This is a genomic window from Microbispora sp. NPDC046933, assembly GCF_040644635.1.
Classification (GTDB): domain Bacteria; phylum Actinomycetota; class Actinomycetes; order Streptosporangiales; family Streptosporangiaceae; genus Microbispora.
In genome coordinates this window covers 228,866-274,112 of the sequence record NZ_JBEYWW010000010.1, presented here as the reverse complement: position 1 = coordinate 274,112, position 45,247 = coordinate 228,866, and the positions used below count along the sequence as shown (strand labels likewise).

Here is a 45,247-nt window from a genome sequence, read left to right as displayed (position 1 = left end):
TCGAGCGTCAGATGATCGAGAAGAGGCAATCGTCAACGGCCCTGCTGAGGGCCGCTGTGGCATAGGACCGTCTCCACGCTTTCAGGGGATTGACAGCGGATCACAGTCACCTGTGTATCCAGGTCCGGATCACCCTGTTGCCAAACGATCTACTTCCCAGGTGGCCCTCTGTGCAGCTACTCTCGACCCAGGAACTTGAGCAAGTCATGGGAGAAGCGATGGGCCGACAGACGCACCGCAGGGACGACCTTGTGGTCTCCTCCAACTTCGTACGCGCAATCCGAGAGTCGGGCTACGTCAGCCTCTCGACCGCCCTCGCTGAACTCATAGACAACTCGCTCCAGGCATCCGCAACGCAGGTCGAGGTCACTATCAAGCGTCCCACCACAGGCAGCCTTCCGGAGATTCGTGTAGAGGACAACGGGGAAGGCATGTCGCGCCCCCAACTGGAGGCATGCCTCCGATTTGGTGGCTCGTCACGCTTTGACGAGCGGCAGTCGTTCGGTCGGTTTGGCATGGGCCTGCCTGCTGCATCCCTCAGTCAGGCTCGGCGTGTCGAGGTAACCTCCTGGCAGGACGGACAGACGGCAAACCAGGTCTTCTTAGACGTCGACGCCATAGCCGTCGGCACCTCGGTTGATCTTCGTGCGCGGCCACAATCTGGCAACACCACAGGGTCAGGCTGCCTGGTGGTCTGGCGAAACTGCGACCGCATAGAGTACCGGCGTCTCGCGTGGCTCGAACGCGCCCTGCGCCGCGATCTCGGACGCATGTACCGGCGCTTCCTGAGCAACGGTGACCTCGCCCTGACCATCAATGGCAGGCAGGTCGATCCGATTGATCCCCTGCTGCTTTCAGCGGAGGTTGAGGGGCACAGCGCACGCCTCGCCTTCGAGCCGCTCCGCTACGAACTCGCAGCGTCCTCGGGTGAGACGGCCTTCGTCACAGTTCGGTTTGCGATGCTGCCGGTTCAGAAGTGGCATCATCTGGATAACATGACCAAGCGACGCTTCGGCATCGTAGGCGGGGCAGGTGTCTCCATCCTCCGTGCCGGCCGAGAGATCGCAACCGGTTGGCACCTGATGGGCGCGAAGCGAAAAGAGAACTATGACGACTGGTGGCGCTGCGAGATTGAGTTCGATCCGACTCTCGATGAGCATTTCGGCATTACCATCAACAAGCAGGGCATCCGACCTTCTGAGGTGCTCCAGGAGGCCCTCGGTCCGGAATTGGAGTCCATTGCCCGGCTGTTGAACTCGCGCGTGCGCCACGCATTCGAGGAGGTCAAGTTTCAAGCGGCGACAGAAACGTCCTGTCGGATAGCGGAGGCCGCGGATGTTGACTTGCCCATCATCCGTACGGCTGGAAAAGGCTCGGGTGCCCTGAGCTATCGAATCGAATCCAAGCAACTTCCGGTAGAGACGATGTTCATCTCGGCCCTGAATCGGCGCACGCTCGACGTAACGCTGAACGTGGACCACCCCGCCTTTGCAGCGTTGTATCGCCCCCTCCAGACGCTTAGTGACGAGGCAGCCAGAGAACTGCGCATTGCACTCGAGCTTTTCCTCCTGTCCCTAGCCCGAACCACAACGCTCCTGGATCGCGACGGCCATAACTGTGCCGCTCTCCTGCAACTGTGGAGCAAGACCTATGGACGGATGCTCCAGAAGTCATGAATCAAGACGCCATACTGCTGCCTCTCAACCTTCCGGCCGGCGCCTCTCGTCAGGAACGGCAAGGCTTTGCCCGGCTCTGCGCCCTACTTGCGAACGCTCCGGAGGGAGCCGCGCAAGACCACGACCACTGGATTAAAAGCGCCAAAATCAAGAATCTGTACGACCAACCTCTGCTCGCAGCAGCAGCTCATGTCGCTATCGATCTGGTGCTTCAAGGCTGGACAGTTAGCATCAGCAGGTACAAGGCATTCTTCGCTCCTCCCTCGGTACACAGTAACCGCGCGGCCGAGAAGGCCCGGATCCGACGCCAGGAGCTCCTCCGTCGCGATGAGCAGCTTAGGAAGGGCAGCGTTCGGAAATTTGTCGAGAGCATGGAACGCACGCATCAGCATGGCGACCAGTTAGTTTCCGTCTTTAATCTGATGCGCGACGGCCGAGAGTTGGTGGAAGCGCTTCAGCGCGCCGGTGCATCCGCGGAGGTCATCAAGCCCTACGTTCAAATTGTCGACTCCTCGATCTGCGAACTGACCGGTTTCAAGCTCCACGACATCTGGCGATACTTTCGCCACACGTGGTCCAATGCCTATGCGACCGTGCCCGGCCGGTCGATGCCGATCCTAATCCGGGACGCAGCCACCGAGTTTCACGCCGTGATCGGACTTGCGGCGATCTCCAGCCCGGTCGTCCAGATCGCTGAGCGCGACCAATGGATAGGCTGGGAGACCGATCAATTCCTCGAGCAGGTGCGTGCTAAGCCCACCGACGATATCGCCTGTTGGTTAGCGCAGCGGATCAATGCTCAGCAGAGCGAGATATATGTCGACGATCTTCTTCGGGAAGGCATTCTCCAACCGACCGACCTAACGACGCCCACCTCGGAGGTGCTTGCCCGGCTGCGGGCGGACGCTGAGCGACACCGTCAGAGGCACCACCAGACCAGCACGATCCGCGAGGTCCGCAACCTCAAGCACGATGCGTGGGCGGATCGCGCTATGACAGACCTGTTTCGAAGCAAGCGTTCGTCGGCGCTTGCTGAGGCCCTGGAGATCGGTATCTTGCTCGGCGCATATCTCTCCCCGCCTACGGCCGAAGCACTCACCAAGGCCTTTTCGGATCCTAAGGCTCGTGTGCAGATGCGTCGAGTGGTGCGTCGCGCACGAGGAGAGCGAGTCGGCACCGTCATTGCCGACCTCACCGTCTGCGGCGCGGTGGCGCCCTACAACGCGCTTGCGGCGGGGAAGCTGGTGGGGGCGCTGGCCGTCTCGCCCCGGGTACTGGCCGCTTACCGTGAGAAGTACGCGCGCCCAAGTGAGATCGCGTCGGCAATGGCCGGTCGTCCAATCCTGCGGGAGACTCGCCTCTCCTTCGTCGGAACCACGTCGCTCTACGGCACCGGTTCAAGCCAGTACAACCGGCTGTTCTGGCCCGCCGAGGTCATGGGGGGCAAAAGCACCACTCGTATGGGCTTTCATGAACTCGGACGATCACGCTCGTTCGGAACCTCTCACTTCTCCGAAGAGACCGTCGACGCGCTCGTCCGACTTTCGGCGCTGAGCGGGTCGGTCGTTCGGGTCAACGGCCTGTTCGGCGAGGGTGTCAGTCCTCGGCTGCGCAAGGTGCGGCTAGGGCTCGCTGCACTCGGATGGCCAGCCGACGAACTACTCAGGCACGGACGCGAACGCATCCTCTACGGCGTTCCACTGGTCGAAAACCTGCGGGACTACTCTCTCGGCATCGCTCCGGAACCGAAGTACCTGCTGAATCCCGAACTACCCGAAGCGGACGCCAAGGTCGCCGAGTGGTGGCTCCAGCGCTGGTGCCGGCAGAGGGCGATGCGCCAGGACGTTCTTGAGTCCATGCGTTCCCACCGGTTGGTCCGCCCGGTGCGGCACGGCGCCCGCGTGCCGCTGCCCGCCGGAGACGAAATGCTCGAAATGCTTCCTATCGTGACCTAACAATCGAGCTCGCGCCGAACACCCACTAACCCTCGCTGTTGGTCAGGACGAACACCTCGGATGCTGCGGTTAGCGTCGCCACGGGTGCCCTCACCTCGGGATCGTCGTCGAGTCGCAGATTCAGCAGGCGAATGCGACGACCAGGCGGGAGTACGCGCATGGTCGCCGCTGCCCGCAGCAATAGCGTCCTCTGGCCGGTGCGTTCGCTGAGAAGCCACCAACTATGCGCACCGTTCTGGGGGCCGACAACACCCTGGTAGTCGAACCAGGTTCCAAGAGAAAGCGGCTCGGCTTCCGGCGTCTGCTCCCAGTAGGCGTTGCAGAGTTGCCGTACCTGGCAGAGTGCACACTTCTGCTTGCTTGGAAGGGCCCTCGGCACGGACGCGACCAACTCGGCCTCTGCAGCGGCGATCCGCCGCCTCACGGTTTCCTCCAGATCCCGCAGTTGGGTATCTCCCGGCGCAGTTACCCTGATCTCGCGACTTGGATAGGCAGCGGTCAACTCGGTCGCGGGCCTCCGCTCGGGGTTAGCGATCCGGTCGAGGTCCCACAACAGCGCGTAAAGCCGAAGTTGGTCGAGGTGACTCGGATCCTCGACGCCGGTCTTGTAATCGGTGATGCCCACACGGTCCTGGGTAACTGTGAGCAAATCGACGCGGCCCATTAGCCGTAGCGTCTCCGCAACCAACGGGATCTCAGGATGCGCACCCAGTCCCGCAGGCCTTCGACCCGGTCCCGCCGACGTGCGGGGATCAGCCTGAGGGCCGGTGGCGCGCGGAGTCGCAGGAAGGACGGTCCGGCTCAAATATGCCTGCACTTGGGCGCGTGCGTGAGGCACGCGGTCCCGGAGTTCGACACTGAGGCGCTTCATTCGATCACCGTCCAGGCGAGGATTTCCCTCCAGCAAGGCCAGCCGATCGCGCATCGCCGTCTCCACAACAGCTGTGATGCCGCCGAGGCTGCGGAGGACCTGGACTGCCTCAGCGGTCCGAAGCGACGTGCATTGAGCTGCCACCAGCTTCTTGACGATGGTCTCGAGCGCCGCATGTACGACATCTCCGAAGAGCGCCGCGGCGGCAGGAAGTCGGGGGTAGCCGCGCTGCCCCCAAAGCTCTGGATACTCCGCCCGCGACAACATCCACCGTCGCGGACAAGCTTCCATCTCCTGCAATGAGGAGTAGCTCCAATATGCGGGTCTTGTTGGCAAGACCGCCTCGGACGCCTTGATGCCGGTGGTGAACGTGTTCTTGCTCACGTCAGCGCCTGTTGAACTAGTTGGCTAGCGAACGGCAGATTGCGAGAGATCACCATGTCGTCGATCAGCCTCACCGGGACGCTGCCGTACTCATTGGCATCGCGTAATTGATCGGTCGGTGCCACGTCAGGGGTCAAGGGACCATGCACGCCGAAAATCCACTGCTGGCTGCCACGCGTCGCGAGAATGGGCGCGATGACCGACCCGATCCCTTCGATTTCAACCGTGGCGCTTCGCTCGAACAAGGTGCCATTGATCCTTCGGCCCTTGAGGTCCTCGAAGAGCCTGTTCGCCGACCGCTCAAGCCGCTTCTCGTCCAAGGCTGGTAAGGTCCCGTGGATCAGGTAGCGCAGGAGACTGGCGCCAACGTGCCGGTCGAGCAGGTTGTGCTCGAATCGGTTGCGGAAACTGCGCAGACAGCGGTAGCAGGACTCATCGCAGTTGGCCGGGCAGTCCTCGAGGCGTTCCAGCGTCCGCTCGAAAATCTCCATTCCATAGTCGTTGACCCGGCGGGTGAACCCGGCGCCGCCAGCGAGCGTGTCGTACACGTAAATTTCGGCCTCGAGACCGTCGCCGCCCAGCGGAGTTAGCGCAGGTCGGTACTCTGCTTGCAATTCGGTCGCCTCGATGTCCAGCTTCCGGGTCGCGGCAATCGTGAGTGCCTCAGCTATTGAGCGCAGCGCGATATGCGTTGAGAGAAACGCCGGCCTGAGCGTGATAGGCGCCGCCACCTTCAGACGAACCAGGAGCACGTCGGAGATGAAGTCGGTGCCTAGCACCAGGCCCCGTGTCGAGGCCGAGCCGGGGCAATCCGGCTCCTTCTCGTCGGGGTACGGCTTCTTGTGCGTTCCGATCACCACGCTCGACGCAGTGGCGGTCGGTTCGATCAGCCCGCAGCGAATGCAGTAGGTGTATCCCTCGCTGCGCGGGCCGGTATTGGTAACGAGCAGGGTCTCGCGGCGGTACGTCTGCTCCAGGCGATCGGTGACACGCTGCCAGGCACTCTCCTCGGTCGGCCCAGGCGCCATGAGCTTCGCACGCGTGGCGTAACTGACCGCGGGCGCGTCGTCGGGGCTTGTGCCTGGGTCCTTATTGGCTGGGTGCGCAAATCCTGACGGGCGCATCCAGTTCTTAGCCTTGCCGAACCTGCCCTCAGCGGCGCAAGCCGGACAGTCGCGCTCCTCCCCGCGTTCGGCCTGGTCGTAGGGGAAGTGCTTGGCGTAGTGGCAGATCTGGCACTCGAAGTAGAGCAGTTTGTCCCGCCAGGCTTGAAAGCGCTCCTTCTGGACCTGCGCGTAGATTGCCCCTGAGGTCCACTCCTTGTTGTCGATCCACACCACTTTGCCTGGCGCGTACTGGCTGAGCGCCACGGGGAGGCCCTGACTCGGCGCATAGCGGAATTCGGGCTTGTATGGCGTCGATCGATCGAGATCGAAGACGTGGAAAGCAACGACATCCGTGGGAAACGCGTAGCGCGGCAGTACACCCTTGTACAGCAGTCGGTCGAGCAGGTTCTTTTGACTGCGCCGGACACTCGGCTCCTCGGCGCCGTCCTCGGCCGGACCCTCTGCTTCCACCTCATTGGGCTCAGGAGGAGCATCAACCTCGGAGGTAGCCGGGAGGTCACCATTGAGATCTAGGTCAAGGGCCTTGTCGATCTCTTGGAGTGTCCTCGTGACGACGCCTTCAAGAACGGATTCGCGATCGGCCTGGCTTAGTTCATCGGGGAGCCACGACGCAACCTCCTTACGGAGCACACTCTCCCTGGCTTTCAGCCACTCTTCCAGGTCCGTCCGGTTCAGCGGTGAGGTCGTCCTCACGAATGCCTGGACAGTTCCGAGGACCTCGAAAAGCTGCGGCTGTTTGTCCGGGTCGATCGCCGGCAGCCGATCCTGGTGATAGCGCTGCAGCAGGTACGCGATGACGTGGCGCCGAGCGATCTCCTCATTGTCCATCGTCAGCACTGGGTCTTCCACTTTCCCTCGGATCATGAGCTCCGGCTGACGGAAGTAGTGGTCATCGTGCGTGTCAGCGCTTCCAAAGGCCAGCACGGTCGCGACTGCATTGCCCCGACGACCCGCCCGACCTGCACGCTGCTGATAGTTGGCGCGGGATGGTGGCATGTTGCGAAGAGCGACGCCGGCCAGGCTGCCGATGTCGATGCCTACTTCCATTGTTGTCGTGCAGGACAGAACGTCAATGGCGGCGCGTGTCTGCTCTCCCGTGCGAGGCAAGGCGAGGTCGACATCCTGGAACAGCAATTCATGCTCTTCTGCCTTAGAGAACACGGCACCGGACTGGGCAGCATTGAGCTGCGCCGTGTGCTCGGCAGCGATAATGCTCATCGGCGGCTCAGGCGAATCGCTTAGAGCCCGAACCGCACTGGCCCGGTAGTAGCCCTTGCGGGCTTGGAAGACCGCGTCGGTGTCGGGATTGAGCGTGCGGACCCGTTCGGCACCGCAATTGACGCAGTGGGTTGTGCCAGGAAACGGTCGCTGCGTAAAGCGGCATCGCATGCAATAGCCCCACGGACCCTCGATTTCGAGGGCAATATTCGCGGCTAAGAGCCGGAATTTACTAGCGACTGGTTCGCAAAACGTTCTCAGTAACGTCGGAAGCCAGCTATTCCTGAACATCTTTTTAGCCGGGCTCGAACTAAGCCAACGCTCAATCGATTGAAACTTACCCGTATGCGGTTTGACACCGCCTTTCGTCTTCCACCAGTCCCCGTCAGTCATCGTCGGGAACCAGATTCCACGGCTGGGAGTGCTCCACTGTGCCAGCCACAATCGCACGAGAGCGAGTTTGGCCTCGGCGCTGGTTGCGATACCTTCGATGTCCGGCAACTCTCGCAGCAGCACGCTGGTCAGATTGTCCCGTTCGCGGAGGGAGGCGAGGCCCAGGGACGACAACCCGTAGTACTTATCTGTCAGCGTTGTGTACATTGCCCGCAGCAGCGACTGCGGCGGCGGGGCTGTAGTCAGGAGCGGCACCAGCTCAGCCACGTTGCCGTCGAGCGCGCCCTTGTCGATCGCCTGCGCGACCTCTTCCAAGGCATGGAGCGTTTCTGTCGGGCGCAGTTCCGGGCGAAGTCTCACGGAGAGCAGCCGCGCTCCGACCATGACGGCCAGGTACAACCGCTCCAAACTGAGGGAGGGCCTAAGTAGCGGTTGCTTCTCCAGGTCCCGCCACCCGCGCAGGATCAGGGGCCGAATAACGTCCCGCATCGAGTAACTCTGCAGATTGGGGGCCAGCCGTGCGGCGACCTGCCTGGAGTCGGAGAAAACCAGCACCTTCCGACCACGCAACGGCGCGAAATCAGTGTAGGGCTGTGCGCCTGGTGGCTGGACCTCGATCTGACGTGTCACCAGGGCTTGGAACGGCTGGTCACCCTTCGTCTGGTGATCCTGCACTGATGACCGGCCAAAGCCAGCGAGTTGCCCGCAGACACCGCAGGGTTTGAATTCACCGTTCGCCTCGGCCTCTTCCTCCTCATCGTCGTCGTCACCCTTGACGGACTGTCCTCCCCGAAGCCGAGGAATGAAGAGGCTGCGGGTGCGAGGGCCTAGTTCTTCCGGGTTGAGCCGGCCGGTGACCAGATCGAGGTCGGCAGGCTCGACATTAACCGCCAACGGCTCCTCGAGCAGTAGGTCGAGGGGCTCGAGTTCCGGGATGAAGCCCGACGCGGACTGGAACGCTCCCCCCGGCTCGTGCCACAGATCTGATGGCTCGAGGACATTATCCGTATAGGCCCGCGCGTAGGCAGAGCCACAGTGTCGGCATGTGTACAACTCGAAAACCCTGGCGCCACAGCTACAGGTTGCCTGCGGTTGTGCGTAGAGCTTTCCAACCGGCCCCGGCAGCGGGTGCGCCTGCCGGTCGACTTCTGAACAGTGGGGGTCGAGGCACGCCCAGAGGCCCGGCAGACCGCGAAAGAACGCATGCACGCGACATGGAAGCAGACCTGCGTCATCTGTCGACTGGCGCGCTGCGCTGCCCAGCGCCACGAGTGTAGAAATGGCCCTATCGGCAAGCTCCGTCTCTACCGTTGGGAAGATGAGCGCACCCAACTCGTTGACTGGCTGTGCTTGCTTCATCGTCTCGTTAACCAGCAGGTTCATTGGGCCGAAGGCCCTTAGCGCGTCGTGCAGGAGTTCGCCGACCGTAGCGCCCTCCATGACGGTCACCTGGCGGTAGTCCAAAAGCTTTTGAACGGCAGCGATGCGAGCCTCGTCACCCTCACCGTCGTAGAAGGAGTGCATCGGTACCGAAGCGAGAGCCTGTGCGTCCTCGCGGCTGCCCGTGTCGGCCAGTTCCCGTAGCGCGGGGCGACCCTCCACGGCCTTGAAGTCGGCCTCGGACTTGCCGCTCAACTGCGCGGCGAACTTACGCGCATATTCAGCACTGGCGAAACTCGCACTTGTGCAGATGACCTGCAGCCGGTCTGGGCTAATCCCAAGTCGTGCGCGAAGGCGGCGCAGCAGGAGTGCGACCTCCGCGCCGGCCGCACCCCGGTAAAGATGCGCCTCATCGACGATCAAGAGGAACTTCTCGTCGGGGTTGGTTTCCAGCCAGGTCCGCGTTGCATCGAACACCGGCCGCTCGAGGGGGCGCATCAGCATGTATTCGAGCATCGAGTAGTTTGTGATCAGGACGTCTGGAGGTGCCTCCAGCACCTCGTGACGCGTCAGCAGTTCAGGGTCATCGGGCTTAAGGACAGCTCGGACAAACTCGCCAACCTTGTTCTTCCAGCGGGAACCTTTCTCGCCATACCAGGCCTTCAGATCCGCCTTAGCCGGCCACTTTCCACGGGACCGCAGCTTAGCTATGAGAGCTGCCGCATCGTCGTGATGCGGCGACGAAGGGTTGGCCGCCTCGTCAATCAGTAGGATGTAGAAGTCCTCAATCGAGCGCAGCCGCTCCTGGTCCTTTTCGACCTTGCGCACGCCCGGGTACAACGTTCGGCTGGTGTAGCGGGCGAAGCGGGCTGGCCGACCGGCCCATGCGCTGAACTGGGCGGTGACACGTGGATCACCCAGCAGGAGTCGAAGACGACCCAATTGGTCGTTCACCAGCGCGTTCATCGGATAGAGAATCAAGGACCGGACGGCCGGGGCCGCAAATGACTTGGGCTTGTGCGCAGCCTCTGTCGCAAGCTTTGCCAGCATCGGCAGGAGGAACGACTCCGTCTTTCCTGAGCCAGTGCCAGTGGTGACCACAAGGCTGAGGCCATCACGGCCAGTCCACTCAAGCGCCTCGGCTTGGTGGGTGTAGGGCGGGTCATACAGCAGCGGGCTCAGCCTGCCTACACATGTCGTCAGGCTGTCGAAGAGCGTCTGGACGGCAGCGTCGATCTCTAGATCGGCAAAACGCCGGTTCGTCTGGTAGCGGGGAGTGCTCTCGATGAAAGGCGCGCGAAACAGCACCCCCTCCTGCTCGAGCAGCGCACGACGCTGCTCGATCAAGGTGGGATGGCCCACGTGATAGGTGGCCTCGATGTAGTCCCGAAGGGCAGCCTGGATCTTGATGACCGTCTCCGCGATCGTAGGCGCTTCCGCTCTCACGCTGCCTCTCCCTCTTGCCTGATACGCATCCACAGCATGTCAGCGAAGAACGCCAACAACTCGACGATTGCCGACATTGGTACCCGATAGGAAATCAAGGCTCCTCTCGCCCGTGAGACAGGGGCCCCCGCGAGTTCGAGGTAGCGCTGTGCCCAACCCGGCACGGGCCCGAACAGGTCCAGAACGCGGCTCCCGTCCCCTTCTGCATCGGACCTGAGGCGCAGCAACTGCGGCCGACCAGCGACGGCATCAATGGCCGCCTGCAGTCGCCATGCCTCGTCGCATCCGGGGGCAGCAGGGTCATCGACCGGCAGATCGACAAGCGCGCTAGGCACGCCGTTTTTGACACGTACCAGGCACCATAGGTCGGCACCGTAGGCCTGCGGTCGACGCGCGACGAAATCCCCAGAGTCGCCCTCTGCAGGTAGCCGCCAGCGGGCGCGGTAATAGCGAACAGACGTCTCCGGGTCGATAATTTTTAAGCCAGCGATATGACCAGACTCCGCTGCCCGGTCCAACCGCTGATGCATCACGTCAACAACAGCGGGCGCGCTCTCCAGGCGGGGATGCTTGAGCCAGTGGGAGCGGTGGATCTCATGCAGGCCAACTGCACGCAGTCGGGCAGCCGCCACCTCCATGTCGATTTCGAGTAAGCGCGCGTGGCTCTCGTAGTGCATCTTTGCACCCACCGACTCGTCAACAAGCGACGCGCCGTTAGGGCGTACGCCAAGCAGAAGGTACTGCCCGGGCGCCTTCTCGACGTATGAGGGTGGCCCCAGGTAGAGCTGTCGTCCTCCACGTTTCCCCTGGTGAGGAAGTTCAACCAGGTCACCAATCGACACCAAGAGATCCAACTGCTCCGCTACCAAGTCACGGCTGACCATGGACGACTCGTCGAGCGTAGTGACGGCCTCAAGCACGGCTTCCACAAGTTGACGAGGCGCCGCTGGACATAAGAACGAAGCCGCACGGCGAAGGGAGGCGCAGATCGCCTCTGTCGAAAACAGGTCTGTTGTCGTTTCACCCAGCCCCAAGGCATGGACTGCGCGTTCGGCGGCCTCTCTGCCACTGAGCGGGGTTATGCTCATCGGTGGTCACCGGCATTCGACTCGTCCGACGTGTCTCGTAGATCCTCCGCCCCAAGCACCGCGAATCGAGCCGCGCGAATGAGGACGGGAGAGCGGAGCACACAGTTCAAGAGCTCGTCTCGTTCGGTTTTGTCCCAACGCGCAAGAGTCCCTGGCCTGCTCGCAAGACGCAGCAAGAAATCTGCTGCGGTATGCAGGTTATCGATCCCGTTGGCTGCCGCGATGGGGGCTATCGCATTGGAGAATCCCTCTCTCATCGCGGCAGGCGAGTCTAACCACTGCCATAGATGCCCAGCAATCTGCTGGGCCACAGCACGCTGCGCTGGAGCCTCACCCACGAGTTTTTGCATCTCGTCCAACACGTCCGGCGCTTTGCGATCACCACCGGGGACGCGTTTGCGCTCGAGGCGAGCCCACCTGTTCCCGGCGATAAGGGACACAAGGGCGGATGTGATCGCGCTGAGAGCCTGCTCTTGCTGATGGCAGGCGAAGGGATCGGCCGGCAGGTTGGCTTCTAGCCATCGACGATGACCTTGAATCAGTCGCTCTACCTCGGACAGCGACAAGTTTGCGCACTGGACGACGGGACGGTCATTCGGTCTTTGACGCAGTTGGTTGGGGTCGGGTGGAAGAACGATGGCCGCGGTCGAGTTTCCGGACGTCGCTTGCAGCATACCGCCACTCTCTGGAATGGCAATCGGACCACGGGAAACGCGCTCCTCCCCCGTTAGAGGTGCCGCCACCCGAAATAGGTGAACCTGGGTGCCGTCCCTGTCTGTACGATCAATTAGGCGCGCCTCGTGTCTGCCGTCGCGCCGCTTCATGAGTATCCAGCGGAGCGGATCGAAGCCCCGTTCGCAGATCAGTGATGCGAAGCCCACTCCCTCCCTTGACACCGATACTTCGCAAGACTCGGCCTCGTCGTAGGAGCCGAGCAACTTCCCCTTGCGCAGTTGCTGATCGGCGAACTTTTTCCAAGCTCCGTCGCTAAAGGGAAGGGAGACGACCTGACGATGCTGCGCCAGTTCTTCTCCGACATCGCCACGCAGCACAATCATCAGTTCCGCCGTCAGACCTTGAGGTCCAGCGATTGAGAGTCTGGACAGACCGTCCCAGAGTTCGGTCAGTTTCGGACGAGCTGGGGTCGCAAACAGCCGGATTCCTGCCCCCTTCGATGATTCTTCGAGGGACATTTGCGGGTCACGGATCGTCACCACGAGCAAACCACTTACAAGGGAGGCGCCTGTATCTGGTATCAGCAGCGAAACGTCAACCTGGTGCGTACCTACAGCAAGGTTTTCAAGCGCGAAGATCAGCTCCGGCTTACCGGCAGGCCACTCGATCACAATGGGCGCGCTGTGGTCGATGGTCACCGCCAACTTATCCACGGCCCTAGTAGCCCGCACCGCCAGCATCACCGGCTCCCCTGCTAGCCACTCGACAGCCCCCTCCCCGTCCCAGGAGCCGGGAACGAGCCCGACCGGTCGAATGGAGACATCCGACACTATCGAGAGCCCTGCCGCCGCAAGCTGGACTATGTCTCTTTCGTCAATTATTTGTGGCATCTTCAAATCGAAGGCGCGCACTCCATCAGCCAGGACCGTCGCTTCAGAAGCCCATGGCAGCGCGGGAAGGACACTCTCGGCTCGGCCGACCAGGCAATACTCCTGACCGGGCCGCAAGAACTTGCCCTTTACCTCGAGGGCCGGCCCACCTGCTTGCTTCCGGAATAGCCACCACGGGCCCTGGCTGATGGAGCAATTTTCGGCGATCAGTCTGTTCACGGCCGAGGAACCGTGCTCCAGTTGGATCAGCGGTACTTCGGGCCGAGGCCACGCGGACAGGGGCACTTCATCCGGATACACCAGCTTCCCGCGAGGAAGGGGGCGGCCGCGGTAGCCTTCTACACGCGGACGCAGGCTCCGGAGTTCCTGATCAACCTGCTTCTGGCGAACCTGCAGCGGCGTGAGATCGGGCAACTCAATGTACGGGCGCCAGCCCCCGTCCTCGCTCCGTAGCAGAAATCTTGGGTCAGTGAGGGCCGGGAGATGCTTAGCCCCCTTAGTGGCCTTAGGGCCCGAGTTGTTCGGACGGAATCCGCTGGAGCGTGCCAAGTCGGCTGAGTGCTTAGCCCGGGTCAGCCAAGTACGTGACTGTCGCTCTTCGGACAGGTCGCCGACCAGACGATCGAGTGTCGATCGCACCAGATAAGGGGACTCCTCGTCGTCACCCGAGAGCAGCGCCGCAGCGACCTGGCCGAGGAGGCTCTGGTTTGCACAAAAGATCCGGAAGCGCTCGCTGTATCCGGCTGTACGCGATGCCAGGCATGCACCCAACGCGCGTGGATCAGTTAGCAACTCCGTTGTCAGGACTGCACGCGACTCGAACAGAAGCTTGGCCAACTGCCGCTGTAGATATGCCGGCATAACGGCGTGCGTGATCGGCCAGGCAATGATGTTGAAGTTCTCGGCGAAGCTCCCCTTCGGCTCGGCCCCGCCGTAGTCGACTGAAAACTTTTTGAACCAGCGCTTGATGCGGTCCCGGTTGCTGGAGACGTTCCAGCCCGGGCTGCTCTCCCAGCCGGGTGTCTTCTGGGCGAAAAGTGGCCAATACTCGCCGCCAGCATAGTCGTAACCAATCTCTGCGGCATGAACCACGAAGGGTAACCACCAGACGTGGCAATGAGCAGGAAGTCCCTGCGTGATAGCCCCGCGCACACCAGCCAGGAGCAACTCGAAGTCAGAGCTGCCGAGATCATGCTCCAGCGCGAAGACAGGAGCCGCCACCTGCAGCAGCTTGCGACGTTCGTGAAGCAGTCGGAAGTGGTGGTCGAGATGCTTGTGCAGATATTCGAGGATGTCCGCTGAACCGCTATGTGTCATCCTCTCCACGCTCGATGCCACCTCCCTTGGGTCTCGTCTGGCTAGAAGACAGTCTGGGACAGGGCACCGACATTTGGGAGCATCGTCACACAATCGTCACCCTCGGTTACCTCTTGCAGTCCCCGCTGCTGACAGCCCAAGACATCCGAGTCATCATGGTCTATAGCGAAAAAGCTTCGCCGCGCTGATACCGCCCTCGGGGGAAACGATGGTTGGAGCACTGCGGACCGGGGATCGAATTCTGGCCTGGATTCGCCTTCCGGACGAAGCCCTGGGCGGCTCATCTCCTCGTCGGGCAGGCGTAGCCATGCCGGGCCGGACGCCTGGGGTCAAGGCGTCGTTCGCGTGTACATCGTTCCCGGTGACCTTCCGCGCCCGCTGGTTGTCCTGCCCGAACTCGACGGCTTGACCTTGGGCGCCCGGTCTGGCATCCCTTCGGGATGACCGGCGAGGAGATGACCCCCCTACCTGCGCCGTCCCCAGCTCATCTCCGAGGAGGGCCGGGGGTGCAGGGGGCGGAGCCCCTTGCGGCTCTTCCCTCCGAGTGAGGTCGGCAGTTGGATCACATCGCCCTGGTCGTCCTGGCCGCGGTGGTCTTCGATCATCTGGCGTTCGCCATGCGGCTGCGAGCGCGCGGGCGGCGCCGGCCGGGACCGGCCGAAGAGCCGCAGCCCGGCCGGCTGGCCGACCAGCGAGCGACGCGGGCCGCCGTAGGCGGGCCGCTTTAATAGCGAGAAGAAAAGTTGCTTCCGGCAGAGAGACGGATGGTGTCCTACCTCGGCTGATGGTTGACACGGCGACTTCGGTTGATGCTTTACACCACGTCGGCTGACCTGGCTTTTATGTGATCGACGGCGATCACATGGGGGGCCGGGTTGGCGCTGGTGGAGCTGAGCGTCTTGGAGCAGCGGTATCGCGCTGTGCTGGAAGTAGAGGCAGGATCTCCGGTGACCGAGGTCGCCGAGCGGTATGGGGTGTCGCGGCAGTCGGTGCACGCGTGGGTGCGGCGGTATCGCGACGGCGGGTTAGCCGCGTTGGCTGATCGCACGCACCGGCCGGACACCTGCCCGCATCAGACGTCGGATGTGGTGGAGGCGCTGGTATGCGAGTTGCGCCGCCAGCATCCGCGCTGGGGGCCGCAGCGTCTGGCCTATGAGCTGGATCAACGAGGTGCCGGCCCGGTGCCGTCGCTGGCCACGTTGTATCGGATCCTGGTCCGCAACATGCTCATCACGCCCGGGCAGCGGCGCCGTCCCCGCTCGTCGTATGTCCGCTGGGAGCGGGACGCCCCGATGGAGTTGTGGCAGTTGGACGTCATGGGCGGGGTGTTCTTGTCCGACGGGCGGGAGCTGAAGCTCATCAGCGGGATCGACGACCATTCCCGGTTCATCGTCATCGCGCACCTGGTGGTCCGCGCGTCCGGGCGGGCGGTCTGCCGGGCCTTCGCCGAGGCGATGCGCACCTTCGGTGTGCCGGAGGAGGTCTTGACGGACAATGGCAAGCAGTTCACCGGCCGGTTCACCAAGCCGCGCCCGACTGAGGTGTTGTTCGAGCGGATCTGCCGGGAGAACGGCATCACTGTCCGCAACACCAAGCCCCGTTCCCCGACGACGACCGGGAAGATCGAGCGCTGGCACAAGACCGTGCGGACGGAGTTCCTGTCCGTCCACGGCGCCTTCGCCAGCCTCCAGGCCGCGCAGGACGCGCTGGATGCCTGGGTGAGCAGCTATAACACCGTCCGCCCGCACCAGGCTCTGGACATGGCCACCCCGGCCAGCCGCTTCGCAGGCGGATCGGCGTCGGCTGCTGCGACCGACGCGGATGTGCCGCTGCGGTTGCCCGCCGACCTCGCCGCGGTGCCTGCCTCGTCTGCGCCGATCGGCCACCCACTCAAGGCCCGGCAGGTGGACTCGGAGCCGATGCCTGCTGCCGGTGGTCTCCCCGCCACCGTGGCCCCTGGGGGTGGTGCCCCGGCCGCGGTGGAATTCGACCGCCTCGTGCCGGCCAGCGGGAACATGACCGCCTGCGGGCGGCAGATCTGGCTGGGCCGCCAGCGGGCCGGGCAGCAGGTGACAGTCTGGGTCTCGGCCACCACCATGCACGTCTTCTCCGGACAGGAGCTGCTCAAGACCCATCCGGTGCTCCTCACCGAGGGCGATCTGGCTCAGCTGATCGGCCAGGGCGGACGCTTCGGCCGGCCATCACCGGCCACCGCCCTGCCGCCGGGACCGTTGCCCGCCGATGCCGTCGTGGAGATCGATCGGCAGGTCACCGGTTCTGGATGCGTCAACGTCGCGGGCAAGCTGATCGGCGTCGGCCTGCCACTGGCCGGCAAACGCGCCACCCTGCGCATCGATGCGTCGCTGATGCAGGTCATCATCGACGGCACGCTGGTCAAAACACTGCCCAGCCCGATCACCGGGCCCCAGCGCCGACGCCTGCGAGGCGCTCGTCTGGCCGGGCTGGCTCCCGCCGCACCGCCGGACGCGGTGCAGGTCGAGCGGGTGGTCTCCCACACCGGCTCGGTGAAAGTCGCCGGCTGCAAGCTGCAGATCGGCAGCATCCACCGCGGCAAGGTCGTCACCATCGTACTTGAAGAGACCCAGTTCCGGATCCTCTACCAGGGCCAGGAGCTGTCGGCCCATCCCCGCGTGGTCGTCAAGGAGGTGAAACGGCTACGAGCAAGCGGCAACATCGACTACGGAATCTAGGCCCGGTGTAAAGCATCAGCCGAGACCAATCCGTCAAGCATCACCTGAAGTTCGACACAGAGAGACGGATGGTGTCGGGCCTCGGTTGATGCTTGACGCTTCGGCCACACCTGATGCTTCACATGATCACGGCGAGGCTGGCGACGCCTCCTCTTCTGTCGAGGAGAGCGCGCTCCTGCGTATCGAAAATTCTGCGATCACGGGGAGTTAGGATGACGCGAAACCGCCGAGGGGGTAATGATCACGGCTCGGTGCCATACGCCGCCCCTGAATGATTCTGTGCAGCGATACGAGCACGCCAGAAGCTCACGGCATCCTGGCCACGCTGCATTGCGACGAACTCGTCCGTTCTAATCGCCAGAGCTGCGGCGGGTGGTGTGCCTTCGACGAAAGACTCGAGACCAAGGTTAAGGGCGCTGCCGCCGAGGAAGTCGGCATACTCGCGGACGGACTGCACCACCGCGAAGCTAGCGGGGTTTCCGTGGACCAATGCGTTGCGAACGCGGCGCCGGCGCGCTTCGAGCACTTCGCCCTCGGCCGTGTACTCATGGATGAGGGTGCTGTAGGTGGTGTGATCGCCAACGCTCGTGAACATTCGCGCGATCCAGGCGCGCTCATGTTCAAGGCGGCACAGCGACAGGAAGTCATCGGCTCGATCGGCAAGAAGCAGGATCCATGGCTGCTTCGGTCGGCTGGACAACCATTCACGCGTGAGCTCGGTGAGCAGCTCATCGTGCCGACCACCGCCGAGCAGGCACATCCCCGCTGCGCGCCGAAGATCCGTGAGCCATCGGGCATGCGGCCAGCGCTCTCCGAGCAGTGCAAAGAGAGCGTTCGGGTCCATGGCCGCGTGTGCAGCGATGTGCTGCACCACTCGGTCCGAGAGCGGGATCACACTGCTGATGTCGGCTTCCGACGGCTTCCGCAGCGCCATATCGCGGCTGAAAGGGTGATCGGCTGTCGTCTGCACTTCGATGGCCGCAGCCAGGAACCTGGGGAGTTCTGCTCGGGCAAGTGCCTCGGCGATCCGCGGTCCATGCTGTTCGACCGCCTCAGCGGTGATCCTAGCTCCGTAGTAGTCGTCGGGAAAACCGGTCTCACGCCAAACGGCCAAGAAGCCGGCTGAGCCGGGCTTTCCCGAGCGAATGACGGCGTGCTGAGCTAGCCGCGGACGGATGCCGCCAGCGTTGTGGATCGACACATTCATGATGGTGTCGACGATGTCGACGGCGCGCGAGACCGCACCAGCAGCCGTCGTGTTGCCGAGGTCGACGCGCACAAGGATGTCGACGTCGGATTCCTCGTTGACCATCTTCGCAACCTTGAATATAAGGCCGTCCCGGACCAGCTCCCAGAGCTCCGCCTTGTGGGCGAAGTCCTGCCCGCCAGGCTCAGCGTTCGGAACGGCCCAGTGCGCGTTGAGGAAGGACACACGCCCGGCAGAGAGATGAAGATGAACGCGTCCTTGGTAGCCTAACCAGACGACGATCGGTTCGACCTGGGCGGGTGTGCCGACGAAGGTGCGCGCGTTCGTCAGCCGCTGATCGAGGGGCACGTCCTTCTCGCGGATGGGGATTTCGTTAGGGTCGCGGCCGAAAGCCACGATCGACACGAGATCGCGGAAGGCCCTCTCCGCGCTGAGACCCCGCCGCTGCAGCTGCTCGAACAGAAGCTCAGCGATAGGGCGATACTCTCGCCGCGCCAGGGTCCGATCCTGCGCGGTCGCGACCAGATCGTCCCAGCTGGCGCGTGCCGCATCGTCCGAGCCGAGCTCTTCGAGAAGCTCGCGCGCGGTGGAGAGCAGGTTTGTCCAGGCCGCGTCAGTACGAGTGCCAGGTGGCTGGGCGAGCACCGCCGAGGGGCTCGTGGAGAGCTGCAATAGGGCTGCTCGAAATGCGGCCAGCTTCCCTGCGATGCGATTGCTGAGGGTTGCGCCAACCGCGCCTACAGACTCGTCGAGGTCTGATAGGAGAGAGGAGCGGTTAGCGAGCTTCTTCCACGCGTCGGTACCGCTGGCAAGCTCGACCCACTCGGCGATCTCCTCGACGATGACCGTGAGCGGCAGAATACTGCTAAGGCCGTGACGGCGGTCGAGCGAGGAGACCAGGGACTTCAGCCAATCGGGATCGTCATTGGACCAGTGGTCGCTGACGTTGTAGTCGGTCATCATGGGCGTTCCGATCACACGGGTGTTGCCACAACGATGACACGGCTGTCGTATCTGTCGTCACCGAGTAATTGTCAAATCCTGTGGATTGCGGGTGATTCACAGGGCTCGAAGCCATTGATCGAGGGCTGCGAAGTCGTCATCGGCGAGTCCCCGGTATGACTCCACGTGGTGGAGGAGAGCCTGGCCGCCATGGTGCGCGGAGACCCACTCCCTGTCGGCGTCGGTGATCTCGTCGTCGACCCAGGCGAACGGGCGCCCACCCGCCCAGTTCACCAGGGTCCGAGTCTTCCAGCAGAGCCCGAACCATTGGTCCTCGCGTTCATGCCCGTCGGATGGGTCCGGCCAGCTCACAACGGGCAGCCGCGGTAGCCCGATCCGGGGTGCTATCTCGACGTTCGCCTCGTCTTCCCAAGTTGTCGCCCAGACGAGTTCGCAGGGTAGCGCTGCCAGCCGACGCCCCACCTCGGCGGTGAGCCGCGCCAAGCGCGAGTCCGGTGCAGTAACCCCCGGTGCGCGTTGCGGGTCCTCGCCGAACGGGAGAAGCGGCCCGTCGACATCGAGGAAGAGCAACGGGCGTTCGGCATGTCCGGTCATGCTGCGGTGACCTCGTCACGCTCGGTGAGTATGCCGCGTTCGAAGCGGGCTCCGGCACGCACCAGAGCGACCAGGTGGGGCGCGTTGACCGAGCGCCAGCGTTGTTGGGCGGACTCAATGAGCTTGAATGTCATCGCCAGGGCCGCCGCGCGGGAACCGGCACCGCGGGTGACCTTGGTGCGCAGCCGAACAGTGGAAAATGTCGACTCGATCGGGTTCGTGGTACGCAGGTGGATCCAATGTTCGGCCGGGTAGTCGTAGAACGCCAGCAGCACGTCCGCGTCGTCGACGATCTTCTTGACGGCCTTGGGGAACTTCGCCCCGTACTGCCGCTCGAATGTCCTGATGGCCTTGGTGGCCTGGTCTTTGTCCTCGGCGTTGTAGATGTCTGCGATCGCGGCCTTGGCCGCCGGTTGAGCCGACTTCGGCAGGCAGTCCAACACATTCGCAGTTTTGTGCACCCAGCAGCGCTGTTCCTTGGCCTCGGGGAACACCTCGCGCAGCGCCTTCCAGAAGCCCAAGGCCCCGTCGCCGACCGCGAGATGCGGGGCGCGCATTCCGCGCCGTGCGCAGTCGCGCAGCAGGTTCGCCCACGATTCCGCCGACTCCCGATAGCCCTCGTCCAGGGCTATCAGCTCTTTGCTGCCGTCGGCTCGGACGCCCACCAGGACCAGCACGCACGCCTTGGCCTGGTCCAGCCTGACCTTCAGATGCACACCGTCGGCCCAGATGTAGACGAAGTCGGTCGCCGACAAGTCACGCTTTTGGAACGCCTGATGTTCCTCGGTCCACTGAGACGTCAGCCTCGACACCGTCGCCGACGACAGCCCAGCCGACGACCCGAGGAACTGCTCCAGGGCCGGAACGAAGTCGCCGGTGGACAGGCCGTGCAGATAGAGCAGCGGAAGCACCTCGGAGATCTTCGGGGTCTTGCGGGCCCACGGTGGCAGGATCGCTGAAGAAAAGCGCTTACGCTCGCCGGTCTCGGCATCTACCCGCTTGTCGTTCACCCGCGGCGCCTTGACCTGCACAGGCCCAGCTGAAGTTGCTATCGTCCGCTCGGCGTGGAACCCGTTGCGCACCACCAGACGGCGGCCGTCGGCGTCGCGAGCGTCGGCCAGTTCCGCCAAGTAGGAGTTAACCTCGGCCTCCAGCGCAGCGGCCAGCATCCGCCGCGCTCCCTCCCGAACGATCTCATCGATCAACGATCCGCTCGACGCCGCGCCGCCGGCATTGACTACGGTAAGCATGGGCGTGCCCTCCCAGCCGACGCGCCAACCTCGGCCTACTCAGTGACCTTCGAATCGATCACTCGGGAGGGTACGCCCCCGAGCCGATCCACAGGTTCTGAGCATTGCTCGTCGTCACCACATGGGCTCGATCCTGACAGGTCGCCAGCTCCAGTTTGTCGCGCACTAATCTGCCGCGAGTCGCACTCCCGGCCCCACTTTCTGATTGATCATGTCAACCATCAACCGAGGCCGCAGCGTCAAGCATCAGCCGAGGTAGGAAACAGCGATACGGATGGTCAGTAGAGTGGTTCTGCGATGGCCCAGATACGTTCGAGGCTGGTGAGGTAGACGGCTGTGCTGTCTTCGTCCTTGGTGGCCGTGAGGTACAGCACGGGGGCTTGAGCTGCCGGTGTGCCGTAGGCGTGGACGTTCACGAGAAGCTCGCTGTCGGCCCGGTAGATGGAGTTGTAGAGCGTCGTGCGGTGGCGGCGGATCTCCACCCCCTCGACCTTTCGGAGCGGCCGGTACAGCATGAGGGCGTTGCGTACTCGGGCTGCCATGACGTCGGCTCCGATGCCTTCTTCGGCTCCTCGGGCGGCTACCTCGGGACTGTCCGGGTCGCCGAGAAGGATGCGGATCTTCACGCCTACCTCGGCTCTGCTGGCGAGCAGGCGGATCATGCCGGTGTCCTCGGCGAGGAACAGGCTGCTGTAGGTCAGGATGTCGATCTCGCGACTTGCGCCCTGGAAGAGCCGCCGCCAGATGTTCTGCGGTACGGCCCAGCGGTGGGGATAGACGGCCTTCACTTCGTGGGAGATGGTTCGCCGCGGTTGGGCGACGTCGGGCCACAGGTCACTCTCGTCCAGTTGCAGCATGTCGGCCAGTGCCCAGCGGTGGCGGGGGTAGGGGATGCGGCCTTTGAGCCAGCGGTCGACCGTCTTGGGGTCCACTTCGAGGGCGGCGGCGACGTCGACGGTTCCGAGTCTGGCCCGGGCAAGGGCGTGGCGCAGGGTGTCGCTCACGGGGGTGTACCTCCTGGGGCGGCGGCTCTGCCTGGGACGCTAACACGAGACGTCCCTAGACGTCCCTTAGTTGCGGTGTGCAGGTTCCCCCGCCTCGGCGGAAGCTCGTTCGGCGTGGGCGCGATGAACGCGCCCACCCCGAGCCGAAAGGAGCGTGTCAGGCATGGAACAACTGCGGCCGATCCAGAAGCGGCAGCGCGAGTATCAGGAACAGCTCTTGACGGAGCTGCGGGATGAGCTGGCACAGCGCGGGATCACGGCGGTCCTGATCGTGGATGAGAAGAACCGGCCAGCACTGGACGTGACCGACAGCCGGCTACGGCCCCGCCGGGTCTACGTCCACCTGGCGTTCTTGTGGTTCTACTGGGGCGACCAGCACGACGAGCGGGTCTCGTGCCTGCGCCTGCTGCCGGCGGCCGACCGAATCAGCGCGTGAGGGCTGGCGCGAGGGCGAACAGGGAGAGCTCGGTATCGACCTGACGAAGATTCTCGATGCGCACCGCTCCTGAACGGCGCAAGGCATGGCTGACGGGGCAAAGAGTCTCCGGCAAGCTGGCTGAGCGGCTGCGCGAACGGATCATGACGGGCGTCTATCCGGTAGGGCGGGCGCTGCCCTCGGAGACCGCTCTGACGGCGGAGTTCCGCGTTGCCCGCAATACCGTACGCCGAGCGTTACGGACGCTGGAGTCGGAGGGGTTGATCGTGACCGTCCCCTCCAAGGGGCGGCTGGTGCAAGGCGCTGACGCGCCCGTCGATGCCTCGTACCGTTACCAGCTCATCGCCTGTGAGCTGCGGCGGCGAATCGAGCGGGGCGACCTCGGCCCCGGAGACCTGCTAGCCAGCGAAGCGGAACTTCGCTGGCTGTACGAGGCGTCGCGCAACACGGTACGGCAGGCGTTCGCGGAGCTGGAGCGCGATGGGTTGATCGTGTCCCGGCAGGGCAAGGGCCGGTTCGTCCGCTCCGATGAGTAGGACGTCCTAGTACTCCAGTGACACTTCGCGATCTTCGCCGGTTGAGGTGGCATGAGAACGGCCACCACGTGATCATTCGGAGTTTGTGAAGACATCTGAAGATCGCGTGATGGCCGTGGCCGACAGCGTAGACCCTGACCACTGGATCGTCACCCTTAATGAGCTGATGACGCGGATCGCGCACCGGTTCAGCCGCATCGAGCCGCGTCGCGCGGCGAACGCCTATGTGCGGGGCCTGCTGTCGGACGTCGAGCGGAAGAACTGCTGGAACCTGGCCGAGCACGCCGGGCTGAACGGCCCGCAGACCATGCAGCGCCTGCTGCGCACCGCGCGCTGGGACGCCGAGGCCGTACGGGACGACGTGCGCGGCTACGTGAGCGAACACCTCGGCGCGGGCGGTGTCCTGATCGTCGACGAGACCGGCTTCCTCAAGAAGGGCCTTCGATCGGCCGGGGTGCAACGCCAGTACACCGGTACGGCCGGCCGGATCGAAAACAGCCAGGTCGGCGTGTTCTTGGCCTATGCCACCACGCGCGGCCGGGCCTTGATTGATCGCCGCCTGTACCTGCCCGAGCACTCCTGGCGGGCCGACCAGAGCCGGTGCCGTTCGGCGGGTGTCCCGGACGAGATCGCCTTCGCCACCAAACCCGCCCTGGCCGCACAGATGATCGCCGCCGCCCTGGACGCCGGGATGGATGCGCCCTGGGTGACCGGCGATGAGGTCTACGGCCAGGACCCGCGCCTGCGCACCCTGCTGGAGACACGGCAGGCCGGGTATGTGCTGGTGATCGCGGGCACGGCCCGGGTGCGGTGCGAGAGCGTCGACTGGCAGGCCGCCCAGATCGCCGCGCACGTCCCCGACGACCACTGGCGCCACTACAGCGCGGGGCGCGGCGCCAAGGGGCACCGCTGGTACGCCTGGGCCTGGACACGCATCGACACCCACCGGAGCGGTCACCGGTGGCTGCTGATCCGCCGCAATGTGGCCACCGGGGAACTGGCCTTCTACCGCTGCTATGCACCCACCCCGGTGCCGCTGGTCGCCCTGGTGCGCATCGCCGGCATCCGCTGGACGGTAGAGGAGTCCTTCCAGGCCGCCAAAGGCCAGGTCGGGCTGGACCACTACCAGGTCCGCAGCTGGGACGCCTGGCACCGCCACATCACCCTGGCGATGCTCGCCCTGGCCTTCCTCGCGGCCCTGGCCGCATCCCAACCCGACAGCGACGAAGAGCACCTGCCCTTGACCATGCCCGAGATCCGCCGCCTACTGGCCGCCCTCACCCTCACCCGACACCGCCGGACCGAGGAAATCCTGCACTGGTCACACTGGCGACGCCGCCATCAAGCCACCGCCCGCCGATGCCACTACCAGCGCAGATCCCGGCCATGATCTCAATGTGTCACTGGAGTACTAGGACGTCTGGGTTGGTGCCCTAGGTCGTGCAGGGGCGGGTGCGCCTATCGTCTGTCTCGTGGAGCAAGCTGCGTGGGCGCGTGATCTGGCCGAACAACTCCTAGCCGAGCCGCTGCCCCGGCGCTGGGCACACACCCAGGGTGTAGCGGCGCAGGCCGCGACGCTGACCCCGATCCTCGGCGAGGAAACCGACACGCTGACCGCCGCCGCCTACCTTCATGACATCGGATACTCCCCGGCGCTGGTCGACACCGGGTTCCACCCCCTCGATGGCGCCCGCTACCTGCGCGATGTAGCGGGCGCGGACGAGCGCTTGTGCCGCCTGGTCGCCCATCACTCCTGCGCGATCAACGAGGCCACCGAACGCGACCTGTATGACGCCTTGACGAAGGAGTTCGCCCCGGAGCGGCGGGAGCTGGCCGACGCGCTGACCTACTGCGACATGACCACCGGTCCTGACGGCCGGCACCTCGACGTACACGAGCGCCTCGCGGAGATCCACTCCCGCTACGGCCCCGATCACCTCGTCAGCCGCTCGATCGCTGCTTCTACTCCCTGCATCCTGGACGCTGTGCGAACGGTTCAAGAACAGCTGGCACGAAGCTGACGGATCTCAACCGAGGTCGCCATTCGGTTATAGCGACGAACCGGAGGCTGTCATCCCTTAAACTGCCGCCTCATGACAAATGTCGAGATTCACCGCAGACTTGCCGAGCGTTGGTGGCAGTGGGTGGCGTCAATTCCCGCTTCCCGTAATCCTCTGGTCGACGGAACAGGTGAGTTCGCTGCGGAAGGGCAGCCTGACGACGTCTGGTTCCTGGCGGGCACGTTCGGCGGCGGGGTCAAACGCCGATGCTCCATCCCCTCGGATCGGCCGATCTTCTTCCCCATGTTCAACATCTTCCGAGGCACCTTCCTGTTCCTTGGAGCCCGCGCGCCCGTCTGTCCCCAAGCATCGGGGAGTGCGGAACTGAACGGCACGTCGCTTCCGGTGCACGAGGTGAAGAATCAGAAGAAGTTCATCCTCGATGCTGCCCCCGAATCACCACTCAGTTTCGAGGGCAAGGTTGCCGTCAGAGCATGGGGACTGTGGGGCCACCTCGACCCATTGAGCCCTGGCACCTATGTTCTGACATTCCGGGGTGAAGAACGACCAGGAGGGTTCTGGGTCGAAGCGGAGTACGACCTGACAGTCGTATGAGCGCTCCCCGGCGGCACGCCCGTCGTCCGGCTGGTCGTGAACGTCACCCGATGTGCGGCAGGGCTCTTCCTTCGAGGAAATGACCGATGCGCAGGCGCATCGAGCGGTCCATCGGCAGAGCTTCGATCTGGTTGCGGGGCACCCAGCGGACGTCGGTCGACTCGCTGCTCGGCGTCGGTTCGCCGCTGATGGTGCGGGCGGTGAGGACGATGGAGAACTCTTGGCGGGCCTCACCGTTCGAGGTGTAGAGGATCACGTGGCGGGGGTCGGTGTAGGTGCCGATAAGCCCGTTGATCTCGCACAATACTCCGGTCTCTTCGAGGGTCTCCCGTACTGCGGCCTGGGGGAGGGATTCGCCGAGGTCGATGGCGCCGCCGGGGACGGCCCAGTTGTCGTTGTCGCTGCGACGGATCATGAGGATGTCCCCGGCGTCGTTGGTGACGACGACGTTGACGGACGGGACGAGGCTGTTCGGTTTGGGGGCGTCGGGGTCGTCGTAGTAGTCGATGCGGCGGGCCACGTCACGACCCTACCGGCGTGGCCTGCTCCCAGACCCGTTCGAAGCTGTCGACGTAAGTGGTGACCATGTCTCCGCCTAACACCTTCCGTAGGTGCAGGACGGGGGCGTTGCCAGCGGGCACGCCGTACACGTGGGTGTTGACGAGCAGCTGATCGTCCCCGCGGTAGATTGCGTTGTACAGCACCGTGCGGTGAAGCCGGATCTCCACGCCGGCCAGGCCGTGGATGGGCCGGTAGAGCACGAGGGCGTTTCGAATCCTGGCGGCCATGCGGTCGTTGACCCCCTCATCTGCGCCGCGCTGGGGGCTGTCGGGGTCGCCGAGCAGGATGCGTACCCTCACTCCGGCTGCGGCCTTCTCGACGAGCATGCGCACGATGTCGGCGTCGTCGGCGAGGAACAGGCCGCTGTAGACAAGGATGCCGATCTCGTTCTGGGCTTGAGCGAACAGACGTCCCCAGGCGTCCCAGGGGACGGCCCAGCGGTGGGGGTAGACGGTGATGATCTCGCTCTCGGACGCTGAGGCCACCTGCTCGCGCGTCAACGCCTCGGGCCACAGGTAACTCTCGTCCATCCCTAGGTGGGCGGCGACGGCGTACCGGTGCTTTCGGTACGGTGCGCGGCCTTTGGTGATCCAGCGTTCGACGGTCTTGGGGTCCACCTGAATCGCGGTCGCCAGCTCGGCAATGCTCACCCCGCGTTCCAGAATGGCCGCGCGTAGTCGCTCGTTGGCCATCTCACCTGCCGCGTCAGGACGTCCAGGGACGTGGCAATCGTAGACGGGACGTCTTGAACATGTCCCGTCGTGTAGTGATCTCGTCCTGGCCTTCCGTCGCACTTTCGGTGTCACAACGCACCACTACCTGCGACGGTCCCGGGGCGGCGAGGCACGCTGGGGCATCAGCTACCGGGCCAGCTCGATCGTCCCCGCCGGGGTGACCGCCCATGCGTGACGCCCTCCCACTGCTGCTCACGGGTCTGGCCGTTTGCGCGGCCTCGTGATCGCTGCGCCTGCATTATGCCGTCCGAATACGATAGGAGTCCCGGTTCGTCGTATCCGACAGACTGGCCCAGTAGGACTTCGCCGGGGCGCTGGGATTGGGCGCCTCGATGGCTGCTCCCACCACATGCCCTGCTTTCGAGGCCGCGTGATCGCCGCGCTGGGGGCGGCAGAGTTTCTGGGTGCTGTGGCCTGGGGGCGTCTGTCCTCGCGCCCTTCGATGACTGGTCCGACCTGGCCAAACAGCCACCAAGATCATTTCGCGGATGTTTCGCGATCACTGGCATGCATCTGCCTACGGCTGCCTCTCGCTGCACCTGATCGTTGGATGGCTACGAGGAAACCCCAGGTGAGGGGCCCTTAGGCCTGATCAAAGAGTGCCCCCGGCAGGATTCGAACCTGCGGCACCCGCTTTAGGAGAGCGGTGCTCTATCCCCTGAGCTACGGAGGCGTGATGTGCACCAGTAAGCCTAGCGAAAGGTTGGGCCCGCTCGCGCCTCCACCGGGGGTGTCGTTTCGAGCTCGCCGGTCATCGGCGGGCTGACCTGCGGTAAAGGCATGGCAAGTGGTCGTACGCGGGCCGGGGGAGGGTGGTTACCGTCGCTGGCCGTGACCGTAACGCGACGTGGGGGCGCGCGCGGGCTGCGATCGGTGGTGCTCGTCGCGGCACTGCTCGCGCCGGCGATCCTGGGCTCGGGCATGCTCATGGCCGACTTCACCGGCTACGGGGAACGGGCGCGGAGCGATCTCTCACGAGGCGCGGCCGTACGTGGGGAGCCGGCTATTGGGACGGCGGGCGAGGTACGCGCCGGGGTGCCGGCGGGGACCGCCGGCGAGACCACGGGAGACCGGGCCCCCGCCGGGACGCCCGGTCCGCGGCCGACCGCGTCGCCGGCGGGGAACGCCCCAGGTTCGGCACTGAACAGTCGGGAGGCCCGGAGGATCGCCGTGGTTCCGATGGCGGGGACGGTGCGGGAGCCCCTGCTGGACCCGACACCGGTGCCCGAGCCGTCCGGTCCCGCGCGTCTCTACGAGGGGCTCGTGCGGATCATTCCGATCGTCCGACCCGTCCGCGAGGTCGTCCACGGGGATGCCCCGAAGGTGAGCCGGCCGGCGGAGAAACCGGAATCTCGCGAGGAGACGACCTTCACGTGCGCGCCCGAGTGGCGGGACACATGGCTGTGGGAGCTCTGCCGGGAACGTGAGGGCCAACCCGAAGGCGGGCGATGAGCTGGAAACGCGCAAATGCGACGTGACCGGTCGATAGCGCTTATGCGAACCGGGGCTCAGGCACATAGGACGCTGTAGTAACGTGCGTCCCTGACCCAGGTCACGAGTTCGCAAACGGGGGAGTCGATCGTGCCATCTCCTCGATCAGCCGGGCTGATCGCGGTCGTCACGGCGATGACTTCGCTGGCCGTCTCGGCGCCGTACGGCACGGCTGCGGCAGCCTCGGCCGACACCACGGCAGCGGAGGCAGCCGGAGAAAGCGCCTGGGCGGGCGAACTGGGCAAGGAACCCACCACGCTGACCGAGCTGCGGCGGGAGGCCCAGAAGGCGTACAAGTCCATCGAGGACGCGAACAGGGCGCTGGTGGCGCGGCAGAAGAAGTTCGGCGCCGTGGAGAAGGAGCTGGCGACCAAGCTGCAGGGCCTCCAGGAGGCCACGGCGGAGTTCAACAAGCTGCGCAAGCCGTTGTCCGACCTCGCCTCGTCCATCTATCAGGACCCCTCGATCGACGGAATCAGCCCGTTCTTCAGAGCGGGAAGCGGCACGGAGACGCTCCGGAGGATCGCCGACCTCGACCACCTCGTCGCCGGGCGGAACAACGTGCTCGGCGACGCGGTGAAGCTGCTGGAGCGGCAGCAGCAGCTCGCGCAGGAGGCACAGGAGCTCCGGGCGGCCAGCCTCCTGCAGGAGGCTCAGCTGAGCGCCCAGGTCACCGCTCTGCGCAAACGCTCCACCACGCTGGTCCGGTCGCTGACCAAGGCGCTGATCAAGCTCGGCGTGAAGATCGGAACGCAGGGGGCGGGCGGCTGCGACCCGACCAGGGTCGGTGAGGCGGAGCAGTACCCGAACGGGCTGCTGCCCAAGAACATCCTGTGCCCCCTGCCGCAGGCCGGAGAGGAGCTGCGGGCGGACGCGGCGATCGCCTTCGCCGATCTCAACATCGCCTACAAGAAGCGCTTCGGCACCTCGATGTGCATATCCGACAGCTATCGCAACCTGAGCGAGCAGCAGTCCATCTACTATCGGCGACCTGGGTTCGCGGCCACTCCCGGGAAGAGCAACCACGGTTTGGGGCTCGCTGTCGACCTGTGCGGAGGAGTGCAGAACTTCCGTTCCGTTCAGTTCAACTGGCTGGAGGCCAACAGCAAGAGGTATGGCTGGATCCACCCCGACTGGTCGTATCGCAGCCCCTTCGAGCCCTGGCATTGGGAGTACGACCCCAAGCTCGGCTCACAGCTCTGACAGATACGCGCAGGCCGAGGAGGACGGGACGCGTCAGTTCGCGTCGAGGTGGACGGCCTGGCCGATGTAGTCGCGCAGCGCGGCCTCGTTCATCCCGTCCAGGCTCTTGATCTTGACGTGGCGGGTCTTCTTGCCAACTCCCTGCAGGAGGCCGTGCGGGTCGGACATCTCCGCGCCCCGCTCGAAGGCGAAGGTGAGGTGGGTCTTGCTCTGGCTGATGACGGCGAGGATCTTCTTGCCCCGCCAGGCAGGCGAGCCGTACGTGAGACATTCGACCGCCTCGGGGGCCTCTTCGGCCACAAGGGCGCGCAGGGCCGCCACGATCTCGCGGTACTTCGGGTCGAGCTTCGTCTCAACGTAGGTGTCGATCTCGCTGGTGGTCATGATTTCCTCGCTTTCCGTTCTCCTGGGGTGTGCGTGTTCTGAGCGCCACACTATAATCAAGATTATTGATAGTCAATGATCGTGACTAAATTGCGGGAAGACGGTGGACCGTGACGGTTCCTGACATCGGCGTGCTGGCCGGTCAGTTGATGCGTGCTCTCCAGGAGGAGCTGTTCGAGACCCTCGCCGAGCTGGGGCATCCGGACGTGAGTCCGCGGCACGGAACGGTTCTGGCGTTCCTCGATCCGAAGGGCGTGCGCGCGACGGACCTCGCGGCCCGGTCGGGCCAGCACAAGCAGATCATCGGCACGATCCTCGACGAGCTCGTCAGGCTCGGCTACGTCACCCGCGAACCCGATCCCGCCGATCGCCGGGCCAAGCTCATCGTCCCCACCGAGCGCGGCATCGACGAGATCACCAAAGCGCGCGCCATCCTCGCCGCCATCGAGGAGCGGCACGAACGAATCCTCGGCGCCGAGCGCTACGCCGGGTTCAAGCAGATGCTCCAGCAGGTCACGCGTGACCAGCGGGCGTGGAGACAGGCCGGGGCGAGCACCGCCTGATCATCGTCCTCCGCCGGACAAGGCCGATCAGTGGGGGTGGATGGTCACCGAGAGCCTGCCCTGTGCCTGGGCCTGGGCGAGCTGGGCCGCCTGCCCGGCGGTCGTGGCCAGCACGAGCAACGCGCCGCCGTCCGTGCGGCCCGGTGGCCGGGCGATCACCCGCACCTGCTGGGCGACGGTCCGGGCCTGGAAGGGGCCGTCCTCGAAGGCCGCCAGGACGTCGATCACGTCGCCCGGCGAGAGCAGGCGGGCGGCGTCGGGATCGGCGATCCTGACCGGCGTCGCGACCATCCCCGGCGTGCCTGTCATCCCCGGCGTCCCTGCCATCCCCGGCTCGGCGGCCGAAGCCCCCGATTGCGTGGCCGGGGCCCATCGCCCCGCGGCCGGATCACCGCCGGCCGGCCCTCCGGACGCCTGACCGCTGGATGCCTGCCCACCCGGCTCCTGTTCAACGGACGCCTGCCCGATGAGGGCCTGGCGGAACAGGCCCGAGCCGAGCAGCCGTGCGTCGGTGAGGAGTTCGCCCCGGCGCAACGGCCCGGCGAGCACGCGGCCCGAGACCGGGGCGCCGGGCGCGTACGCCCCGGCGGGCACCGTGTCGGGCGGGAGCCGTACGACCACGACGTCGGAGGCGGCCAGCCGGCCTCCAGGGAGGTCGCGGGCGGCGGCGAGGACCTCCACCCCGTCCGGACTACGGACGGCCAGCAGCACGCAGGCCACTGCCAGACCGGCGAGGACGGCGGCGATCGGACGGCGACGGCGCGCCGTCAGCCGCCTCAGATCACGCATGACCACCTCGTGTCAGGGGAGCTCGAACGGCAGCTTGATTCCGTCGAGGGCGTTCCCGCAGGGGCAGGGGCGCTCCTCCGGCAGGGCCTCGACGACCTGTGCGACCAGAGAGCGCATCCGCTCGACGTTGGCGGCGAAGAAGGCCAGGACCTCCTCGTGGGTGACCCCCTCACCGGCCTCCACACCGGCGTCGTGGTCGGTCACGAGGGCGAGCGTCGTGTAGCAGAGAGCGAGTTCGCGGGCGAGCACGGCCTCGGGGTGCCCGGTCATGCCGATGACCGACCAGCCCGCGCCCGCGAACCACTTCGACTCGGCTCGCGTGGAGAAGCGGGGCCCCTGGACCACGACCAGGGTGCCGCCATCGACCGTGTCCCAGCCCGTCTCACGTGCCATGGCCACGGCGGCCGCCCGGCCGGAGGGACAGTACGGGTCGGAGAACGACACGTGAACGGCACCGCCCGTGTCGTAGTAGGTCTGCTCGCGGCCCTGTGTGCGGTCCACGAGCTGGTCGGGGATCACGAGGGCGCCCGGGCCGATCTCCGGGCGCAGGGACCCGACCGCACTGGGCGCGAGCACCTGGCGGACGCCGAGGGACCGCAGAGCCCACATGTTCGCCCGATAGGGGATGCGGTGGGGAGGAAAGGTGTGGCCGCGGCCGTGCCGGGGGACGAACGCGACGGTCCGCTCGCCGATGCGGCCCACGGTGATCGAGTCACTCGGCGGGCCGTACGGCGTCGTCACGTCGATCTCTTCGGCGTCCTCCAGCAGCGAGTAGAACCCCGAACCGCTGATGACCCCGATGTCTGCGCGATTGACCATGGGCCGACACTAGCGAACGGCGCCACACATCCGGCGCGTCCCGTCGGCCCCTGTGGATAACCTCAGGCGGCGGCGGTGGAGCCGGACGACGACGTGCTCGACGAGGAGGTGCTCGACGAGCTCGTGGACGCGGCGGGCTCCTTCTTGCCCGAGTCGCCGGACGACTTCGAGGACGACGTCGTCGTGGTGGACGCGGTCGTCGACGAGCTCGACGAACGGCTGTCGGTCCGGTAGAAGCCGGAGCCCTTGAACACGATGCCAACGGCGGAGAAGACCTTGCGCAGCTTGCCCTGGCAGGCCGGGCACTCCGTGAGCGGGTCGTCAGAGAACTTCTGGACGGCCTCCAGCTGCTCACCGCAAGCGGTACAGGCGTACTGGTAGGTAGGCACTCGCTCCTCCTGAGACTGGCACTCGACCGGGTCGATTGCTAATGGTAAGCAGTCAACGAGCCCAAACGCCACTCCAGCCCGGTTTATTGCCCCGCGGCGTCCCATTCGCTCACGCCGCGGTCCGCCCGCGAGACTCCCGGGCACCGCGGAGCGGCCCGCCCATAAACCAACCCACAAACCAACCCGCAAACCAACCCGCGACACGACCCGCGAACCAACCCGCGAACCAACCCGCGAACCAACCGCGAAACGACCCGCGCACCCCCGGCAGGGTAGCGATCAGCCGCCGCGTTCGCCGTACCAGCCGGCGAGCTTGCCGCGGCGGCTGACGGCGCGCAGGCGGCGTTCGACCGTCTCCCGCTGGGCGGCCGTGGTGACCACGAGAAGCTGGTCGCCCGCCAGCAGCCGGGTCGTCTGCGTGGGCACGAACGACTGCCCGTTCCGCACGACGAGCGTGACCATGGTGTTGGCGGGCAGCCTGAGCTCGAAGATCTCCACACCGTGCATGAGCGAGCCGCGCGGGATGCGCACCTGCAGCAGGTCGGCGTTCAGCTCCTCCAGCGGCGCGGCCTCCACGTCGAGGTCACGGGCCTCGCCCTCCGCCGTCACGCCGAGCAGCCGGGCGAGGTACGGCAGCGTGGGCCCCTGCACGAACGTGAACACGATGACGATGATGAACACGTCGTTGAACAGGCTCTTCGCCCCGGGCAGGCCGGCGGCCCAGGGGATCGCGGCCAGCACGACGGGCACCGCGCCGCGCAGCCCGGCCCACGACAGGAACACCTGCTCGCGCCACGAAAGCGAACCGAGGCGCAGGAGCCGCACAATCACCCCGGACACCAGTACGGACGCCGGCCGGGCGAGCAGGACCAGCAGCAGGCCCGACACCAGGGCCGGGACGATCACGACGGGCAGTTCGCGAGGGTCGGCCAGCATGCCGAGCATCACGAACAGCCCGATCTGGGCGAGCCAGGCGGCGCCCTCGGCGAAGCCGCGCGTGGCGGCGCGGTGGGGGAGACGGGCGTTGCCCAGGACCAGCGTCGTCAGGTACACGGCGAGGAACCCGCTGCCGTGCAGCAGCGTGGCTCCGCTGTAGGTGACGAGCGCCAGCGCCAGGACCGCGATCGGATAGAGGCCGGAGGCGGGCAGCGCGACCCGGCGCAGCGCGTACACCCCCGCAGGTCCCACGGCGAGGCCGACGGCCGCGCCGATGACCAGTTCGATGGCGGTGTCCAGCAGGACGTGCGGCAGCGACAGGGTCAGCGACGGGCCCGTGCTCAGCATCATCACGAGGATGACGGTCGGGGCGTCGTTGAAGCCCGACTCGGCCTCCAGGATCCCGGCGAGCCGGGGCGGCAGCGGCAGCCGTCTCAGTACGGAGAACACGGCCGCCGCGTCGGTCGACGCCAGGAACGCGCCGAGCAGCAGCGCCATCCGCCACTCCATGCCGAGCAGGGCGGCGACGGTCACCGCGAGCACCACGACGCTGACCGCGATCCCGACCGTGGCGAGCACGAGCGCGGCGGGCACGGCGTCGCGTACGTGGTTCCAGTTGGTGGTGAGACCGCCTTCGGCGAGGATCACGGCGAGCGCGACCAGGCCGAGTTGCTGGGCCATCTGGGCGTTGTCGAAGTTGATGCCCCCGATGCCGCCCTCACCGAGCAGCAGGCCGAGGCCGAGGAAGATGAGCAGCGTGGGAAGGCCGGTGCGGTGCGCGATCCGTACGGACGCGATGGCCGCGATGACGACGGCGGCCGACAGGAGCAGCCAGACGTTCAGACCCACCCGCTCCCTTCGCCGTCTCTTAGGCCAATCTTGTCACATCTGTACCAAACGGGCGATTCCGCTCGGGAGGGCGGCGAAGCGTACGTGCTGGTCATGGGGCTCCGCGGGAACCCCCTCCATCAACTCGCCCTCGTGCAGGAGCGCCACCGTCGGCACGTTCGGCCCGACGCGGGCGAGCGCCCGGTCGTAGAACCCGCCGCCGCGGCCGAGCCGTACGCCGGTGACCCGGTCCACGGCCAGGGCCGGCGCGATGACCAGCGCGGCGGTGCGGATCGCGTCGACGCCGCGCCGGACGTCCACCGGCTCCATGACACCGTTCGGGCCGGGCGCCAGCGAGTCCGGGCCGTCGTACACCGCCCAGTCGAGGTCGCCGTCCGAACGCTGCACCGGCAGGATCACCGTGGCGCCGTGCTTCCACAGGGCGAGGATCAGGCTGTGCGTGGACGGCTCGGTGCCCGTCGACCAGTAGCAGGCCACCAGCCCCGCCATCTGCACCCATGGCTGGTCGAGGAGTAACTCCCTGATGGCCGCCGACGACTCGCGCAGCGTCCTGGGATCGAGCTCCGACCGGCCGCGCAGGATACGCCGACGCAGGTTCATCTTGTCCAAAGACTGCTCCGTTAGTGTCTACTCATGGCTGACTTCGATCCCGTGACCAAAGCCGTCGTGCCCGCCGCGGGTCTCGGCACCCGCTTCCTTCCCGCGACCAAGGCGACCCCCAAGGAGATGCTGCCCATCGTCGACAAGCCGGCCATCCAGTACGTGGTGGAGGAGGCCGTCTCCGCCGGACTGCTCGACGTCCTCATGGTGACCGGCCGCAACAAGCGCTCGATCGAGGACCACTTCGACGTAGCGTACGAGTTGGAGGACGCTCTTCGCGCCAAGGGCGACGAGGAGCGGCTCAGCCAGGTGAAGGAGCCCGTCGACCTCGCCACCATGCACTACGTGCGGCAGGGCGAGCCCAAGGGCCTCGGCCACGCCGTCCTGTGCGCCAAGCAGCACGTCGGCCACGAGCCGTTCGCCTGCCTGCTCGGTGACGACATCATCGACTCCCGCGACCCGCTGCTCAAGCGCATGATCGAGGTGCGCGCGACCTACGGTGGCAGCGTCGTCGCGCTGATGGAGGTGCCGCGCGAGCAGGTCTCCCTGTACGGCGCCGCCGCCATCGAGCCGACCGACGAGGACGACGTCGTCCGCGTCACCGACCTCGTGGAGAAGCCCCCGGCCGACGAGGCGCCCTCGAACTGGGCCATCATCGGCCGCTACGTGATCGACCCCGCCGTGTTCGACGTGCTGGAGCGCACCCCGCCAGGGCGCGGCGGTGAGATCCAGCTGACCGACGCCCTGCGCACGCTGGCCTCGACGGGCCCGGAGGACGGCGGCCCGGTGCACGGCGTGCTGTTCCGCGGCCGTCGCTACGACACCGGCAACAAGCTGGAATATCTGCAGACCGTGGTGCAGTTCGCCGCGAACCGGGACGACCTCGCCCCCGAGTTCCTGCCCTGGCTGCGGGAGTTCCTGGACAAGTCCGGACAGTGAGCCGATGAAGCCCGTCGACCGCCATCTCGCCGACATCCTCGCGGCGGTGCGCCCCCTCGCACCGCTCGAGGTCGACATCGACGCCGCCCTCGGCGCCGTGCTGGCCGAGGACGTCGCCTCGCCCGTTCCCCTGCCGCCGTTCGACAACTCGGCGATGGACGGCTACGCCGTACGGGCCGAGGACGTGGCCGCCGCGCCCGTCACGCTGCCCGTGATCGGGGACGTGGCGGCGGGGGACGGCGGGCTGAACGCCCTCGGCCCGGGCCTGGTAACCCGCATCATGACCGGGGCGCCCCTGCCCACGGGCGCCGACGCCGTCGTCCCGGTGGAGTGGACCGACGGCGGCACCGCCCGCGTACGGATCGACAGGCCGGCGCCGGTCGGCAACGCGATCCGGCGGGCGGGCGAGGACGTGCGGGCGGGCGACGTGGTGCTCCGCGAGGGCGCCAGGATCGGGCCCGCCCAGGTCGGGATCCTCGCCGGGGTGGGCCGGCGCCGGGTGCGGGTGCGGCCCCGGCCGAGGGTCGTCGTGCTGTCCACGGGTGCCGAGCTCGCCGAGCCCGGCACCCCCCTGGGCGCGGGCCGCATCTGGGAGTCCAACAGCTTCATGCTCGCCGCGGCCGTACGCGAGGCCGGGGCGGAGGGGTTCCGGGCCGGTTCGGTGACCGACGACCCCAAGGAGTTCATGGACACGCTGGACGCCCAGCTCCTGCGGGCCGACGCCGTGATCACCAGCGGCGGCGTCTCAATGGGGGCGTACGAGCCGGTCAAGGAGGCCCTGTCCCCGCTGGGCACGGTGACGTTCGAGAAGGTCGCCATGCAGCCGGGCATGCCGCAGGGCTTCGGCGTCGTGGGGCCCGACCGGGTGCCGATCTTCACGCTGCCGGGCAACCCGGTCTCGTCGTTCGTGTCGTTCGTGCTCTTCGTCAAGCCGGCCCTGCGGGCGATGCAGGGCCTTCCGGCCGGGCCGCCCCCGACCGTACGGGCCACGGTGACCGCGCCGCTGCGGTCTCCCGCCGGGAGGCGGTCGTACCTGCGGGCCGTGCTGAGCAGAGACACCGGGGAGACGGGGGAGACCGTGGCGCCGGTGACCCGGCAGGGCTCGCACCAGCTCGCGGCGCTGGCCGGGGCGAACGCGCTGATCGTGGTGCCCGAGGACGTGACCTCGCTGCCCGAGGGCGCCGAGGTGGAGGTGATACCGCTATGAAGCTGACTCACGTGGACGAAACCGGTGCCGCCCGGATGGTGGACGTCTCCGAGAAGGACGTCAGCGCGCGCACCTCCGTCGCGACCGGGCGCGTGCTGCTGTCGCCGGAGGCGGTGGCCGTGCTGCGCGCGGGAGACGTGCCCAAGGGCGACGCGCTCGGCGTGGCGCGGATCGCCGGGATCATGGGCGCCAAGCGCACCCCCGACCTCGTGCCGCTGTGCCACCCGATCGCCCTGACCGGCGTGAAGGTCGACCTGGCCGTCGTGGACGAGGGGGTGGAGATCACCGCCCGGGTCCGTACGGCCGACAGGACGGGCGTCGAGATGGAGGCGCTCACGGCCGTCACCGTCGCGGCGCTCGCGCTGGTGGACATGGTCAAGGCGGTGGACCCGGCGGCCGTGATCAGCGACGTCCGGGTGGAGGAGAAGACGGGCGGCAAGACGGGCCACTGGACCCGTTCCGGACAGGAGTGAGAGCGTGCGCGCTTTGGTGGTGACGGTCTCCAACAGGGCGTTCGCGGGCGTCTACGAGGACCGCTCCGGGCCGCTGCTGGCCTCCCTCCTCGAGCAGGCGGGCTGCGACCGGGTGGACGGGCCCCGCGTGGTCCCCGACGGGGACGCCGTCGAGGCCGCGCTGCGCGAGGGCGTCGCCGCGGGCTACGACGTGATCGTCACCACGGGCGGGACCGGGGTGACACCTCTCGATCTCACCCCGGAGATGACCGCCCGGGTGCTGGACCGGGAGATCCCGGGCATCGCCGAGGCCGTACGCCAGGTCAACCGGGAGAAGGTGCCGGCGTCGATCCTGTCCCGCGGCCTCGCCGGGCAGGCCGGCAGGACGCTGGTGGTCAACCTGCCCGGGTCCTCCGGAGGCGTACGGGACGGCATGGCCGTGCTGACGCCGATCCTGGCCCATGTCGTCGACCAGATCAACGGAGGCGACCATGCCCGCTGAGGAGCGCGCCGAGACCGGGACGCGCACCGCGTGGCGCGTTGACCGTGTTCCGGTGGATGATTGACGAATGGATCGACTTCGCGGCTGGCCGGCGTCCATGGCCGAGGGGCCCGTCGGGCTGCGGCCGCTGCGCCTGCGTGACGTCCGGGACTGGCGCGACACCCGCCTGCGCAACGCCGAATGGCTCCGTCCGTGGGAGCCGAGCAACCCCGAGACCCCGCTGTTCCGCACCGGTCTCGGCCCGTACGTCTCGATGGTCGGCACGCTGCGCCGCGAGGCCCGCCAGGGGATGGCCATGCCCTGGGTCGTCACGTACGAGGGACGGTTCGCCGGGCAGCTCACCGTGGGGGCGATCGTGTGGGGATCGGCCCGCTCCGCCCAGGTGGGCTACTGGGTGGACGGCGCGCTGGCCGGGCGGGGCATCATCCCGACCGCGCTCGCCATGGCTGTCGACCACTGCTTCTTCACCACCGGTTTACACCGGCTGGAGGCCAACATCCGGCCGGAGAACCACGCCAGCCGCAGGGTCGTGGAGAAGCTCGGCTTCCGCGAGGAGGGCATCCGCCGGCGTCAACTGCACATCGACGGCGCTTGGCGCGACCACATCTGCTACGCGCTGACCGTCGAGGACGTGCCGCGCGGACTGCTCGTCCAGTGGCGCCGCACCATGAACTCGGCCGCCCGCCGGAGTGAGTCCAGCCCCGGTTGACGGACCGGGCTGCTCGGCGGCCAGGGCATGCCGTGTCGGAGGACGACAGGAACACGCATGAGGCGCAGTCTCCGTCACCCTCCTTTGAACCTTCTTGTGGTCAATCGAAGGCCCCTGGAAGGCGGCCATGGGCGCGAGCTTCATCCGGTGTCCCTCACATAAGCGGTGCTCCGTGTGGCCTGGGGAGATCGCCCGCTCGCACGGGATCGAATTACATGAACAGCTTTGACGATCTCGCGACACACCGGACTGAATACTCGTCATTCAGTGACACACAGTCCTACGGTGCGTGACGTGAACACCTCTCCGCCGACACAGGGCCACGGACGTGTTCACCATGCCCTCAGGCGCGCCCATACGGCGGTGCGGAGGTGGGCACATGGGTAGCGCCGTGCTCTATCTCGCCATCGTCGTCATGTGGCTCAGCGTCCTGCTGCCCATGTGGCTGCGCCGGGACCGGCAGACCGACGACGAGCTCTTCGAGGAGCAGGCGGAGGCGTCCACGCTGTCCGAGCCGCTCGCCGCCGACGGCTCATCGGAGGCCGCCGGGTCCGAGGGCGCCTCCGACGACGCCTCCGACGACACCGGTGACGCGGACGGGGGCGACGCCGACACGGTCGTCACGCCGCCCGCCGCGGCCGCGGACTCCGCCGAGTCTTCCGGGGAGGCGCCGGGCGCCGAGGCCGTCACCCCGGACCAGATCGCGGCGGAGCGACACGCGCGGGCCCGCCGTGTCGCCGCCCACCGCCGTGCCCGGATCCTCGCACGGCGCCGACGGCGGCTCCTGTGGAGCATCCTGCTCGTGCTGGCCTCCGTGGTCACCGCGGCCGTCCGCGTGATGCCCTGGTGGGCCGTCGCGCCCTCGGGCGTCCTCCTCGTCGGCTACCTCGCCGTGCTGCGCGTGGCCGTACGCGCGGACAGGGAGCAGCGGGAGAGGGCCGCCCGGGCGCGGGCCGAGCACCTGCGCCGCCGGCGGGAACGCCGCCGCGCCCTGGCGGCGGCGGCCCGCGAGGCGGAGATCATCAAGTTCGAGGCGCGCAGGCGCGTCCAGGTCTTCGACCAGTACGCCGACGGGCGGCGCGCGGCCGGGGACTGATTCGGTGGCGCGAACACCCCGGAGAGTTTGCTAATCTAGTCGAGGTCGTTGGGGCTATAGCGCAGTCCGGTAGCGCACTTCGTTCGCATCGAAGGGGTCTGGGGTTCAAATCCCCATAGCTCCACCACGACGAAGGCCCGTCAGGTGATCCACCTGACGGGCCTTTTCGCTGTTAAGGGCCGTGCCGCTGGTGTGACCCTCTCTTGCCGTGATAATCGAGCGCCCGAACCCGATGATCACAATAGAATGAGCCCCAACGCGATGACGGAGACAAGTAGTCCCGGGACCACGCGAGTCAGAGAGCCGCCGGAAGCTGCGAAGGCGGTCTCGCGCCCCGGAACGAAGACCCTCCCGAGTGCGGGGAGGAACGGCGAAACCGCCCAATGCCCCGCCGGTCGGCCCCCGTGATCGGGCCACGATGAGGCCGCCGCCGAGGCGGCGGCGAAAGTGCGGTGGCACCGGGAGTTCCCTTCTCCCCCGCACTTCCAAGGGATCGCTCATATTCCTCGAGGAGTGTGATGATCTCTCGTACGCTCGCTGCCGACCTGCCCGCGCACGTCGGCCGCCGTGTCCGCCTCGCCGGCTGGCTGCATCGCCGCCGCGAACTCAAGTCGGTGTCCTTCCTTGTGATCAGGGACCGCTCCGGGCTCGCCCAGATCGTGCTGCGCGAACCGGTCCAACTGGTCGAGGAAGCCGTCGTCGAGGTCACCGGGACCGTCGCCGCCAGCTCTCAGGCCCCCGGTGGGGCCGAACTGGTGGACCCGATGATCGAAGTACTGTCCACGCCGGTCGAGTCGCCGCCGTTCGACCTGTACCGGCCCGTCGTCACCGGTGCGCTGCCCACGATCCTCGACCACGCGCCTGTGACGCTGCGGCATCCCCGGCTACGGGCGTCGTTCGACATCGCCGCCGCAGGGGTCGCCGGATTCCGGGCCGCCCTGGACGGGCTCGGGTTCGTCGAGACGTTCACGCCGAAGATCGTGGCCTCGGCGACGGAGTCGGGCGCCAACGTGTTCGGCATCGACTACTTCGGCAAGCCCGCTTTCCTGGCCCAGTCCCCGCAGTTCTTCAAGCAGACGCTGGTCGGGGTGTTCGAGCGGGTCTACGAGGTCGGGCCGGTGTTCCGGGCCGAGCCGCACGACACCGCCAGGCATTTGGCGCAGTACACGAGCCTGGACGCCGAGCTGGGCTTCATCACGGACCATCGCGACGTCATGGCGGTGCTCACGCGCGCTCTCCGCGGCATGCACGCGGCCGTCACCGAGCGCGCCGGGGCCGCCGCCTCTCTCCTGGGGATCGACGTGCCGAAGGTTCCTGAGGAGATCCCGGCGATTCACTTCACCGACGCACAGGAACTTCTCGCCCGGCACACCGCCGAGGACCCGCGTGGTGAACCCGACCTGGCTCCCGCGCACGAACGCTGGCTCGGTGAGTGGGCGCTACGCGAACACGGGTCGGAGTTCCTGTTCGTCACGGGTTATCCGATGGTCAAGCGTCCCTTCTACACCCATCCCGACCCGGGCAGGCCGGCGTACTCGCGCAGCTTCGACCTGCTTTTCCGAGGACTGGAACTGGTGACGGGAGGCCAACGGCTGCATCGTCACGGCGACTATCTGGCCGCGCTCGCCGATCGGGGCGAGGACCCGGAGGCGTACCGGGGGTATCTCACCGCCTTCGCCCACGGCCTGCCGCCCCACGGGGGCTTCGCCATCGGCCTGGAACGCTGGACCTCCCGTCTGACCGGGGCCGCCAACGTCCGCCAGACCACCCTTTTCCCTCGCGACCTGCATCGTCTCAGCCCGTGACCAGGAACCGTCGCCACAGGTTCACGCCTTGAGCCAGGCCGACCGGGCTGCACCGGCGTTCACATCGCAGGGGGCTGGGGTTCGATCCCTGTAGCTCCACCAGCACGGCGAAGGCCCGTCGGGTGATCCACCTGACGGGCCTTCGCACTGACCATCCCGACCGGACACCTCCGTGGCCGGGCCCGCCGTCCCGCGTGAAGTCACGCGGAGGAGACGGAGGAGAACCCTTGGCGTTCCACAGGAGATTCGGAGAGGGCCTTGACGCCCTGTCGAGATTGCGGCGTCGCCTCTTTCCCCACCCTTTCCGTCGCATGTGGTCCACTGGCCGGAGGGGGCAGGATGAACCTGCAGGACCGCTTCTCCATCACCAGCCGCATCACCCTGTTCACCGGGGTGACGGCCACTCTGCTGTGCGGGCTGCTGGCCCTGCTCATCATGACGGCCGTCCACCTCTACGCCCGCGACACCGTCACCAGGGAGGTCGCGGCGGCGGGTGGCCGTGTGGCGGTCCAGATGGAGCGGGGAGGGCCGGCTTATCCCCTCACCGGAGGCGAGTTCCGCAATCTTCAGGTGGTCGACCCGTCCGGCCGCGTGGTCGCTTCGACCCCGGATGTGCGGGGCATGCCGAGGATGGCGCGCTTCACCCCGCCGGACGGCAGGAACAGCGCGACCTGCGTCGTGTGCGGCGGGGTGTCCCCGGCCTCCGACTGCAACATCGTCGTGGCGCAGTGGGCGCACCGCGCGGGCGAGCGATGGATGGTCTACAGCGCCTCCCCGGCGGTGCCCCCGTGGGTCGACCCGCGCCTGGCCGGGTTGGTGGGAGTTGCTGCGGCGGTGATGGCCGCGGCCATCACCTACCTCGGCTACCGGAACGTGCGGGCATCGCTCAGGCCGGTCACCGCCATTCGGGCGGAGCTGGACGCGATCGACGGGGACTGTCCCGGTCGCCGCGTGCCCGTGCCCGCCACGGACGACGAGATCCAGGGGATGGCCGAGAGCGTGAACCGCACGCTCGGCCGGTTGGACACCGCGTTGCGACAGGTGCAGAGCGCGCTGCAGAGACAGCGACAGTTCGTCTCCGACGCCTCCCACGACCTGCGCAGCCCGATCGCCGCGATGCGTGCCGAGGTGGAGGACGGGCTTCTCGCGCCGGAGGAGACCAGCGTGCCCGAGCTCGGTTCGGTCCTCCTCCCCAGCCTCGACCGGCTGCAGGCGATCGTGCGCGACCTGCTGACCCTCGAACGGCTGGATCACGGTATGCGTGGCGAGCGGCACCGGCTCGATCTGACCGAGCTCGTGGCCGCGGAACTGCGGAACCGCCGTCACCCGGCCAAGCGCGTCGAACGCGCCCTCCAGCCAGGGGTGTTCGTGCTCGGTGACGGGGTGGGTCTCGCCCGCCTGCTGACCAACCTCCTCGACAACGCCGAACGGCACGCCCAGACGACGATCACCGTGTCCGTACGGCGGGAGCCTGGCGGCGACTGCGGCGGCCGGCGCTATCCGCAGGGCGCGGCGGTGCTGGAAGTCGTCGACGACGGGCCGGGCGTCGAACGGGACAAGCGTGAAGTGGTGTTCGACCGGTTCACCCGGCTGGACACGGCTCGCAGCAAGGACGCGGGGGGAGCGGGGCTGGGGCTGCCGATCGCCAGGCAGATCGCGCAGACCCACGGAGGCAGCCTGACGATCGAGGACAGCCCGGTCGGCGCCCGCTTCGTCCTGTGCCTCCCATCCGCTCCCGCCGGGGCGACGACGGCGCCGGCCGACGACGGTCTGTCTTCGTGAACCGCCCGCCCGGTTCCCGCTGCCGGAGGCGAACCCTGTAGACCCGCGACGGAGGACCGTCCACCGCCCAGGTCCTGGAAGACGTAGGTCACGAGGACGACCAGGAGTGGCAGGACGCCGCGGACCCGCGGCGCGGCCGGCGTCGCCGTCGGAGGGGCGGTCGCCGACCGCTTCTCGGCCGGAACGGGCCTGCTCACCGCGGCGACCCTCCTCGTCCTGGCCTCCCCGCCGGCATTGCCCTTGCGGTCGTCCGCCGGAAACTCGTTGACGGAGTGAGTGCTCGCTCCGTACGGTGCGGGAGGGGAGCCTCCGCACCCGTCCCCCACGTCGCGTCCGGCGGCGTGGAGCCGTCTCCGGCGGAGCTCGTCGACATCCTCCCGCACGGCACCCTCAAGGATCCGGAGAGAGCGGCATGACCATCACGCTGAACCACACCATCGTCCCCGCCGTCGACAACCGCGAGGCGGCCCGGTTCTTCGCCTCGATCATGGGCCTGCCGGAGCTGCCGCCCGCCGGCCGGAACGGCCACTTCGCGCCCGTACGGGTGAACGAGACGCTGACCCTGGACTTCATGACCGTGGAGAACCCCGTCGGCGTGCATCTGGCCTTCGACGCGGATCCGGCCACGTTCGATCAGATCCTGGCCCGCCTCCGGGAGGCCGAGGTGCCCTTCGGCAGCGATCCTGCCCATCCCGACAACGGCCGCATCGATCACCCGCTGTGCCCGCGCGGGCTGTTCTTCGTCGATGCGGCACGCAACCTCTACGAGGTGATGTCTCCCGCGTGACCGGTACGCAAGAAGACCCAGTGATCTCCAAGGGATCCACAGGCCGCGCCTGGGATCTTCGATGAGCACATTCCTTACGGAAAGGTCTCATCCGAGATGAACGACTTCGACAAGACCCTTCGCCCGCTGGACGACAGCCAGCTGGAGGCCGTCACCGGCGGGCTGCCCTGGAACTACGACTGGGCGCACTACGACTGGCGGGACGCCGTCATCGAGGCCCTGCCGTAACCCATACGGACACGGTCAGACGTACGGAGGCCGGGCCCGCCCACGCGGGACCGGCCTCCACGCGTTCCTGGCATGAATCACAGGCGCGTGGCCGCGACCATGGACGTCTTGGCGTGCGGCCCGCCATACCAGAACCGCCAGCCGAGGTCGTACACGTGGACGTCGGCGGCCCCGCACTCGCGGAGCACGTCGGCGTATCGGCCGGCGTTCCTGAAGTCGGCCAGGCGCAGACTGCCGCCCGGCTTCAGCACGCGCAACGCCTCACGTACGGCGCTGGCGCGGCCTTCGGTGTCGGTGATGTTGTGCACGGCGAGGCTGGACACCACCACGTCGAACGTGGCGTCGGGGAAGGGCAGGCCGCGCATGTCGGCGGTGACCAGCGCGATCCGGTCCGCGACGCCCTCGGCGCGGGCGTTGGCCAGGGTGGCCTCGCCGCTGTTGCCCGACTGGTCGTGGGTCCACAGGTCGACGCCGGTCGCGTGGCCACCGGGGACTCGCGCCGCCGCCTTGAGCAGGACGAGCCCGCGGCCGCAGCCCAGGTCGAGGACGCGTTCGCCGCCGGTCAGGCCGAGCCGGTCGAGCTCCGCGTCCCACACGCGGAACTTGCCGCGCAGGGTGGTGTGCGCGAACAGCGCCGCGCCGACGACCATCATGCCGCCGCCGACCAGCAGCACCACCGCCGGGAC

At 66.7% G+C, this 45,247-nt stretch carries 39 protein-coding genes, 2 tRNA genes and 2 pseudogenes (1 of these 43 only partly in view); 25 read left to right on the top strand and 18 right to left on the bottom strand.

What is annotated here, in order from left to right; genetic code table 11:
* Positions 1-170 precede the first annotated feature (170 nt).
* Complete coding sequence (locus ABZ857_RS16440) at positions 171-1,676, top strand: ATP-binding protein (protein ID WP_357043602.1); 1,506 nt, start codon at positions 171-173, stop codon at positions 1,674-1,676.
* Entirely contained in the window at positions 1,673-3,631 is a 1,959-nt protein-coding gene (locus ABZ857_RS16435) for a Druantia anti-phage system protein DruA (protein ID WP_357043600.1), read from the top strand. Before ABZ857_RS16440 ends, ABZ857_RS16435 begins: the two co-directional genes overlap by 4 nt.
* 25 nt (positions 3,632-3,656) lie before the next feature.
* On the opposite strand, the gene ABZ857_RS16430 is transcribed toward ABZ857_RS16435, so the two are convergent.
* The 4 genes from ABZ857_RS16430 to ABZ857_RS16415 all read right to left on the bottom strand — a co-directional run bounded on the left by ABZ857_RS16430 (position 3,657) and on the right by ABZ857_RS16415 (position 14,429).
* Entirely contained in the window at positions 3,657-4,886 is a 1,230-nt protein-coding gene (locus ABZ857_RS16430) for a PD-(D/E)XK nuclease family protein (protein WP_357043598.1), read from the bottom strand.
* Positions 4,883-10,450, bottom strand: coding sequence for a DEAD/DEAH box helicase (locus ABZ857_RS16425; protein WP_357043596.1), 5,568 nt, complete (start codon positions 10,448-10,450; stop codon positions 4,883-4,885). The genes ABZ857_RS16430 and ABZ857_RS16425 overlap by 4 nt, the downstream gene beginning before the upstream one ends.
* Entirely contained in the window at positions 10,447-11,379 is a 933-nt protein-coding gene (locus tag ABZ857_RS16420) for a hypothetical protein (RefSeq protein ID WP_357043594.1), read from the bottom strand. The genes ABZ857_RS16425 and ABZ857_RS16420 overlap by 4 nt, the downstream gene beginning before the upstream one ends.
* A gap of 155 nt (positions 11,380-11,534) precedes the next feature.
* A complete protein-coding gene (locus ABZ857_RS16415) occupies positions 11,535-14,429 on the bottom strand; it encodes a hypothetical protein (protein ID WP_357043592.1) in 2,895 nt (964 codons plus the stop codon).
* Positions 14,430-14,977: 548 nt separating this feature from the next.
* Between ABZ857_RS16415 and ABZ857_RS16410 the strand changes: the two genes are divergently transcribed.
* Both ABZ857_RS16410 and ABZ857_RS16405 read left to right on the top strand, forming a co-directional pair.
* Positions 14,978-15,148, top strand: a complete 171-nt coding sequence (locus ABZ857_RS16410; RefSeq protein ID WP_357043590.1) for a hypothetical protein — start codon at positions 14,978-14,980, stop codon at positions 15,146-15,148.
* A 162-nt stretch (positions 15,149-15,310) separates the two neighbouring features.
* The gene (locus ABZ857_RS16405; RefSeq protein ID WP_357043617.1) at positions 15,311-17,131 is read left to right on the top strand and encodes an IS481 family transposase; all 1,821 of its coding nucleotides are present in this window, start codon (positions 15,311-15,313) and stop codon (positions 17,129-17,131) included.
* Between the two features lie 241 nt (positions 17,132-17,372).
* Here the strand turns inward: ABZ857_RS16405 and ABZ857_RS16400 are convergent, their stop codons facing one another.
* From ABZ857_RS16400 to ABZ857_RS16385, 4 genes are all read right to left on the bottom strand, one after another.
* On the bottom strand, positions 17,373-19,301 hold the full coding sequence (locus tag ABZ857_RS16400) for a hypothetical protein (protein WP_357043588.1): 1,929 nt from the start codon (positions 19,299-19,301) through the stop codon (positions 17,373-17,375).
* Positions 19,302-19,397: 96 nt separating this feature from the next.
* Positions 19,398-19,895: an HAD domain-containing protein gene (locus ABZ857_RS16395; RefSeq protein WP_357043586.1), complete on the bottom strand. Its 498-nt coding sequence runs from the start codon at positions 19,893-19,895 to the stop codon at positions 19,398-19,400.
* Positions 19,892-21,145, bottom strand: coding sequence for an IS256 family transposase (locus tag ABZ857_RS16390; RefSeq protein ID WP_357043585.1), 1,254 nt, complete (start codon positions 21,143-21,145; stop codon positions 19,892-19,894). The genes ABZ857_RS16395 and ABZ857_RS16390 overlap by 4 nt, the downstream gene beginning before the upstream one ends.
* A 278-nt stretch (positions 21,146-21,423) precedes the next feature.
* Positions 21,424-22,149, bottom strand: a complete 726-nt coding sequence (locus tag ABZ857_RS16385; RefSeq protein WP_357043583.1) for an XRE family transcriptional regulator — start codon at positions 22,147-22,149, stop codon at positions 21,424-21,426.
* 163 nt (positions 22,150-22,312) lie between these two features.
* On the opposite strand from ABZ857_RS16385, the gene ABZ857_RS16380 reads away from it, so the two are divergent.
* From ABZ857_RS16380 to ABZ857_RS16360, 5 genes are all read left to right on the top strand, one after another.
* Positions 22,313-22,585, top strand: coding sequence for a hypothetical protein (locus ABZ857_RS16380; protein ID WP_357043581.1), 273 nt, complete (start codon positions 22,313-22,315; stop codon positions 22,583-22,585).
* A 56-nt stretch (positions 22,586-22,641) separates the two neighbouring features.
* Positions 22,642-23,121, top strand: coding sequence for a GntR family transcriptional regulator (locus ABZ857_RS16375; RefSeq protein ID WP_357043579.1), 480 nt, complete (start codon positions 22,642-22,644; stop codon positions 23,119-23,121).
* A 166-nt stretch (positions 23,122-23,287) separates the two neighbouring features.
* The gene (locus tag ABZ857_RS16370) at positions 23,288-24,511 is read left to right on the top strand and encodes an IS701 family transposase (RefSeq protein WP_357043615.1); all 1,224 of its coding nucleotides are present in this window, start codon (positions 23,288-23,290) and stop codon (positions 24,509-24,511) included.
* Between the two features lie 82 nt (positions 24,512-24,593).
* Complete coding sequence (locus ABZ857_RS16365; RefSeq protein WP_357043577.1) at positions 24,594-25,142, top strand: HD domain-containing protein; 549 nt, start codon at positions 24,594-24,596, stop codon at positions 25,140-25,142.
* Between the two features lie 72 nt (positions 25,143-25,214).
* On the top strand, positions 25,215-25,736 hold the full coding sequence (locus ABZ857_RS16360) for a hypothetical protein (protein ID WP_357043575.1): 522 nt from the start codon (positions 25,215-25,217) through the stop codon (positions 25,734-25,736).
* A 43-nt stretch (positions 25,737-25,779) separates the two neighbouring features.
* Here the strand turns inward: ABZ857_RS16360 and ABZ857_RS16355 are convergent, their stop codons facing one another.
* From ABZ857_RS16355 to ABZ857_RS16345, 3 genes are all read right to left on the bottom strand, one after another.
* Complete coding sequence (locus ABZ857_RS16355; protein WP_357043573.1) at positions 25,780-26,256, bottom strand: NUDIX domain-containing protein; 477 nt, start codon at positions 26,254-26,256, stop codon at positions 25,780-25,782.
* A gap of 1 nt (position 26,257) precedes the next feature.
* A complete protein-coding gene (locus tag ABZ857_RS16350; protein ID WP_357043571.1) occupies positions 26,258-26,989 on the bottom strand; it encodes an XRE family transcriptional regulator in 732 nt (243 codons plus the stop codon).
* A gap of 642 nt (positions 26,990-27,631) precedes the next feature.
* Positions 27,632-27,704 (bottom strand) — tRNA-Arg (locus ABZ857_RS16345).
* Between the two features lie 158 nt (positions 27,705-27,862).
* On the opposite strand from ABZ857_RS16345, the gene ABZ857_RS16340 reads away from it, so the two are divergent.
* Together ABZ857_RS16340 and ABZ857_RS16335 are read left to right on the top strand one after the other, a co-directional pair.
* Positions 27,863-28,483 (top strand): hypothetical protein, encoded by a 621-nt coding sequence (locus ABZ857_RS16340; RefSeq protein ID WP_357043569.1) that lies wholly within the window; start codon positions 27,863-27,865, stop codon positions 28,481-28,483.
* 129 nt (positions 28,484-28,612) lie between these two features.
* Positions 28,613-29,725: a M15 family metallopeptidase gene (locus ABZ857_RS16335; RefSeq protein ID WP_357043567.1), complete on the top strand. Its 1,113-nt coding sequence runs from the start codon at positions 28,613-28,615 to the stop codon at positions 29,723-29,725.
* 33 nt (positions 29,726-29,758) lie between these two features.
* On the opposite strand, the gene ABZ857_RS16330 is transcribed toward ABZ857_RS16335, so the two are convergent.
* The gene (locus tag ABZ857_RS16330; RefSeq protein WP_357043566.1) at positions 29,759-30,109 is read right to left on the bottom strand and encodes a DUF1801 domain-containing protein; all 351 of its coding nucleotides are present in this window, start codon (positions 30,107-30,109) and stop codon (positions 29,759-29,761) included.
* A gap of 110 nt (positions 30,110-30,219) precedes the next feature.
* Between ABZ857_RS16330 and ABZ857_RS16325 the strand changes: the two genes are divergently transcribed.
* Complete coding sequence (locus ABZ857_RS16325; RefSeq protein ID WP_357043564.1) at positions 30,220-30,672, top strand: MarR family transcriptional regulator; 453 nt, start codon at positions 30,220-30,222, stop codon at positions 30,670-30,672.
* A gap of 27 nt (positions 30,673-30,699) precedes the next feature.
* Here ABZ857_RS16325 and ABZ857_RS16320 read toward each other — a convergent pair whose 3' ends face one another.
* On the bottom strand, positions 30,700-31,461 hold the full coding sequence (locus tag ABZ857_RS16320; protein WP_357043562.1) for an SAF domain-containing protein: 762 nt from the start codon (positions 31,459-31,461) through the stop codon (positions 30,700-30,702).
* A gap of 12 nt (positions 31,462-31,473) precedes the next feature.
* Positions 31,474-32,280, bottom strand: a complete 807-nt coding sequence (locus ABZ857_RS16315) for an S-methyl-5'-thioadenosine phosphorylase (protein ID WP_357043560.1) — start codon at positions 32,278-32,280, stop codon at positions 31,474-31,476.
* A gap of 75 nt (positions 32,281-32,355) precedes the next feature.
* Between ABZ857_RS16315 and ABZ857_RS16310 the strand changes: the two genes are divergently transcribed.
* The gene (locus ABZ857_RS16310; protein WP_357043619.1) at positions 32,356-32,514 is read left to right on the top strand and encodes a hypothetical protein; all 159 of its coding nucleotides are present in this window, start codon (positions 32,356-32,358) and stop codon (positions 32,512-32,514) included.
* A gap of 14 nt (positions 32,515-32,528) precedes the next feature.
* Here ABZ857_RS16310 and ABZ857_RS16305 read toward each other — a convergent pair.
* Positions 32,529-32,774, bottom strand: a pseudogene (locus ABZ857_RS16305) (FmdB family zinc ribbon protein); the annotation flags it as partial.
* Here ABZ857_RS16305 and ABZ857_RS16300 point away from each other — a divergent pair.
* Positions 32,704-32,904 (top strand): annotated as a pseudogene (locus tag ABZ857_RS16300) (PT domain-containing protein); the annotation flags it as partial. The pseudogenes ABZ857_RS16305 and ABZ857_RS16300 sit on opposite strands and share 71 nt — an antisense overlap.
* 44 nt (positions 32,905-32,948) lie before the next feature.
* On the opposite strand, the gene ABZ857_RS16295 reads toward ABZ857_RS16300, so the two are convergent.
* Together ABZ857_RS16295 and ABZ857_RS16290 are read right to left on the bottom strand one after the other, a co-directional pair.
* Complete coding sequence (locus tag ABZ857_RS16295) at positions 32,949-34,454, bottom strand: potassium/proton antiporter (protein ID WP_357043558.1); 1,506 nt, start codon at positions 34,452-34,454, stop codon at positions 32,949-32,951.
* Between the two features lie 33 nt (positions 34,455-34,487).
* Positions 34,488-35,054 carry a 5-formyltetrahydrofolate cyclo-ligase gene (locus ABZ857_RS16290; RefSeq protein ID WP_357043613.1) on the bottom strand — a complete coding sequence of 189 codons (567 nt, stop codon included), beginning with the start codon at positions 35,052-35,054 and terminating at the stop codon, positions 34,488-34,490.
* 33 nt (positions 35,055-35,087) lie between these two features.
* On the opposite strand from ABZ857_RS16290, the gene galU reads away from it, so the two are divergent.
* The 11 genes from galU (at position 35,088) to ABZ857_RS16235 (ending at position 44,561) form a co-directional block, all read left to right on the top strand.
* Positions 35,088-35,993 carry a UTP--glucose-1-phosphate uridylyltransferase GalU gene (gene galU / locus ABZ857_RS16285; RefSeq protein ID WP_357043556.1) on the top strand — a complete coding sequence of 302 codons (906 nt, stop codon included), beginning with the start codon at positions 35,088-35,090 and terminating at the stop codon, positions 35,991-35,993.
* 4 nt (positions 35,994-35,997) lie between these two features.
* A complete protein-coding gene (gene glp / locus ABZ857_RS16280) occupies positions 35,998-37,200 on the top strand; it encodes a gephyrin-like molybdotransferase Glp (protein ID WP_357043554.1) in 1,203 nt (400 codons plus the stop codon).
* Complete coding sequence (gene moaC, locus ABZ857_RS16275) at positions 37,197-37,673, top strand: cyclic pyranopterin monophosphate synthase MoaC (protein WP_357043552.1); 477 nt, start codon at positions 37,197-37,199, stop codon at positions 37,671-37,673. The genes glp and moaC overlap by 4 nt, the downstream gene beginning before the upstream one ends.
* A gap of 4 nt (positions 37,674-37,677) precedes the next feature.
* Entirely contained in the window at positions 37,678-38,154 is a 477-nt protein-coding gene (locus tag ABZ857_RS16270) for a MogA/MoaB family molybdenum cofactor biosynthesis protein (protein WP_357043550.1), read from the top strand.
* Between the two features lie 67 nt (positions 38,155-38,221).
* The gene (locus ABZ857_RS16265) at positions 38,222-38,863 is read left to right on the top strand and encodes a GNAT family protein (RefSeq protein ID WP_079313233.1); all 642 of its coding nucleotides are present in this window, start codon (positions 38,222-38,224) and stop codon (positions 38,861-38,863) included.
* Between the two features lie 379 nt (positions 38,864-39,242).
* Positions 39,243-39,959 (top strand): hypothetical protein, encoded by a 717-nt coding sequence (locus ABZ857_RS16260; RefSeq protein ID WP_357043548.1) that lies wholly within the window; start codon positions 39,243-39,245, stop codon positions 39,957-39,959.
* Between the two features lie 50 nt (positions 39,960-40,009).
* A tRNA-Ala gene (locus ABZ857_RS16255) sits at positions 40,010-40,086 on the top strand.
* A gap of 391 nt (positions 40,087-40,477) precedes the next feature.
* Entirely contained in the window at positions 40,478-41,764 is a 1,287-nt protein-coding gene (aspS, locus tag ABZ857_RS16250) for an aspartate--tRNA(Asn) ligase (protein WP_357043546.1), read from the top strand.
* Between the two features lie 339 nt (positions 41,765-42,103).
* Complete coding sequence (locus ABZ857_RS16245; RefSeq protein ID WP_357043544.1) at positions 42,104-43,546, top strand: HAMP domain-containing sensor histidine kinase; 1,443 nt, start codon at positions 42,104-42,106, stop codon at positions 43,544-43,546.
* A gap of 412 nt (positions 43,547-43,958) precedes the next feature.
* On the top strand, positions 43,959-44,333 hold the full coding sequence (locus tag ABZ857_RS16240) for a VOC family protein (RefSeq protein ID WP_357043542.1): 375 nt from the start codon (positions 43,959-43,961) through the stop codon (positions 44,331-44,333).
* 96 nt (positions 44,334-44,429) lie between these two features.
* Entirely contained in the window at positions 44,430-44,561 is a 132-nt protein-coding gene (locus ABZ857_RS16235; RefSeq protein WP_357043540.1) for a hypothetical protein, read from the top strand.
* Between the two features lie 77 nt (positions 44,562-44,638).
* Here the strand turns inward: ABZ857_RS16235 and ABZ857_RS16230 are convergent, their stop codons facing one another.
* A protein-coding gene (locus ABZ857_RS16230) for a class I SAM-dependent methyltransferase (protein WP_357043538.1) crosses the window boundary here: on the bottom strand, positions 44,639-45,247 show its 3' portion. It continues 129 nt past the right edge of the window; the window shows 609 of its 738 coding nt (coding positions 130-738); its start codon lies off the right edge, out of view; its stop codon occupies positions 44,639-44,641.

Coding starts and splice junctions, on each gene's coding strand:
- ABZ857_RS16435 (WP_357043600.1), top strand. CDS start 1,673: ATGAATCAAGACGCCATACTGCTGCCTCTCAACCTTCCGGCCGGCGCC.
- ABZ857_RS16400 (WP_357043588.1), bottom strand. CDS start 19,301: ATGATGACCGACTACAACGTCAGCGACCACTGGTCCAATGACGATCCC.
- ABZ857_RS16395 (WP_357043586.1), bottom strand. CDS start 19,895: ATGACCGGACATGCCGAACGCCCGTTGCTCTTCCTCGATGTCGACGGG.
- ABZ857_RS16390 (WP_357043585.1), bottom strand. CDS start 21,145: ATGCTTACCGTAGTCAATGCCGGCGGCGCGGCGTCGAGCGGATCGTTG.
- ABZ857_RS16380 (WP_357043581.1), top strand. CDS start 22,313: ATGGAACAACTGCGGCCGATCCAGAAGCGGCAGCGCGAGTATCAGGAA.
- ABZ857_RS16375 (WP_357043579.1), top strand. CDS start 22,642: ATGCGCACCGCTCCTGAACGGCGCAAGGCATGGCTGACGGGGCAAAGA.
- ABZ857_RS16370 (WP_357043615.1), top strand. CDS start 23,288: ATGACGCGGATCGCGCACCGGTTCAGCCGCATCGAGCCGCGTCGCGCG.
- ABZ857_RS16360 (WP_357043575.1), top strand. CDS start 25,215: ATGACAAATGTCGAGATTCACCGCAGACTTGCCGAGCGTTGGTGGCAG.
- ABZ857_RS16350 (WP_357043571.1), bottom strand. CDS start 26,989: ATGGCCAACGAGCGACTACGCGCGGCCATTCTGGAACGCGGGGTGAGC.
- ABZ857_RS16330 (WP_357043566.1), bottom strand. CDS start 30,109: ATGACCACCAGCGAGATCGACACCTACGTTGAGACGAAGCTCGACCCG.
- ABZ857_RS16320 (WP_357043562.1), bottom strand. CDS start 31,461: ATGCGTGATCTGAGGCGGCTGACGGCGCGCCGTCGCCGTCCGATCGCC.
- ABZ857_RS16315 (WP_357043560.1), bottom strand. CDS start 32,280: ATGGTCAATCGCGCAGACATCGGGGTCATCAGCGGTTCGGGGTTCTAC.
- ABZ857_RS16290 (WP_357043613.1), bottom strand. CDS start 35,054: ATGAACCTGCGTCGGCGTATCCTGCGCGGCCGGTCGGAGCTCGATCCC.
- galU (WP_357043556.1), top strand. CDS start 35,088: ATGGCTGACTTCGATCCCGTGACCAAAGCCGTCGTGCCCGCCGCGGGT.
- glp (WP_357043554.1), top strand. CDS start 35,998: ATGAAGCCCGTCGACCGCCATCTCGCCGACATCCTCGCGGCGGTGCGC.
- moaC (WP_357043552.1), top strand. CDS start 37,197: ATGAAGCTGACTCACGTGGACGAAACCGGTGCCGCCCGGATGGTGGAC.
- ABZ857_RS16265 (WP_079313233.1), top strand. CDS start 38,222: ATGGATCGACTTCGCGGCTGGCCGGCGTCCATGGCCGAGGGGCCCGTC.
- ABZ857_RS16260 (WP_357043548.1), top strand. CDS start 39,243: ATGGGTAGCGCCGTGCTCTATCTCGCCATCGTCGTCATGTGGCTCAGC.
- aspS (WP_357043546.1), top strand. CDS start 40,478: ATGATCTCTCGTACGCTCGCTGCCGACCTGCCCGCGCACGTCGGCCGC.
- ABZ857_RS16245 (WP_357043544.1), top strand. CDS start 42,104: ATGAACCTGCAGGACCGCTTCTCCATCACCAGCCGCATCACCCTGTTC.
- ABZ857_RS16240 (WP_357043542.1), top strand. CDS start 43,959: ATGACCATCACGCTGAACCACACCATCGTCCCCGCCGTCGACAACCGC.
- ABZ857_RS16235 (WP_357043540.1), top strand. CDS start 44,430: ATGAACGACTTCGACAAGACCCTTCGCCCGCTGGACGACAGCCAGCTG.